We start from the raw sequence: 54,717 nt of genomic DNA, 5'->3' as shown, positions 1-54,717 counted from the left end.
GCGCGCGCGAGTACCTGCGCGGCGGTCCGCACCTGATCCGCAAGATGCGCGCGACGATCGTGCACGAGCCCGAGAAGGTCTACCCCCGGATCGACTGCCCGGTGCTCGTGCTGCGGGGCGCCAAGGATCCGCTCGCGCCGATGAGCTGGTGCCGCGAGATCATCGATGCGATCCCGGGTGCTGAGCTCGAGGTGATCCCCGACCACGGCCACGGCACGCTGATCAGCGACTCCGAGCCGGCTGCCCGGCTGATCCAGTCGTTCGCCGCGCGGACCTGAGCCGCACCCGGCCTTCCGCCCGTGCGAACGGGTGAGAGATCAAAAGTGCAGCCGAGACCGAGCTGCGAGATGTGGTTTTGATCCATCACCGCCCGGGGCCGGATGGACTATCCGGCCCCGGGCGGGGTCTGCTTCGAATCGGCGAGCTCGTCGACGACGAGACTGCGCTGATCGGTGGTGCCGTTGCGGTACGCCTGACGTCCGACCATGTGCGCAGAGAGCGGCGCCGTCGCGAACTGCATCAGCACGATCGGCGCGACGAGCGCGAAGCCCAGCAGGATGCCGCCGACGGAGCGCTGCGAGAGGGCGACGGCGATGCAGATGAGCACGAGTCCGAGCACCTGCGGCTTGGTGGCCGCGTGCAGCCGCGACGGCACGTCGCGGAACCGCAGCAGCCCGATCGCCGCGAACAGGCACAGCAGCGCTCCGCACAGGATGAGCACGAGCACCGCGATGTCGATCACGGCGTCGGAGATCACGAGTCCGAACACGTTCATGGCGTCGTGTTGTCCCTTCTCGCGACGAACCGGGCGACGGCGATCGACCCGAAGACTCCGATCGCCGCGATGATGAGCAGCACCGGAATGCTGCGCGTGTGCCCGTTGATCGCCATCTCGGCGCCGAGCACGCACATCACCTCGGTGAGCAGCACGTCCGATGCGACGGCGCGGTCGAGGATCGACGGTCCCCGGACGATGCGGATCACCGTGAGCAGCGCAGCGACGCCGAACACGACGAGGATCACGCCCATCAGGATGCTCATCGGGTCCTCCTCAGCCGCTCGGCCTCGCGAAGAGCACGGTACTGCGCCGGGTCGCCCAGTGCACGCACGATGCGCTCCTCCCAGCGCAGCACGCCCTCGCGCTGCTTCTCGACGTCGGCGAGCGTGCGCACGCCGATCACATGCAGATACAGGATGCGCCGATCGCGGTCGGCCTCCACCACGAGCGACCCGGGGATCAGCGACGACGCGACGGCGACGTGCGTCATCATCAGGTCGTCCGAGTAGCGCAGCGGGACCGCGATGATCGCCGTACCCGGCTGCCGCCGGAAATCGAGCACCTGCCGCGCGACGGCGAGCGCACCGAGCACCACCGCGAACAGGAACCGCACCGCGAGGATCGCCGCATACCAGAGGTTCACCCGTCCGGACAGCTCCACGGTCGGCAGCCGGAACACACGCGTGACGAAGATCGCCACGACCAGGCCGGTGACGAACGAGAGCAGCGTGAACTGCGCCCACAGCAGCATCCACAGCACGACCAGCCACGCGAGGAACGGCAGCTGCACTCTGACGTCGCGCCAGAAGTGGCGCCCGGCTTCCGCGCTCATCCGCCCACCTCGTCTTCCAGCTGCACGAGACTGACGGGCTCGAGAAGCGCCTCGCCGATACGGTCGCAGAGCGCGTAGAGCGGGCCGGCGAACACCGTCAGCGCCACCGTGACGGCGACCATTCCGGTGGTCGCGACGGTCATGATCGCGGGGATGCGACGACTCTCCTGCTGCTCGTCGGCCGCCGGGGCGTTGCCGAGGTGCGAGATGCGTCCTTCGGTCTCGGTGGAGTCCTCCTCCTCGCGCCAGAACGCGAGGTTCCACGCGCGCATCAGGGCGTAGAGCGTGAGCAGCGACGTGACGATCCCGCCGACGATCAGCACGATCATGAGCGGGGTGCCGACGGATGCCGCGGCCTCGAACAGCGCGAACTTGCCGATGAACCCCGAGAACGGCGGCAGACCGCCGAGGTTGATCGCGGGGATGAAGTACAGCACTGCGATGAGCGGGGCCACCTTCAGCAGGCCCTTCACCCTCAGGATCGAGGTGCTGCCGGCTCGACGCTCGACGAGGCCGACCGCGAGGAACAGGGTCGTCTGCACGATGATGTGGTGGACGATGTAGTACACCGTCGCGCCGATGGCGGCAGGGGTCGCGATCGCGAGACCGAAGATCATGTAGCCGACGTGGCTGACGAGCGTGAACGACAGGATGCGTTTGAGCTCGGCCTGCGCGACCGCGCCGAGCACACCGACGATCATGGTCGCGAGCGAGATGATCAGCAGCAGCGTGTCGATGCTGTTGTCGGCGAACAGCTGCGTCTCGGTGCGGATCAGGGCGTAGACGCCGACCTTGGTGAGGAGTCCGGCGAAGACCGCCGTGACCGGGGCGGGCGCGGTCGGATACGAGTCGGGCAGCCAGAAGGACACGGGGAAGATCGCGGCCTTGATGCCGAACGCGACGACGAGCATGAGGTGCAGCACGAGCTGCGTGTCCTGCGGCAGTTCGCCCATGCGCTCGGCGATCTGCGCCATGTTCACGGTGCCGAGTGCGCCGTAGATCATCGCGATCGAGGCGAGGAACAGGATCGACGACACGAGCGAGACGACGATGTAGACGGCTCCGGTGCGGATGCGCGACTCGGTGCTGCCGAGCGTGATGAGCACATACGACGCCACGAGCAGGATCTCGAAACCGACGTAGAGGTTGAACAGGTCGCCGGCGATGAAGGCGTTGAAGATGCCCGCCGCGAGGATCAGGTACGAGGGGTTGAAGATCGAGATCGGCGTCTCTTCGGCGCCGTCCGCCACGCCCTGACCGATCGAGAAGAGCAGGACCGCGAGCAGCACGATGCTCGACACCAGGACGAGGAGGGCTGCGAGCCGGTCGACGTAGAGCACGATGCCGAACGGGACAGGCCACCCACCCACCGAGACCGCGAGCGGGCTGCCGCCGTCGACGGCGACGAGCAGGACCGCCGCGATCACCGAGACCGCGACCAGGGTGACGACCGTGACGACCGCCTGCGCACGGGCGTTGCGGCCGACGATCAGTGCCAGCGCTGCGCCGAGCAGCGGCAGGGCGACGAGAAGGGGGACGAGCACGTTCACGGGCGGTCCTCCTCTCTCGGGTCGTGGGTCTGTTCCTGGGGATCGACGTCGGTCGATGACGGTTCCGGTTCGACCGGCGCGATCGGACGGTCCATCGGGGCGGCATCGTCGATCGACGCGTGATCGCGCATGTGCAGCACGGTGATCGGTGCCGTCTGCACGCCGACGAAGTCGGTGGTGGCGTCGTCGTCCTCGACGTCGTCCTCGTCGTCCATGACGTCCTCGTCGGCATCCGTCCGCTCGCGCAGCGCGATGTCGGTCTCGTCGTCCTCGACCGTGTCGGCCTGACCGAGCTGCCACGAGCGGTAGATGAGGGCGAGCAGGAACGCCGAGACCGCGAAGGTGATGACGATGGCGGTGAGGGTGAGAGCCTGCGGCAGCGGGTCGGACATCCCGTCTTCTGCGCCGTAGAACGGTGCGTTGCCGGGGACGCCCATGACGATCAGCAACAGGAGGTTCGTCGCGTTCCCCAGCAGGAGGAAGCCGATGAGCACGCGGGTGAGGCTGCGCTCGAGCATGGCGTAGACGCCGCAGGCGAAGAGCACGGCCATCACGATGATGAGGGTGAGCGAGACATCCATCAGACGTTCACCCCGCCTCGTGAGGTGGGTCCCTGAGCCTGTCGAAGGGCTGCGGCCTGGCGGTCGACCTCGGCGCCCAGGCTGCGCAGAACGTCGAGCACGAGGCCGATCACGACGAGGTAGACGCCGATGTCGAAGATGGTCGACGTGACGAACTCCATATGACCGAGACCGGGCAGCTCCCACTCCCAGAACGTGCTGGTGAGCGGGTCGGCGCCGAAGAACAGCGGCACGACGGCCGTGCCGACGGCGAGGATGAGCCCCGCGCCCAGCAGGCGACCGGCATCCGTCGGAGCGGCCGCGCCGAGTTCCCAGCGCCCGCCGGCGATGTAGCGCATCACCAGCGCCATGCCGGCGACCAGTCCGCCGGCGAAGCCCCCGCCTGGCAGGTTGTGCCCCGAGAACAGCAGGAAGATCGACACCACGATGATCGTGTGGAACAGCACCCGGACGATCACCTCGAGCAGGATCGACCGGTTCTCGGGCTTCATCTTCGGCCCGCCGACGAGCCAGGCCCGCGGGCTGCTCTCGTTCTCGGAGGTCTGGAAGCGGATACCGTCGGTGGTCTCCACGAGCGGCCGGCTGCGCGTGGCTCGGCGCATCGCCTTCGGCAGGGTCTTGGTCGCGGCGAGCAGGTCGGCGCGGTGCGTCACGAAGACGAGCGAGGCCACTCCGGTGGCGGCCAGCACGAGCACGGACAGCTCTCCCATCGTGTCCCAGCCACGCAGGTCGACCAGCGCGACGTTGACGACGTTCTTGCCGTGCCCGATCTCATAGGCGAGCTTCGGGAACGCCGCGGAGATCGGATCGGCGACGCGGGACTGCGTCGCGACGATCGCCACCAGCGCCATCGTGAGTCCGACGCCGATGCCGAGCAGGGCGCGCGGGATGCGGCCGACCGACTCGTTGTGCTCGCCCATTCGGGCTGGCAGCCGTCGCAGCACGAGCGCGAAGGTGACCATCGTGACGGTCTCGACGAGCACCTGGGTGAGCGCGAGGTCCGGGGCACCGCTCGTCGCGAAGAGTGCGACCATGCCGAGCCCGGTGACCGAGACGAGCACGACGCCCGTGTATCTCTTCTGCGCCCGCACCGCGAGCACTCCGGCGATCGCCATGAGCGGCGCGGCGACGATCTGCGCCGGCGTGTGCCAGGCCGACAGTTCGAAGCGGTCGATATCGGTGGCGAGCAGCGCGGTGATCTCGGCGGCGACGAAGACGATGAAGATCGTGCCGACATAGACCGGCAGCGATCCGCGCTGAGTGAGCGTCGTGCTGAGCACCGAGAGACGGTCGACGCCGCGCATCACGAAGTAGTACGCGTCGGCGGCGGAGAAGCGCAGGAGCCTCGCCTTGCGATCCCATTGAGTGCGGCGCGTGAGCAGGAAGAAGGCGATGCCCAGGACGATCGACAGGATCGAGATGCCGAGAGCGGGCTCGAATCCGTGCCACAGGGCGAGGTGGCCCGGACCTTCGACGGGCTCTCCTGCGTGGTCGAGACCGGGGGTCGCGGTGATCGCGTAGCCGTGCAGGGCGACGTCGATCGCCGGGGCGCCGATGCCGGCGGCGATCGTGACACCGGCGAGAACGATCGGAGCCGCGAGGAAGCCGACCGGCGGGTCGGGCCATGCCGTGTCCGGCATCCGCTCGCCCTGCTCGTCGCGCTTGCGGAAGAAGGCACCCCAGACGAAGCGGGTGCCGTATGCCGCGGTGAGCATAGACCCGAGCACGATGCCGATCAAGGCGATGAGTCCCCACAGCGATCCGCCCTGCGCGTCGTCGAGGAGCGCGGTGAGCGTCGACTCCTTCGCCACGAAGCCGATGGTCGGCGCGATGCCCGCCATCGATGCCACCGAGATGAAGGCCGTCGTCGCGAGGATCGGTGCCTGCCGCCCCACGCCCGAGAGCTCGGTGATGTCACGCGTCGACAGCTGGCGGTCGATGATGCCGACGATGAGGAACAGCGCCGACTTGAAGAGCGCATGACCGATCACGAGCGCGAGGCCGGCGAGCGCCGTCGCCTGCGTGCCATAGCCGGTCACCACCGCGAAGAAGCCGAGCTGGCTGACCGTGCCGAACGCGAGGATGCGTTTGAGGTCGGTCTCGCGCAGCGCCTGGAGGCCGCCCAGCAGCATCGTGAAGACGCCGAGGCTGATGACGATCAGCCGCCAGGGCTCGCTGAACGCGAAGACCGGCGCGAAGCGCGCGATCAGGTAGATGCCGGCCTTCACCATGGCGGCCGCGTGCAGGTACGCGCTCACCGGGGTCGGCGCGGCCATGGCACCGGGAAGCCAGAAGTGGAACGGGAACAGCGCGGACTTGCTGATCGCGCCGATCAGGAGCATGACGATCGCCGCGTCGATGATCGGCCCCGTGGGGGCGATCTCGAGCATGGCGCGGATGCTGGTGGTGCCGGTGTCGACGACGAGCAGGACCACGCCGATGAACATGACCAGGCCGCCGAGCGTCGTCACGAGCAGCGCCTGCAGAGCGGCACGTCGGCTGACCGCGCGCCGCCGATAGTGGCCGATCAGGAGGTACGAGAGGATGCTCGTCACCTCCCAGAACATCACGAGCATCACCAGGTCGTCGGTGAGGACCAGGCCGTACATCGCCCCGGCGAAGGCGAGCAGGACACCCGAGAACTGGCCGATGCCGGCCGAGTCATCGTGGAAGTACCAGCGGCAGTAGAACAGCACGAGGGCGCCGACGCCGGTGACGATGAGCGTGAGCACCCAGCCCAGCACGTCCATGTGCATCGAGAGGTTCAACCCCAGCTGCGGGATCCACTCGATCGACTTGAACGGCACCTCGCCCTCGCCGATCACCTGCGGCGTCTGCACCAGCGCGTGTACGAATGCCGCGGCGGGAATGAGTGCCGCGATGAGGAAGGCACGGGCGCGGAACCAGCGCACGAGGATCGGCATGAGAAGCGATCCGAGCAGGAACACAGCGAGGAGGATCAGAATGAGCGAGGCTCCCCTCGGGCTCGTCGGCCTTGCGGCTCTGGCGGGCGGTGTGAGACCAGTTTACCTGGGTGACACCTGGGAGGCGTGCGAGAGTTGTCGCATGCGCCGTGCACTGGCCCTCGAGATCGTGGGATGGACAGCCGCTCTCGCGGTCTCCGTGTCGGTCGCGGCGCAGGTGGCCTCGTCTGCCAGGTCCGGCCTCGTGTACCGCGACGGCGACTCCCTCGTGGTCGCGATGCTGGCCCGTTCCGTACTGTCGGGAGCTCCTCTCGACTGGGCGATGTCGAGTGTGCTCTTCCTGCCGGAGACGGCCGTGTTCGGCGCGCTCGACGCCGCCCTGCCCGCGGACCTGAACTCGCTGCTCGCGATCAACGCGGTCGTGAACCTCCTCGCCCTCTACGGCGCCCTGCGTCTGGCAGCCGGTCGGCGCCGGGATGGCTCGGCACCCGTCATGTGGTCGCTGATCGCGCTGGTGGCCTTCGGTGTCATCGGCATGACCGAGACCTCACCGTCGAGGGACGCCCTCGATCTCGCCTCCCTGCAGCTGACGACCACGTACTACTCCGCCACCGTCGTCGCAGTCGTGCTCGTGATCGGCCTGCTGCGACGCTCGTTCGATGGTGCCGGGCGCGTGACGCTCGTCTTCGCCGCATGCGTCTCCGCGCTGGCGACGCTGTCGAACCCGCTGTTCCCGGTCTGGGCGGTGGTACCGATGAGCGCCTTCCTCGCGTTCCGGATGCTGCGCGAGCGACGAGCGGCCCCTACGCTCGCGATGCTCTTCGCACTCATCGGCGGCACAGTCGTCGGGCTGATCGGTCGCATTCCGTTCTCGGCATGGATCGCGAACACGGGCGTCGGCTACGCGCAGCCGGAGCTGTGGAGGGAGTCGATCGGATACTACGGCGAGCTTCTGCTCGACCGGGTCTCGACGCCCCTCGGCGCGCTGGGGTCTGTGATCGTGATCGGTCTCATCGCGTGGGCCGTCGTTCGAACGCTGCGAGCGACCAGCCCCGGGGAGCGCCTGCTCGCTGCAGCAGGTTGGCTTCTCCCGCTGCTCGTCGTGATCGGTGCCATCGCGCTCGGCACCCACGCCGCGCGCTACCTGCAACCGGTGGTGTTCGCACCGCTCCTCGCCCTGGTGGCCGCCCCGCGAGCACAGCGACCGTCACGTCCCCTCACCCGAGCGACGGCGGCGGCCGGGGTGCTGCTCCTCTTGGTCGGCGGCTTCAGCATTCCTCGTCTCTCCGCATCGGCCCAGGCGCCCGACGATGATCTCTCCTGCGTGACGGACTGGGTCGAGACCTCCGGCCGGACCGGCGCGGGACAGTTCTGGACCGTGCGGCTGCCGAAGGCACATCTCGACAACCCCGCGCAGCTCGTGCAGGTCGACCACCGGCTCGACGGGTACGCCTGGCTCGTGAACCGCACCGATCTCGACGTCGGCGAGGTGTCATTCCTCGTCGAGGACGCGCAGAGCACTCCCTGGGAGCTGCCGGTCGGCGCTGATCCGGATGCGGTCGTCGACTGCGGGCGGTACCGGATCCTCGATTTCGCGAGCAGCCCATTGCCGATCGGACCAGCGCACAGCTGACCCCGGCCCGCACCACACCTCGGGAGACGCGGCCGACATCGTCGGCTCAGCGCGACGGAGCGGCCGTGGTCGTCCCGGGGCGGAATCGACAGGTGAGCTGGAGGGTCTCGCCGGGCTCGCCACGCAGCATCCGTGCGACCTGCTCTCCCGCGGCACGCCCCTTCTCGACTGCGGGCTGCACGCTCGTGGTCAGCACCGGTCCGCCGAGTCCATCGACCGCGATGCCGTCGAATCCGGCGACGGAGAGATCCTCGGGCACCCGCAGCCCCAGCTCCTCGGCCGCCTTGATGACTCCCACCGCCAGGAGGTCGCTCTGCGCGAGCACGGCGGTCGGACGGGTCTCGGCGTCGGCGAGCAGCATCCTCCCGACGATGAGTCCCTCGTCGATCAGGCTGCCGGATGCCGAGATCGCGGGCGCATCGGGGAACACCGAGCGCATGCCCGCGAGACGGTCGAGCGTGACGTCGACGGTCGCCCGTTCGATGCGCTCGGGGGTCACCGGCAGCCGTTCACGCTGGGCGTCGAGCGACAGGGTCACGAGGGCGACATCGGTGTGCCCGAGGCCGCGGACGTAGCGCGCGACATCCGCCGCGGCGGCGGCGTTGTCGAGCCGCACCTGTGGCACGCCCTCACCCGCATCGCCCTCGATCACGACAACGGGCAGACCTCGCCCGCGTACGACATCGAGCGAGGAGCGCATGCGCCCGGAGCATCCGATCAGCACGAACGCGTCGACCGGGGCGTTGGCCAGAGCCGTGCCCTCGCTCTGCCCCGGCTCGTCGCGCAGCAGCAGGATGCCGGTGCTCGACTCGCCGAGGCCGTCGGTGAGACCGTCCATCATGGCGGTGGTCACCGGATCGAGGAAGGCGGCGCGCAGATGCCCCTCGAGGACCACCGCGACGATGCCGCTGCGACCGCGACGCAGCGAGGCCGCGCGGGGATCGGGACCGGCGTAGCCGAGGGATTCCGCGGCGGCGAGCACCCGAGCGCGCGTCGCCTCTGAGACCTTCGCCTTGCCGCTGAAGACGACGGATGCCGTCGACGTGGCAACTCCCGCCGCTCTCGCGACGTCTGCGATGGTCGCGCGACGATGGCTCTCCCGGGTGCTCATACTCCGAGGATAGCTCCCCGGGCTTTCCGTTTGTCGAATCGATTCGATAAGCTTCGTCGCATGGACACCGCCCTCACCCGTTCCCAGTTCGTGCGCTGGCGCGCCGCGATCTTCGCGATCTTCCTCGCGAGCGGCCTCTCGATCGCGACCTGGGCATCGCGCGTGCCCGATATCAAGCTCAGCCTCGGCATCGACAACGCCCAGACCGGGCTGCTTCTGCTCGCGATGGGCATCGCCTCGATCGTCGGCATCTCGACGAGCCCGGCGATCATGGCCCGCACAGGTGCGAAGGTGGGGATGCTGGCCACGATGCTGATGTTCTCTGTCGGCATCCTGCTGATCGGTCTCGGAACGAACGTGCTCGGCTCGGTGCCGCTCGTGATCATCGGCCTCGCGCTGTTCGGCCTCGGCAACGGCTGCCTCGACGTCATGATGAATGTCGAGGCCACGGCCGTCGAGCAGCAGATGGGCAAGACGATCCTGCCCGTGTTCCACGCGTTCTTCAGCTTCGGAACCGTGATCGGCGCGGGTATCGGAGCGGCCGTGGTGCATCTCGGCGTCGACGTCTCGACACACATGTTCACGATCGCCGCCGTCGCCGCGGTGCTCGCGGTCGTGTGCTTCGTGAACGTGCCGAACCGGCAGGCCGCACTCGATCCGGAACCCGCCGAGAAGCCGCACTGGCGCGAGCGCATGCACGTCGCACTGGAGGCCTGGCGCGAACCGCGCACCTACATGCTCGGCATCGTGATGCTGGGGATGTCGTTCGCCGAGGGCGGCGCGAACGACTGGCTCGCGCTCGGCGTCTCCGAAGACCATGGCGCCGGCCCGGCGGCCGGCGCGGCGGCCCTCGCCACGTTCTCGGTGGCGATGACGATCGTGCGCCTCTTCGGCGGACCGCTCGTCGACCGCTTCGGCCGCGTCGTCGTACTGCGGGTCCTCGCGATCACTGCGGCGGGCGGCATCCTGCTGTTCATCCTCGCCCCCAACACCCCCCTGGTCTTCGTCGCTGCGGCGCTCTGGGGCATCGGCGCATCGCTCGGCTTCCCGCTGGGGATGTCCGCGGCCGCCGATGACCCCGCCAAGGCCGCCGCGCGCGTGAGCGCCGCCGCGACCATCGGCTACATCGCCTTCCTCGGCGGCCCGCCCGTGCTCGGCTTCATCAGCGAGCACATCGGCCTGCTGAACACGCTCTACATCCTCGTGGTGCTGGCGGCGCTCTCCGGTCTGTTCTCGGCGGCGGCCCGACCGCTGCGCGAGGACGAGATGACCCCCGTCGCGAAGGGCTGACCGCGACGTCAGCCGATCTCGCCGCGTACGAGCGCCGCGGCGTGCGAACGGCTGCGGGCACCGAGCTTGGCGAGCACGTTCGAGACATGCGTCTTGACGGTGGGAACGCTGATCTCGAGGCGCCGGGCGAGCTCGGCGTTCGACCAGCCCTGCAGGATGCCGTCGAGCACCTCCTGCTCGCGGGCGGTGAGATCGGGCCGCGGTGCCGGGTCGTCCTCGCGAGGTCGGGACGCCGCGGCGGCTGCGGCGAGCGCGCGTCTCGTGACCCGGGTGTCGAGCGCGCCCTCGCCGTCGGCGACTGCGCGGATCGCGGACACCAGTGTCTCGGCATCCGCGGTCTTGAGCAGGAATCCGACGGCGCCCGCGGCGATCGCCCCGAAGACGAGCTCGTCCTCGTCGAAGCTCGTGAGCACGAGGACGTCGCCGAGACCGCGCTCGACGATCTCCCTCGTCGCCGAGACCCCGTCGCGCCCCGGCATCCTCAGGTCCATCAGCACCACGTCCGGCCGCAGCGCGGACGCGTTGCGCACGGCGACCTCGCCGTCTGCCGCCTCACCGACCACGCGGATGCCGTGCGCTTCGAGCATGATCCGCAGTCCCGCGCGGATCGCGCCGTGGTCATCGGCGAGCAGCACCGTGGGCGAGGTCACGTCGGCCTCACCGGCAGCATCGCCTCGACTCGCCATCCTGCGCCATGCGGGCCGGCGTCGAAACGCCCGCCGAGGGCGTCGACGCGCTCCTCCAGCATGCTGAGTCCCCATCCGCCCTCGCCGTCGGCGCCGGGAGCGGATGCTCCGCCACGGGAGTCGACCCGCACCAGGACGTCGTCGCCGCGCCTCGCCACGGCCACGTCGACCTCGGCGCCGGCCGCATGGCGCAGCGCGTTCGCCAGTGCTTCGCGGACGATGCGCACGAGCGCCTGTGCGGTCGTCTCCGCGATCTCGCCCGGGTCGTCCGCCACGACCGTCACCTCGAGTCCGCCGCGGCGGGCGTCATCGATCACCCCGTCGAGGTCTTGCAGGCTCGGAGTCGGCGCCAGTTCTCCCTCGCCGCGGCGCAGCACCGAGATCATGGTGCGCAGCGCACTGTGCGCATCGAGACCGGCATCGCGCACGGCCTGCAGCGCCTCGCGGTCACGGGTCTCGTCGGGAGGAGACGACAGCGCGGCCTCGGCCCGGATCGCCATGGCGAGGACGTGCCCCGCGACCACGTCGTGCAGCTCCCTGGCCATGTCCTCGCGTTCGCGCTGCACGGCCTCCGCCCGGTCCCGGGCCGCGGCGGCGGCCGCGTCGTCGGCGCGTTGCCGCTGCAGCTCGGCGAGCTGATGCGCCTGCGACACCGCGACCGCCCACCAGTAGTCGGTACCGACGAAGGCGCCGAACTGCACCGCGACGAGCAACGCCACCGGCGGTGACGACCCGGGGCGCACGAGGGCGAGGACGAAGAGCACGACCACACTCACCACCACCGCGACGAGGATCCGCCGCCGGGTTCGCGCGGATGCGAGGAAGGCGGCCGTCCACAGCACGTCGAGGAGCACGACGAGCGGTCCGAGGCCGCCCATCGTGACGAGATCGATCGCGAAGATCACGGTCGCGCCGATCAGCGACAGCACCGGAGCGCGGCGCTTGGTGAGCACGAGCAGGCTCGCCGGCAGGGCGGTCGCGAGGGTCCACCATGGCGAGATCTCTCCGGGGATCAGGGAGAACAGGTTCCAGATCCCGCTGAATCCGAGGAACGCGGCCACGACGCTGAGCAGTGCGATCAGCAGCGCATCGATCTGCGGTCGGCGCTCGCCCCTGCCCTGCGTCATGGCTTCATGCAACCACTCCCCCGGCTCTCGCGCATCCGACCAAAGGATGAGGGACGGATGCCGCGGCCCGCGACCTTCGCCCGATCCGCACCCGGCACGGCGACCGCACGCTGAGGTCATGGAACTCTTCGGTGGACTCCCGCTCCCTCTGTCCCTCGCCGTGCTGGCGCTTCTCGACGGCCTCAGCGTCGGAACGCTGCTCATCCCGGTGTTCCTGCTGCTGAGTCCCGGCAAGGTGCGCGGCGGTCGGGTCCTGCTGTACCTCGCGACGATCGCGACCTTCTACCTCGTGATCGGTCTGCTCTTCCTCTGGGGCCTGGTGAACGTGGTCGACGTCGCCGCCGACTTCCTCGCGTCCCCCGTGGGACTGGTCGTGCGGCTCGTGGTCGGCGCGGCGCTGCTGATCACGGCGTTCGTGATCCCCGGCGGCGGATCCACGAAGGACACCGTCGTCCCCGCACCGGCGGGCGGGGTGCGGCGTCCGATCCCGGAGGGAGTGACGCTCTCTCCGCCTTCGGCAGTGGCCGGTGCGGGTGCGGGTGCCGGGGAAAGGGACGGAGCCGGGGTCGTTACGGGTGCGGATGCTGCGCCAGGGGTCGGCGCTGCGTCAGTCGCGCGTCCCGGACGCATCACCCGCTGGCGTGCGCGGCTGCTCGACCCGAAGACCCGCGGGACGGCGGTCATGGCGGTCGCGATCGCGGCGGGACTGGTCGAGGTCGCGACCATGCTCCCGTACATCGTCGCGATGACGATGCTCGCGGATGCCGGTGTCGGGGCGCCGATCCGTGTCGCGGCCCTCGCCGGATACTGCCTCCTGATGATCGTGCCCGCGATGGTGCTGCTCGTGCTGCGGATCGTCGCCGCACGGGCGGTGGAAAGACCGCTCGCGCGGTTCGCGGCATGGATGGAACGCACGGGAGCGGAGAACACTGCCTGGATCATCGGCATCCTGGGCTTCCTCATCGCCCGGTCGGCGGCGACCGAGCTCGGACTGTTCGAAGCGCTCGGCACGATGGTCGGATGACCTCACGCGGCGCTCCCGGGGGTGCCGGGACGAAGTAGGCTCGTCGGGTGCGTCTCGTCATCGCCCGCTGCTCCGTCGATTACACGGGGCGCCTCAATGCTCATCTCCCGCTCGCCACGCGCCTTCTGGTGCACAAGGGCGACGGGAGCCTGCTCGTGCACTCCGACGGCGGCAGCTACAAGCCGCTGAACTGGATGAGCCCGCCGTGCTCTCTCTCCTCCGAGGAGCCGGGCGAGGAGGAGGCGAGCGCCGGCGTCATCGAGGTGTGGCGCGTCACGCACAAGAAGACCGGCGATGCGCTGCGCGTGCAGATCTACGAGATTATCCATGACTCGAATCACGACCTCGGCGTCGACCCCGGCCTGCAGAAGGACGGTGTCGAGGCCGATCTGCAGCGCCTTCTCGCCGAGCAGGTCGAGCTCGTCGGCGAGGGAACGACCCTCGTGCGCCGCGAGTACCCGACCGCGATCGGTCCCGTCGACCTCATGGTCCGCGACGCGAACGGTGCGGCGATCGCGATCGAGGTGAAGCGTCGTGGTGACATCGACGGTGTGGAGCAGTTGACGAGATACCTCGAGCTGCTCGGCCGTGATCCGCACCTCGCCCCGATCACCGGTATCTTCGCCGCGCAGGAGATCAAGCCGCAGGCGCGCGTCCTCGCCGAGGACCGCGGCATCCGCTGCCTGGTGCTCGACTACGACGACATGAAGGGCATCGAGTCGGGGGCCCCACGCCTGTTCTGATCCGGGCTTGTTCTGATCCGCGCCTGTTCTGATCCCGAGTGCAGAGACGCACCCGAAGACCTCAGCGTGCGGTGATGAGTCGCGGAGTCGGGCCCTCCAGCCGGGCGATCGCGATCTTCACCTCGGTCATCTCGTGCGTCAGATCGTCGATGCGGGTTTCGAGACGATCGAACCGGGTGTCCTGTTGCGCGAATCTCGCATCCCACCTCGCGTCCTGCTCCGCAAACCGGGCGTCGATCTTCGCGTCCTGTTCCGCGAAGCGGGCGTCCATCTTCGCATCCTGAGCCGCGAGCCGCGCGTCCCACTTCGCGTCCTGAGCCGCGAACCGTGTATCCATGCGCGTGATCATCCATCCGAAACCGCTGACCAGCGCGACGAGAATCGTCGCCGCACTCGCGATCATCGTGATGACTTCCACCGACACGAACATGCCTCCATTCTCGCCCCGCTGTCTGCGGATGTCACGACCGTAGACCCGGTACCGGACGTCGGACCGGGCGCAGACCGCGTTGCACCAGGATCTGTGGATCAGAGCATCCGCCGGTCCGTCTGTGCAGGGCGGTGCACCTAGGCTGGAAGGCATGGCTGAATCCCCCTACTCCTGCGTGCTCTGGGACGTCGACGGCACCATCGCCGACGCCTCGGTCGGCATCCTGCGCCGACTGAACGTGGCGCTGACGCACTTCGGGCACCCCGCGCCGACCCGCGAGGAGTTGGTCCACTGGATCGGGCCGCCCATGTTCCAGTCGTTCCAGGCGCAGGCGGGCATGACCCCGGAGCAGGCCGCCGAGGCGGTGAGCTTCTACCGGGGCCTCGGCAAGGCCGACGGCTACACGACCGACGTCGCGCTCTACCCCGGAGTCGCCGACATCATCCGCGATCTGCACGAGGCGGGGGTGCCGCAGGCGACCGCCAGCTCGAAGCCGGAGATGCAGGTCGACGCCATCGTCGATCACTTCGGCCTTCGCCCGTACTTCCTCACGACGGTGGGATCCACCCCGGATGAGTCGACGCTGGCCTCGAAGACCGACATCGTCGCCGAGGCCCTGAAGCGGCTGCGCGAGCGCGGTGCCGACACATCACGCCCCGTGCTCATCGGTGACCGGCATCACGACGTCGAGGGAGGCAACGCCAACGGTGTTCCCGTCGTGTTCGTCGAGTGGGGGTTCAGCGATCACCACGAGGGCGACGAGGCCGCCTTCCGCGCGGCGAGCGCAGAAGAACTGCGGGCGCTTCTGCTGCGCTGACCTCTTTTCCGGACACCCTCCGGGCGGAGAACACCCTCTCGGGCGGGGATCCTCGCGAGAATCCTCCGCCCACGCGTGAGAACTCCGCCCACGGGCGAGAACTCCGCCCATGCGTGAGAGCTCCGCGCATCCGTGTGAGCCCACGACGCCGCGACCTGCGAGCCCACGACGCCGCCCCTCGTACGCCCGCGACGCCGCCGCGAAGCGCCCCTCGAAGGCCCCGCAAGCACAGAACTCCCTGCCGGACGTCGCTCGAGGCGACCCCCGGTCAGGGAGTCCGTGAGTGTCCGCTCGTCTTAGACCGGACGGATGTTCTCTGCCTGCAGGCCCTTGGGGCCCTGCGCGACATCGAACTCGACCCGCTGATTTTCCTCAAGCGAGCGGTAGCCGGATGACTGGATGGCGGAGTAGTGCGCGAAGACGTCAGCGCCGCCGTCGTCGGGGGAGATGAAGCCGAAGCCCTTCTCCGAGTTGAACCACTTGACCGTGCCCTGGGTGCTCATGTACTGCCTGTTCTGCTGGAAAAGAAGCCGACGCAGGATGCACCGACGAGACCCACGCTAGTGGGTGAGCCGCCGAGCGGAAGAGGGAGGGTCACCCCGTAACAAAAATGTTGCATGAGGCGTCATACCCGGTCACAGAGCATCACTGCTCGAGAACCGTCCAGAAAATTGTGTGGCCCTCACCGCGGGGGGAGCGATGAGGGCCGAAGACGACCGGAGGGTGCGTCAGAAACAGAATACATGCTCCGGAGGGTCTCTGTCCCCCATTTGGGGGACATTGGAGAAAAAAATTCCCGAAAGCGGAGGGTGGCCCCCTCGAGCGACCATTGGGGACTGGGCGACTCGAGGGGACCCGATGGCATACACGGACCGCCTTGCCTCTGGGGACGGCGTTCCGTCTTCTGGGGATAGACGGAGGGCGGTCGAATTCCCCTGTGCATGCAGGTACACCATAAGGGACTTCCACACTTCTCGCCACGGGCCTGTTCTCCCGCGCTTTGCGCAGCTAAAATCCCGCCTCTCGCGTGGTGGGTGCGCCGTCTACGCTGGATCCGTGACCATGCTGAACAAGGACATGACCCTGTGCATCTCGCTGTCGGCGAGGCCGAGCAACAACGGCACGCGTTTCCACAACTTCCTCTACGAGGAGCTCGGACTCAACTGGATCTACAAGGCCTTCGCCCCCACGGATCTGGCCCAGGCGATCGCGGGTGTGCGCGGTCTCGGCATCCGCGGATGCGCGATCTCGATGCCCTATAAGGAGGACGTCATCGCGCTCGTCGACCGCATGGACGAGTCGGCGACCGCGATCGACTCGGTCAACACGATCGTCAACGACGAGGGCGTGCTCACCGCCTACAACACCGACTACTCGGCGATCGCGCAGCTCATCGAGCGCAACGGACTGGATGCCGCGGCATCCGTGCTGCTCCGCGGGTCGGGCGGCATGGCGAAGGCCACCGCCGCAGCCTTCCGCGACGCCGGCTTCACGGAGGTCACGATCGTCGCGCGGAACGAGGCGAACGCCCGCTCCCTCGCCGACCTCTACGGCTTCGACTGGAGAGCGGATGCCGAGGGCGTCACGGCCGACATCATCGTGAACGTCACCCCGATCGGCATGGCGGGCGGTACGGAGGAGAACGCGCTCTCGTTCTCGGAGGAGCAGATCGCCGCGGCATCCGTCGTGTTCGACGTCGTCGCACTGCCGTCCGAGACCCCGCTGATCGCCTCAGGCCGCGCGGCGGGCAAGACGGTGATCACCGGCGCAGAGGTCGCCACGCTGCAGGCGCTCGAGCAGTTCGTGCTCTACACCGGCATCCGCCCGACCACCGCACAGGTGCAGGCGGCCGAGGAGTTCATGCGCACGCAGTGAGTCGCGGGCGCCCCGAGCCGACGGATGCTCAGGAGAGGAGCAGCTCCTGTGTCCGCTCCCACAGCTCCCGCTGCAGATCGATGTCATCGCCGGGAGCCACGGGCTCGATCCTCCGCGGTCCCCGCACGGTCCAGTACTCTCCGTTGCGGCCGGCGAACTCGGCATCCGTCGCGAGCCGGACGATGAGGTCGGCGCCCGTGCGAGGATCCCCTATCCGCAGGGCTCGCAGGATCCGCTCGATGACCGCGGCACCGCGCACTTCCCGCCCGAGGCCGGTCACGTTGAATCCCGGGTCCAGGCAGAGCGCGGTGATCCTCGTGCCGGCGACGCGACGCGCGAGTTCCTTCGTGAACATGATGTCGAGCAGCTTGCTTCTGCCGTAGGGGTCGGATGATTCGCGAGCGGTGAACGATGGTGTCGCGGTGAGGTCCTCCGGGATCCGGAGCGTCCCGTGTCTCCGCGACGCCTCCGACGCGACCGTCACCACACGTGCGGCAGAAGCGGCAGCGAGAGCGCCGCGCAACTCGTGCGTGAGCAACCATGGCGCGAAGTAGTTGACCGCCACCATCTCGGAATAGCCGTCGGCCGTCGTGCGCGGCGCGAACGCGTGCAGACCGGCATTGTTGATGAGCGCGTCGATGCGCGGATGCGCGTCGGCCATCTCTCGGCCCAAGCGCCGAACGTCCGGCATCCGGGACAGGTCTGCGAGAGGCGTCTCGACGACCGCGGACGGAGTCGAGCTCAGGATGAGGTCGACGGTCTCCGCCGCCCGGGCGGGGTTCCGGGCAGGCAGCACGAGGCGCGCGCCCTGCTCAGCGAGACGAAGGGCGGCGAGGCGGCCGAGGCCGCTGGTGGCCCCGGTGATGACGATGACGGGCGCGGGCATGATCTCTCCGACTCTTAGTAGTTTGCAGATCCCCATTACTCTACTGATATGGTGGGGATATGCAAACCAATGAGCCGACGCGCGCCAAACTCGAGGCGCAGCTCGGCGATCGCATCAACGCCCTGCTCAGCGCGACCCGCGCCTTGAGCGAGCGCAGCGCCGCACAGTTCCACGAGGGGCTCCAGCCCGCGTCCTTCCACATCGCCCGCTGGCTGCACGCCTTCGGGCCGGCGAAGCCGAGCGTGATCGCCGAGGCCGTGGGCATGGATCGCAGCTCGACCAGCACATTGCTGCGACGGATGCTCGCGCTCGGGCTGATCTCGCAGACACCCTCGCCCGACGACCGCCGCAGCGTGATCGTCGATCTCACAGCGGCGGGCACCGCCCGCGTCACCGCGGTGCTGCAGGAGCGAGGAGCGGAGTACTTCAGTCGACTTCAGGACTGGAGCACCGACGACCTGCGCGAGCTCGAGCGACTCCTGGGCAAGCTCACCGGGGCGTAGCGCCTACGGCGCTGCCGCCTCACGCGGTGACGGTGCGCAGCGAACCCGTGGCCGCCGGCACGGGGCGCCGAGCCGCCACCATGGCGATCGCCATGACGACGAGAGCGGATGCCGTGATGCCGGCGCCGATCCAGATCGGCGAGACGTACCCGAGCCCCGCCGAAATCCCCACGCCACCGGCCCAGGCACCGAGCGCATTGCCCACGTTGAAGGCGCCGATGTTCGCTCCGGAGGCGAGAGTCGGGGCACCCCCGGCGTATCGCATGATGCGGCTCTGCAGGCCGGGGACCGTGCCGAAGCCGAACGCGCCCATGAGCACGAGGATCGCGATCGTCGCAGGCTGCGACCAGGCGAAGACGCCGAACAGCACGAGGATCACCGTCAGCGCGACGATGAAGCCGAGCAGGGTGCGGTCGATCGACCGGTCGGCGAGGCGGCCGCCGACCGCATTGCCGATCACCAGACCGAGACCGAACAGCACCAGCAGCCACGGCACCGCAGCAGCATCGAATCCGCTGACACCGGTCAGCGTGTAGGCGATATAGGTGAACGCACCGAACATGCCGCCGTACGCGAGGATCGTGACGAGCAGCGACAGCCACACCTGGCCGGATCGGAAGGCCCGCAGCTCGGCGCGCAGACCGACCTGGGCTCCGCCACGACGAGGAACCCTGACCAGCAGAGCGATCCCGAGGAACGCCACGACCCCGATCGCGGAGATCACCCAGAAGGTCGCCCGCCAGCCGAACTGCTGACCGAGGAACGTGCCGAACGGCACCCCGAACACGTTGGCCGCGGTGAGACCCGTGAACATGATCGCGATCGCGCGCCCCTTCTTCTCCGGCGCGACGAGATCAGCCGCGACGACCGAGCCGATGCCGAAGAACGCACCATGGCAGAGCGCGGCGATCACCCGTCCGATCATCGCGACCTCATAGCCGGGGGCGATGGCGGTCACGGCGTTCCCGAGGATGAAGAGCACCACAAGACCCAGCAGCACGGGCTTGCGGGGAAGCCGGGTCGTGGCGGCGGTGAGCCCGAGAGCGCCCACGACGACACTGAGCGCGTAGCCCGAGATCAGCCATCCGGCGGTCGCCTCCGAGACGGCGAAGTCGCCGGCGACCTCCGGAAGAAGGCCCATGATCACGAACTCCGTGAGTCCGATGCCGAAGGCGCCGATGGCGAGTGCGATGAGTCCGAGTGGCATGATGTGCTCTCTGCTGAGATACTTGCAGACGCGGGATATTGCGTTGCGGCATTAATGATTGCACACGCAATTATCCCGCGCAAGCAACTACTTGGAGGACACATGGGCATCTCCGACGACGCCGTCGAGGTCCGTGCGCATGGATGGCGCACCCTCGCGGCCCTGCACGGCATCATCGAGGCCGAACTCGAGCGCGCACTGGCAGCATCCGTCGATCTGTCGGTGGTCGAGTACACCGTGCTCGACGCGCTCAGCCGGCAGGACGGCTGGCACATGCGCATGCAGCAGTTGGCGCGCGCGGCGGCTCTCAGTCCGAGCGCCACGACGCGGCTCGTGACCCGCCTCGAGAACCGCGGCCTGCTCACCCGGATCCTCTGCGCGGACGACCGCCGAGGCATCTACACCGAACTCACCGCCTCGGGTCGGGCGCTCTACGAGCAGGCGCACCCGATCCACGACAGCACCCTCGAGCGGACGCTCGGCGATGCCGCTGAGCAGCCGGAGTTGGCTAACCTCGTGCACGCGTTGCAGGGAGCGTCCGTCCTCCGATGACCCCGGCCCCGTGCCGCTGACGCCTGGAACTGGATACCCTAGGCCCATGAGCGCGCCCAGACCCGCACGACGAATCCTCGGCCGACGGACCCCGGCGGCTCTCGCCACGGCTGCACTGATCGCTCTGACCCTCGCCGCCTGCTCTCCGAGCACGCCCGACGGAGGCTCGGACGACGCGACCCAGGGATTCGCCGACGACGGCTGCACGCATGTGACGATCGCGACCTCGTCCGAGAAGGTCAACATGCTCGACGCCCTCGCCGAGGCGTTCAAGGAGTCACCCGAGCACGACAAGCTATCGACCTGCGCGACGGTCCGGCCCATCAACGTGTCGTCGGGCAACGCCGCTCGCTATCTCACCTCCGGCGACGACTGGCCGAGCGACGACACCGAGCTGTGGCCGACCCTCTGGTCCCCCGCGTCCACTGTGTGGACTGACCGGGTCGCGGCCGCGGCATCCGCCTCTCTCGTCGGCGAGCCCGAGTCGTTCACCCGCACACCCGTCGTGTTCGGCATGCCCGAGCCGATGGCGAAGGCCCTCGGCTGGCCGCAGGATCCGATCAGCATCACCGATCTGTCGCAGCTCTGCCAGGATCCGGCCGGCTGGGGCAGCGTCGGCAAAGACATCTGGGGGTCCTTCAAGATCTCGAAGACCAACCCCAACACCTCGACGACCGGACTCTCGACGATCCTCATGCAGTCCTATGAGGCCGCGGGCAAGGATGCCGACCTCACCGCCGCCGACGTCACCGCGGCCGCCGACTTCTCGCGCGTGTTCGAGGAGTGCGTGATCCACTACGGCGACACCACGGGCAATGTGCTGTCGACGCTGTACGACGAGACGCAGAACGGATCGAGCGGGTCGGCCTACGTCTCGGCCGTGGCGCTCGAGGAGACCTCGCTGCTCAACTACAACCAGGGCAACCCCGACTCGCACACCGTGCAGCCGGGCGAGACGCTGACCCCGCCCAAGACGAAGCTCGTGGCGGTCTATCCCGAGGGCGGCTCGATGTGGTCGGACAACCCGGTCACGGTGCTCGGAGCCGACTGGGTCACGGAGGAGCAGCGCACGGCCGGCCAGGCCTTCGCGACGTTCCTGCAGACGACCTCCGCGCAGGAGATCCTGCCGCAGTACGGGTTCCGACCGCTCGACGAGTCGGTGCCGCTGGGCAAGCTCTTCACCGAGAACTTCGGCGTCGACCCTGCGCAGCCGACGATCACGCTGCCCAAGCCGTCGGTCGACGTGATCTCGACCGCGATCGACCAGTGGACCCAGGTGCGCAAGCCCTCGTCGGTGCTCGAGCTCATCGACATCTCCGGATCCATGGACGACCCGATCGGCGACGGGCGCTCCCGCCTCGACGGGGCGATCGAGGGAGCTCAGACCACTCTCGACCACTTCCGCTCGACCGACGAGATCGGCGTCTGGGCGTTCACGACCGGCGTCTCTGATCCGGATGCCGGCGAGGGCATCCAGGTGCTGCGCGACGTCACGCCGCTCGGAGCCGACGGCGAGAAGCTCGACTCCTCACTGGAAGACCTGCACTACGCGCAGCGCAACGGCACGCCGCTCTACGACGCGATCCTCGCCGCCTACCGGGCGATGAGCGAGCGCGCGGAACCAGGCCGCATCAACGCGATCGTCGTGCTCTCCGACGGCGAGGACACCGACTCGGTCACCTCGCTCGACTCGCTGATCGCGGAGATCGGCAAGGACTCCGGCGAGGGCGGATCGGATGCTCCTGTGCGCATCTTCCCGATCGCCTACGGCGAGGGCGCCGACAGCTCGGCACTGCAGCGCATCGCCGACGCCACGGGCGGACAGCTCTTCGACGCCTCGAACGCCGAGCGCATCGATCTCGTCTTCGCCTCCGTGATCAACAACTTCTGAGGTCCGGATGCTGCACATCTCGGTGACCGGCGACAGCTGGACCCCGCCCGCGATCGACGCCCTCGCGTCGTCGAACGTGTACGTCGACCCCGGCGTGAAGGGAGCGTCCGACCTGCAGGCGGCGCTGGAGCAGACCCTCCCGTCCGACGGCTCGATCGCGGTCGTCGTGCTTCCCGCCGACGCGAAGAGCGCGGATCAGTACACGGGCTACCTGCTCGAGAAGATCACGAAATCGTCCGACCAGCAGACGGTGGTCCTCGCGATCGGCGACGATCTGATGGCCGGCTCGGATGCGGTCCCCGACGCTCTCAAGATCGCGAACGAGAACGAGAACTCGGGAAGCCTGCAGGACGCCCTCACCGAGACCGTGTCCCAGATCGCGGACCAGACGCCGGCATCCGGCGGCTCCCCCGGCACGACGGGAGGCGGAGCCGACCTGCTCATGCCCGTCGTGGTCGGAGCGGTCGTGCTCGTCGCCGCGGCAGGCACGGCCTTCGGGCTCCTTCGTCGCCGCAAGGCGCGCACGGCGACTCCGAGCGCGGACCCCGTGCCGCCCGGCATCCGTCTGCGGGTGAATCGGCTGCGCGAGCTGCAGCCGCTGTACGCGAGCCTGCCCGGCAATCGGGTCGCGCTCGAGACCGCCACCGGAATCGACGCGCTGGCCTCGCACATCGAGCAGCTGTTCATCCGGCTCGACGCGAAGGCCGGCGAGGACCAGAGCGCCATGGCCGAGGTCGAGTACTCCGACAAGCTCGCCCGCCTGGTGGCCGCGCTCGACCGGGACTACCTGCTCGATCTGCTCACGCGCCCCGACCTCTGGGACGACCCCGACGAGCGCATCGGCGAGGTGCGCGAGGCGCTCGCGGCCGTGACCACGCAGATCGTCGACAACATCAAGCAGGTCAACGCCCGCAAGGGGCTGCTGTTCCAGGTCTCGCTCGACTCGCTGATCGGCCGCTCCGAGCTGCGCGACTGGGAGCGCCGCTTCAACCAGTGAGCCGGCGCTACGGTGCCGGAGGAGATCTGCGGTGCGGAGGACGGATGCCGAGCACGAGACCTCCGAAGCGCAGATCTCCTCCGCCATGACGATGGTTAGCCTGGACTCATGAAGACCATCGGCGTTCTCGGCGGCATGAGCTGGGAGTCATCCCTCGAGTGGTACCGGCTCGCCAATCAGCAGGTGCACGCGCGGCTCGGCGGGCATCACTCGGCGCGCATCCTGCTCGACTCGCTCGACTTCGCCGAGATCGAGGCCCTGCAGGCGCTGGACGACTGGGAGGCCGCGGGCGCGCTGCTCGCGAGCCGGGCCGCGGCGCTCGAGGGTGCGGGCGCCGAGCTGCTCGTACTGTGCACGAACACCATGCACCTGGTCGCGGACCGGATCACGGATGCCGTCGGAATCCCGTTCCTGCACATCGCCGACGTCGCAGGCTCCGCCGTCGCGGAGGCCGGGGTCTCGACGGTCGGGCTGCTCGGCACGGCGTTCACGATGGAGCGCCCGTTCTATGCCGACAAGCTCGCCGAGCACGGCATCCGCACGATCGTCCCGGATGCCGACGACAGACGCATCGTGCACGACGTGATCTACGACGAGCTCGTGCACGGCGTCGTGCGGGACGAGTCGCGGCAGCGGTACATCGAGATCGTGGAGCGGCTCGTCGCGCAGGGCGCCGAAGGCGTGATCCTCGGCTGCACCGAGATCGAGCTGCTGCTCTCGGCCTCCGACGTGTCCGTGCCGGTGTTCCCGACGACCGCGCTGCACGTCGCGGCCGCGGTGGAGGCGGCGCTCGGCTGAGTCGGTTTCGCCAGGGTTCGCATTGCGGAGGAGATCTGCGGTTCGGAGGTCGGGGAACTCCCGCTCGGCCCTCCGTCGTGCAGACGTCCTCCGCTCCGCAGGCGAGTCCTGAGTCGCACGTCGCTTCCGACCTGTCAACCGGGTGTGCCGACGGCATCCGCTCGGCGACCGTGGCTTGCGACCACGACGATCGAAGGAGCATGCGATGAAGGCACTGACTTGGCAGGGACGGCGGAACGTGACGGTCGAGCAGGTGCCCGACCCGGTGATCCAGGCGCCGACGGACGCGATCATCCGGGTGACCTCCTCGGCGATCTGCGGCTCGGACCTGCACCTCTACGAACTGCTCGGTCCGTTCATCGACGCGGGCGACGTCCTCGGCCATGAGCCGATGGGGGTCGTCGTCGAGATCGGGTCGGCGGTGACGACGCTGACGCCGGGCGATCGGGTCGTGATCCCGTTCAACATCGCGTGCGGCGAGTGCTTCATGTGCCGCCGCGGATTGCAGTCGCAGTGCGAGACCACCCAGGTGCGCGAGTACGGCAGCGGGGCCGCGCTGTTCGGCTACACGAAGCTCTACGGACAGGTGCCTGGTGGCCAGGCGGAGTACCTGCGGGTGCCGCTCGCCGACTACAACCACGTCAGGGTCGCGCACGATCTGCCCGATGAGCGCTACCTGTTCCTCAGTGACATCCTGCCCACGGCCTGGCAGGGCGTCGAGTACGCGCAGGTCCCCGACGACGGCACTCTCGTGGTGATGGGGCTGGGGCCGGTCGGCCAGTTCGCCACCCGGGTCGCCCGGCACCTCGGGCACCGGGTGCTCGCGGTGGATCCGGTCGCCGAGCGGCGCGCGATGGCCGAGAGGCACGGGATCGAGACCTTCGATCTGCACGACGAGATCGTCGACGAACTGCGGGACGCCACCGAGGGACGCGGCGCGGATTCCGTGGTGGATGCCGTCGGCCTCGAGGCGCACGGCAGCTCAGGGGTCGAGTTCATCCAGAAGGCGGTCGGACTGCTGCCCGATCCCGCTGCACGGCAGATGCTCGACAGGGCCGGCATGGACCGGCTCGCCGCCGTCTACGCCTCGATCGACGTCGTGCGGCGCGGCGGGACCGTGTCGCTGAGCGGCGTCTACGCCGGAGACGCCGACATCATGCCGATGAAGACCCTGTTCGACAAGCAGATCACCCTGCGCGGCGGGCAGTGCAACGTGAAGAGGTGGATCGACGACATCATGCCGCTGGTCGAGGACATCAGCGACCCGCTCGGCGTCATGGACCTCACCACGCACCGGGTGCCGCTCGACGATGCGCCCGAGCTGTATCGCACCTTCCAGAAGAAGGAGGACGGCTGCATCAAGGTCGTCCTGAAGCCCTCCGCGGCGTGACGGAGCGGCGCTGCGGTCAGGCGGACCGCTTGGCGTGAGGCCGACCGCTTGGCGTGAGACCGACGGATCCGCACGAGACGGATGCTCTCTCTCTCCGTCGGTCTCACGAGAAACAGTCGGTATCACCGCGGCGGCGTGTCGATCTCGCGCACATCCGTCGGTCTCGCGCCTGGCAGACGGCTTCGGCGCGCCGTACACGCCTGAGGCGACGCGGGCGCGGCGCTTGTGGATCCGCGCGGGCACCCCCGACTCAGGCGAGCGGAAGCCGCAGCTCCCGCAGCCGGGCGTGCGTCGGCAGCAGCGCCGAGTACAACCCGTCGAACAGCGGCAACAGCTCGCGGTACACCTCGGCCGCCTCCGGCCGCGGCGACACGGTCAGCCCGACCGGCGAGTGCGCGACCGCGACGTCGATCGACTCGACGAGACCCAGACCGACCATTCCGAGGATCGCCGCACCGTAGCTCGAGCCCTCGGCGTCATCGAGCAGGCCGATGCCCGCACCGAACACGTCGGCGAGCGTCTGCTGCCAGAGCGGATGCTTGAGAGGCCCGCCGGTCGCGCGGATCTCGACGATGTCGAGTCCCGCGGCCTCGAGCGAGCGCAGCACGAGCGCGAGCTGCAGCACCACTCCCTCCACCGCCGCGCGCGCGAGGTGCTCGGGGCCGTGCGCACGGGACAGCCCGACGTACGAACCGCGGGCGGTCGAGTCCCAGTGCGGGGCCCGCTCGCTGAGCAGGTACGGCAGCATGAGCAGGCCGCCCGACCCCGCCAGCACTTCGGCCGCGGCATCCAGCATCTCGATCGTCGACGCCCACTCACCCAGCGTCCGACGCACCCATTCGAGCGTCACGCCGCCGTTGTTGATCGCGCCGCCGACGACCCAGCGGTCCTCGGTGATCGCGTAGCAGAACACCGCTCCGTCGGGATCGACGACGGGTCGATCGACGGCGACGCGCAGCGCGCCGCTCGTGCCGAGCGAGCAGGCGACGACGCCGGGGCGCACGGCTCCGACGCCGAGGTTCGCGAGCGGACCGTCTCCCCCGCCGACCACGATGCGCGTCGACGGTGCCAAGCCGGTCGCCGCGGCGGCCTCTGCGGTCAGCCCCGGCAGCACGGCGGTCGTCGAGACGAGCCGCGGCAGCTGAGACCGCTGCACACCGCTGAGCTGCAGGGCGTCATCGCTCCAGTCGAGCCGGTGGATGTCGAGCAGTCCGGAGCACGAGGCGAGGGAGTGATCCATGACGAGCTCGCCGCTCAGCCGCCAGAGCACGAACTCCTTGATCCCGACCCAGAACCGGGCGGCATCCCACGTCGTCGGATCCTCGTCACGGAACCACTGCAGCTTGATGGCCGGCGACATGGCGTGGATCGGCGTGCCGGTGGCCCGATGCAGCCGCCGCCCGAGCTCGGTGCCGCGCAGACGCTCGGCCTGACCCGCCGCGCGGGAGTCCGCCCAGGTGATCGACGGCGTCAGCGGATCGGCGTGATCGTCGAGCGCGATCAGCGAGTGCATCGCACTCGAGAACGAGAGCCCTGCGATGGCATCCGCCCCCACCTCCTCGACGACCGAGCGGATCGTCGAGAGCACCGCCGCGACGATGAGCTGCGGGTCCTGCACCGCGTACCCCGGCGCGGGCTCGTCGAGCGGATAGCCGACGGATGCCGACGCGACGGCCGTGCCGTCGATCGAGAACGCGACCGACTTGGTGGCCGTCGTGCCGATGTCGACGCCGATGACGAGGGTCGCGGCCATGCTCACTCCTTGTCGGAAGGCTTGTCGGAAGGCTTCTCGGCGGCCAACGCCACCACGGCCTTCGACGATACCGACGAGTCGCGAGCGACGCCGAACGCCGCCTCGACCTCGTCGAGCGGGAGCACGTGAGTGATCACGGTCTCGACCTCGGGGTGCGCGTCGAGTACGCGGATGGCCTCGTCGACCTCATCCTTGAATCGGAAGGTGCCGAGCAGGGCGACCTCCTTCGAGATGAAGGGCGCGAGGTTGATCGGCCGCGGCTCGTTCGGCACCATGCCGACCTGCACGACGGTGCCACGGCGGCGAACGGCCGAGCCGGCCGCCGAGATCGCCGGGGTCGCCCCCGAGCACTCGAACACCACGTCGAAGGAGTTCGCGGGCAGCTCGTCGACGCCGACGCGGATGACGGCATCCGCTCCGAGTGCCGTCGCCCGCGCGAGCGGCGCCTCGAGCACGTCGCTGACGACGACCTCGGCGGCACCGCGGGCTCGGGCCGCCACGGCGGTGAGCAGGCCGATCGGCCCGGCACCCGACACCAGCACTCGAGCGCCGGTCAGGTCACCGGCGCGCGTCGCGGCGTGCAGGCCGACCGCGAGGGGCTCGGCGAGCACCGCGCGGCGCGTGCTGAGCGTCGGGGGCAGCGGGCGGACCATGTCGGTGCGCACGAGCAGGTAGTCGCTCATCGCGCCCTGCGTGTGCGGCCAGGTCGAGGCGCTGCCCAGATAGGAGCCGCCGGGCCAGAGGTGCGGCTCATCCTCGATGCCGGGCTCGGCATGACCGAAGCGCGCGGGGTGGATGGTCACCGGTGTTCCCGCCGCCCAGGTGCCCGAGGGGTCGTCGTCGATGACGCCCGACATCTCATGTCCGGGGATGAGCGGCTCGCGAACGGCGTACTCTCCGTTCGCGCCCTCGAAGTAATAGTGCAGGTCGGAGCCGCAGATGCCCACGTACTCCACCCGGATGCGGACGTGACCGTCGGGTGTCTCTGGCGTCTCGACCTCGCGGATCGCGAGCTCCTGCTTGGCGTCGATGAATGCAGCGCGCATGGTGCGTCTCCCCGGAATGGATGCTCGAAGTGAATGGATGCTCGGAACGGATGCTGTGACGAATGCTCTGCCGGGCGGTCAGACGACCGCCGTCATGCCGCCGTCGACGAAGATGTTCTGACCGGACACGAAGCTCGACGCGTCGGACGCCAGGTAGAGCAGGGTGCCGCTGAGCTCGCGGAAGTCGCCCCACCGGTGCGCCGGGGTGCGGCCTATCAGCCACGAGTTGAACTGCTCGTCCTCGACGAGGGCCTTGTTCATCTCGGTGGCGAAGTATCCGGGCGAGATCGCGTTGACCTGGATGTCGTAGCGGGCGAGATCGGCGGCCATGCCCTTAGTGAGCGAGGCCACTCCGCCCTTCGATGCCGAGTACGGCGCGATGGTCTGGCGGGCGAGCAGCGACTGCACCGAAGCGATGTTGATGACCTTGCCCGAACCGCGCTCGACCATGCCGGGTGTGACGAACCGCGAGACATAGAACATGCTCGACAGGTTGCTCGTGACGACGGCATCCCAGTCCTCGATCGAGAACTCGGTGAACGGCGCCCGGCGCTGCACTCCGGCGTTGTTGACGAGGATGTCGGGCACGCCGTGCTCGGCGATGACCTCGCCGATCGCACGCTCGACATCGGCCGCGTCGGTCACGTCGCAGCTCACCGTGGCGGGCGTCGTTCCCGTGCTCTCGGCGATCGCGTCGCGGGTGGCGGCGAGCGCCTCGGCGTCACGGCCGTGCAGGATCACGCGCGCACCGGCCTCGGCGAGCGCCTCGGCGAGCGCGCGGCCCAGGCCTCGCGACGAGCCGGTGACGAGGGCCAGCCGGCCGGTGATGTCGAAGATCGACATTGCTCCTCCTATTAAGTCTGCCTTTTAAATATGTAATCATACTTTTAACGGGAGGAGAACCCATGGCGGAGAACGTGCTCAACGTGCTGGGTCGTCGGATCACCGACGGCGAGCTTCCGGCCGGTGCCGTCTTCACGGTCGCGCAGATCGAGGAGGAGTTCGGCGCCGCACGCTCGGTCGTGCGCGAGGCCATCGGCGTGCTGGGCAGCATCGGCATGGTCGAACCCCGCCGCCGGGTCGGCGTGATCGTCACCGCGCAGGACCGCTGGGATCCCTACGATCCGCACCTGATCCGCTGGCTGCTCGGCGGGTCTCAGCGCAGTGCCCACCTCGAAGCGCTCATGGAGCTGCGCCTCGCCGTCGAGCCGCTCGCCGCGCGCCTCGCCGCCGACCGCGCGACACCCGACGAGCGCGCCGATCTGCTGCGCCACGCCGAGGTGCTGCACCAGCTCGGCGAGCGCGGTCAGGGCAACACGCAGGGCTATCTCGAGGCGGACATCGCGTTCCACAGCACGCTGCTGCGCGCCTCGGGCAACCCGTTCCTCGCCGGGCTCGCGACGCCGGTCGCCGAAGTGCTGCGCGGCCGCACCGAGTTGGGACTCACCCCGGGCCGCCCAGCTGCCGGCACGCTCGAAGACCATGTCGCGACCGCCAGGGCCATCGCCTCGCACGACGCGACGACCGCGAGCAGCCGCTCGACAGCGCACCTCGAGACCGTGCGCCGCGAGGTATCGACGGACGGAACGACGGATGCCGAGGCAGGGGACTGAGCCGATGCTCGCGGCGCACCTCGGGACTCCGCGCGCTTCGGCGCTCTACCGGCAGAGCCACGGTCCTCGGCCGCAGCGCCGCAGCCTCGCAGCATCCGCTCTCCGGCCGCCTCTAGGACGCCGCGGGCCCCGTCGAGTCGCGCACGGTGAGGTGGGCGGGCAGCCGCTCGTCGCGCGGACGCGGCGAACGAGAGGTGAACTGGCCGATCAGCAGATTCGTGGCCTCGTGCCCGGCTCTCTCGCCCGAGGTCGTGATCGTGGTGAGCGAGGGGCTCGCGATCTCGGCGCTGGCGATGTCGTCGCAGCCCACCACACTGATGTCCTCGGGAACCCGCACCCCGCGCTGACGGAACCGCATCATCGCGCCGATGGCCAGCGTGTCGTTGAAGAACATCGCCGCCGTCGCGCCACTGAGGCGCACGGCATCCGCCGCCGCGGCCCCGGCGGTGAGCGAGGGATGGAACGCCCCCAGCGGGAGGAGCTCGACCTCGAGTCCCTCGACCGCTCCCTCGAGGGCGCGGATGCGCTCGCGGTCGGTCCACGAGGTCTGCGGTCCGCGCACGTAGGCGATGCGCCGGTGGCCGAGCGAGGCGAGGTAGTTCAGGGCCTCGACCGCCGAGGAGGGCGTGTCGATCACGACGCTCGAGATGCCGGGGACCGTGCGGTTGATGATCGTGAGCGGCACGGCATCGCCGATCGCGCGCAGGGCCGCGTCGCTCGCGCGAGGCGACGACAGCACGACGCCGTCGACCGAGCGCGAGAGTTCCTTGAGCCAGTTCAGCTCGACGTGCTCGGAATCCTCGGTGTTGACCAGCAGGAACAGGAAACCGGCGGCCTGGCTCTGGGCCTGGCTGCCGCGGATGAGGTCGTGCACGAACGGGTTGACGAGGTTCGGCACGACGAGTGCGATGGTGCCGCGGGCTCGCCGCTCGGGTCCCTGCGGCAGCGTGGCCGAGGCGTAGCCCATCTCGATCGCCTTGCGCGAGATCTTCTCGTACATCGCCGCGCTGACCCGACCGGGGTTGTTGAGCGCGCGCGACACGGTCGACGGGGCGACGTCGCACGCACGGGCGATGTCGGTCAGGTTGACGCGACGGGCGAAGCGGCGCTCCGGGATCATCTGCACCTCCATGGCACGGCTGTTGCCATATTGTGCCACGATTCTGCGTTTCTCACTGCACCCCGCCTAGCAAAGCGAGCAGAGTCGGCACACGAATGGCACGTCGCTCGAACCTCGCCGGGCGCCCCGGATAGCGTGTTCGCCGACAGTGACGCGACGACTGCGACGATCGAGGGAGGCGACTCGTGATCCACTCGGGAATCGAGGACCCCTGGTTCGCCGGCCTCACCGTCGACCCGCTCGCCCTCGGCCCCACGGCGATCCTGATGGGAGCATCCGGGGCCGTACGTCTCGACGTCGCCGACCGTGTGGCCGCCCGCCTCGGTGCCGAGGTGATCGACGCCGAGGCGCTGCATCCGCCCGAGACGCTGGCGAAGGTGCTCGGCGGTGATGCGCTGTACGGCGACGAACGCCGCATCTGGCTCGACGAGATCGCCGTCCGTCTGCGGCGACCCCGCCCTGCGGGTTGCGTGGTCTCCTGCTCGCCGCTGCGCTACATGCATCGCCGCGTGCTGCGGAGATCCGCACCTCAGGCTCTGTTCTTCCGCCTCGATGACGCCCCCGGAGAGAGGACCGGCATGCCCCTGATCGGCTCGGAGCAGTTCTACACCACCGACGGCTTCCGCCGGCAGGAGCAGGGCGTCGTCGTGCCGTGCAGCACCCCCGCACGCGCGGCCGCCACGATTCTTCGGCATCTGTCGGTGATGCGCGAAGACGCGGTCGTGGGCCAAGGGGGCCGGGCATGAACACGACGACGTTCGGCCTGCACGGCTCGCCTGCGGGATTCGACGAGGGATGCCGCACCGCCGCGCAGTGCCCGCATCACCGCGACGACGAGTGGCTCACGTGCGCGGAGGCGGTCATCCGCCGCCGCGGCGACCGCCAGCTCAGCCGTCTGCCGCGCACGCAGCCGATCGCCCGGCATCCACGCTCGGTCGTTCCTGCAGCGGAGCGCGTCGTCGTGTCTGCGGCCGAGTCGGGGCCGGAACCTGCGGATGCCGCGCCGCGACCTCTGCGCTCGGCCCGGCACGGCACCATGTGGCAGTACCGACAGGGATGCCAGGACGACCGCGCCTGCCCGAACTGGACGCAGGGCCGTGTCACGTGCGCCGAAGCGCGTCGGCGATATGTGGCGAAGTGGCGGGCCGACCGGCTCGCCGGGGTGGGGTCCGCCTTCGAGCACGGCACCTCGAACGGCTACCTGCTCGGCTGCACCGATCGACGCGCCTGCCCTGGCGACGCCGAGGGGACGACGTGCTCGGAGGCGCGCAGCCGGTATCGCGAGCGGCTGGCGCGCGCCGCCGGCATCGCGCCGCGGGCCGAGACGATCAGCGCTGCGGATGCCGCCCGCACGGTGCGCGCGTGGGTCGAACAGGGTCGCAGCATCCGCGAGATCGCGCACCTCACCGGCTGCGGCCGCACGACCATCGCCGAGCTCGCGGCCGCTGACGAGGCGAAGCGGAGGCGCCGGGTGACCCCGCGGACGATGCAGCTCATCCTGGCGGCATCCGCCTGAGGCCGGCCGCTCGGTGGCCCGGTTGACGTGCCGGCCCTCGGCCGGTGCCGCGCTCCGGTCGGGTGCCGCGCTCCGGCCCCGGACCCGGCCACCGACCCGGTGCGATCTCGCCGAGCCGGTGCCCTAGCTGCGTCGGGAGGACACGGGGTCGACGGGAGGACACCGGGTCGACGCGAAGACACCGGGCCGACGCGAAGACACCGGGTCAGTGCCGCACCCCGAGAACGCCGAAGGCCCGCCGCGAGAGCGCGACGGGCCTTCGGACGACGAGCGCAGATCACTGCAGCTGCGACACCGCCTTCGCGATGGCCTCGCCGCTGGCCTCGATCGTCGCGAGGTCGGTCGCGAACGACATCCGGAAGAAGGGCGCGGCACCGTAGGCGGAGCCCTGGATGACGGCCACACCGGCGACGTCGAGCAGGAAGAACGTCACGTCCTGGTCGTTCTCGAGCACCTTTCCCTCGGCCGTGCGACGACCGATCAGGCCGCTGCAGTCGACGAACAGGTAGAACGCGCCGTCGGGCGAGATCGGGGTGAGCCCGTCGATCGCACCGAGCAGCGCGACCGCACGGTCGCGACGCTCGCGGTACACGGCCACCGACTCCGCCACGAACGACTGATCGCCGACGAGCGCCTCGACCGCCGCCGCCTGGGTGATCGACGAGGGGCACGACGAGGTCTGCGACTGCAGCAGGTTCAGGGCTTTGATCACGGCGGGATCGCCCACCGCGTAGCCCAGACGCCAGCCCGTCATCGCGTAGCTCTTCGAGACGCCGTTGATCGTCAGCACCCGGTCGCGGATCGCGGGCGCCGCCTCGGCCAGCCCCACCGCGCGCTCGTCACCGAACACGATCTCGTCGTAGATCTCGTCGGTCAGCACCCGCACGTGCGGAGCCTCGGCCAGCACGTCGCCGAGAGCCTCGAGCTCGCCCCTCGTGTAGAGCACACCCGTCGGATTGCTCGGCGCGTTCAGCACCACCCACTTCGTGCGGGGCGTGATCGCGGAGCGCAGTGCCTCGGGCGTCACCTTGTAGCGGTCCTCGGCGCGCGTCTCGAGGATCACCGGGGTGCCGTCGTTCGCCCGCACCATATCGGGGTACGAGACCCAGTACGGCGCCGGGATGATGACCTCGTCGCCCTCGTTGAGCGAGGCGGTGAAGGTCAGGTAGATGACCTGCTTGCCGCCGCCGCCGACCGTGATCTGCGAATCCTCGTACCGGATGCCGGTGGTGCGCAGCATCCGCTCCCGGATCGCCTCGCGCAGCGCGACCGTGCCGTTGACGGGCGTGTACTTCGTCTGGCCCGCCTCGATCGCGGTGATCGCGGCCGCCTTGACGTTGCGCGGGGTGTCGAAGTCGGGCTCGCCGACCGTCAGGTCGAGGATCGCACGACCCTGTGCCTTCAGCTCGCGCACGCGCGCCGCGGCGGCGGAGCTCGGCGACTCCTTGATCCGCTGGACGCGCGCGGCCGGCTCGAACGCGACGGATGCCGCGCTCACGGACGTGCTCCGAGACCGTGGTCGGGGTCGATGTCGTCGATGTCGGTCGTGAGGCCCTTGGCGCGCAGCACGTCATGCAGGTTGCACAGGTCGATCGTCGTGCGGCCGGCCTTGTAGAGCTCGATGAGCTCGGACTCGTGGTCCTCGCGGGCCTCAGAGAGGGCGGCGACCTGGTCGATCTCGTCGCGGCGCACGATCACGACGCCGTCGGCGTCGCCGACGACCGCGTCGCCCGGGTAGACGAGCTGGCCGCCGAAGACCAGGGGCTGGTTGATCGGCCCGAGGGTCTCCTTCACCGTCCCGGTGATCGAGACGCTGCCCGAGAACACCGGCAGGCCCAGCTCGCGCAGCGAGGCCGTGTCGCGCACGCCGCTGTCGGTCACGACCGCCGCGATGCCCTTGGCCTTGGCGGCGTTCGCGAGCACGTCGCCGAACGTGCCGGCCTGGCCGAGCTCACCGGCCGAGACGAGGATGACGTCGCCCGCCTGTGCGTAGTGGATCGCGACCTGCAGCATGAGGTTGTCGCGCACACCGCCGACGACCGTGAACGCCGAGCCCGAGAAGCGCATGCTGTGGTCGACGGGCTTGATGCGGGAGTCCACGGCACCACGACGGCCCTGGGCCTCGTGGATGCTGGCTGAGCCGAAACGTCCGAGGTGCTCGAGCGAGGCGGCATCCGGTCGCTCGATGCGCGTCGTGATGTGCGGCGGGAAGGTCAGGGGACGAGGGGTGGTGGCGGTGCTCATGCTTCTCTCCGGTCGAAGGTCAGGCCCCCGGGGACCTGGAAGGTGGGCATGATCTCGATCAGGCCCAGGTTGACGTGGCGGGGTGCGTCGAGGGCGAAGTCGATCGCCGCGACGATGTCTTCGGTCTTCAGCGACTCGTAGCCCTCGTAGTAGGTGTCCCAGGCCTCTTTCATGGCCTCGGGCGAGCCGCCGAGGTTGCGGCCGAAGATCTCGGTCTCGACGCGACCGGGGCAGACCTCGGTCACGCGGATACGCTTGCCGACGGTGTCGTTGCGCAGCTGGCGCGAGATCTGGTGCACGGCCGCCTTGGTGGCGTGGTACGCGGTGTGGCCGAAGAAGTTGTAGAGGCCGGCGATGCTCGAGATGTTCACGACGTGGCCGAGATCGCGCTCGACCATTCCCGGCAGGAGCAGTCGCGAGAGGTGCAGCACGGCGCGCAGGTTCACGTCGACCATCGCGTCGACCGTGCCGCGCTCGACGTCGAGGATGTTCCCGGGCGCGCTGACGCCGGCGTTGTTCACGAGGATGTCGATCTCGAGATCGCCGAGCTCGCGCTCGATCGCGTCGACGTCGGCGAGGTCGACGACGTGCGGGATCGCCCCTGTGCGCTCGGCGAGGTCGGCGAGGCGGGCGGCGTCACGCGCGACCGCGTGCACGGTCAGACCCTTCTCGCGCAGCTTCGTGACCGTCGCCTCGCCCATACCGGTCGAGGCGCCCGTCACCAGCGCGGTGCGGTAATCGCTGTAGGTCATGTCGGACCTTCCTTCTCTCTTCGTCGACTTCTTCTCGGCGGCACGGGTGCGGCCCGCGCCTCAGTTCTCGCTCGCGACAGCGACGGGTGGGACGGATGCTGCGGGCGCCAGCCCCGTCGCACCGATGCAGGCGTACACGGTCGCGACCCGCTCGCGCAGGTGCTCGAGGCGGTCCTGCCAGACGCGCGCGTCTCGCGCGGCCTGTTCGACCGTCACTCTGCGGAAGACCACCGAGGTCTCGGGGCGGGCCTGCCCCAGGGTGTCGAGCGAGGTCGAGGTGACCACCGCCAGCACCGGGTACCCGGCGGTCACACCGCGGCCGCGGTGCAGGATCAGCAGCTCGTCGCCCGGAGGCACCTCGACCGCGCCGACCGGCACCCCGCGCGAGATCATCTCGTCGCTGCGCACCCGTTGGGGCAGCGCCCCCGAGAGCCGCAGGCCGATGTGATTGCTGCGGGTGCTGACCGTGTACGGCGCCTCGAAGAGTCGGCCGGACGTGCCGGCGAACTCGTCGATGTCGGGGCCGTCGGTGACGTCGATGTACGCGGTGTCGCCGAAGTACGGGCGGTCGACCTCGAAGTTGAACAACGAGATGCCGAAGTAGGGGTTGATCGGCGCGGGCGTCGTGCTGCGCAGCGCGACCCTGTCGCCGTCGGCCAGCGTGGTGCCGAAGCCGATCACGGTGTCGGGCGCGCAGCTGCCGAGCAGCGTCGGCACATCGAACGAGCCGTGCACCGCGACATAGGTGCGCATGCCGCCGGTCATCGACGACAGCCGCACCTCCTGCCCCGCGAGCACCGGGACAGGCTCCCACATCGGCCGCTCGCAGCCGTCGACCGTGACGTCCATGGTCGCGCCGGTGACCGCGATGAGGATGTCGACCGAGGGCGCGAAGGCGATGTCGAACGCCATGGCCTCGATCACGGCATCCGTCTCGTCGTTGGCGACGAGGATGTTGGCGACGCGCGCCGAGTACTGGTCGAGCGCGCCGTTGACCGGCAGGCCGAGGCCGGGACCGGTGAGGCGGCCGAGGTCGGTGACGGTCGAGCGTCCGGCCGCGACGACCGCGAGTTCGGCGATCATGCGACACCTTCCGAGGGGGCGAGACGGATGCCGCGGAGCTCGGCGAAACGATCGGCGTCGATGCGCTCGAACCGGAGCAGATCGCCGGGTTCGTAGGGCACGAGGCGCTCAGCGGTGAGGTCGAGCACGGTCAGCGGGGTGTTGCCGATCAGCATCCAGCCGCCGGGAGCGGCCGCCGGGGTGATCGTGGCCTGACGTCCCGCGAGCGACACCGCGCCCTGAGGAACGTGAATGCGCGGGCTCTTGAGCCGTGGCACGGGAACAGGCAGCCGCGGCCCGTCCAGCATGGGCGATCCGCCGGGGGCGCCGAGGCAGCGGATGACGTACGTCGGGGCGCTGTGCGCGTCGACGACCTGCTCCTCGGTGAGGCCGGTCAGAGCGGCGACGTCCGCGAGGTCCTCACCGTCGTAGAGCACCGGCACGACGAACGTCCGCGGGTTCTCCAGGAGCGGAGCATCGAGGTCGACGTCGCCGAGCAGGGCGATGATCACGGCCTGCACGGCGGCACTGCTGGTGACGCGGGCGTCGAACTCGACGAGCACCGATTCGTACGTGGGGATCGCCGTGATGATGCCCTCGATGCCGTTGCCGGTGATGGCGCGGGCGATCTTGTGCACGAGCACCCAGTCGCGTTCGCGATCTCCGGTGGTGCCGGTGACGCGCACCGCGCTCTCGCCGGTGGCCCGGATGGTCGCGATGCTGCTCATGCGCGCAGCGCCTCGGCGTCGAGCGGGGCGATCTCGATACCCGCGGCTTCGAGATCCGCCCGGATGCGCCGCGAGAGCGAGACCGCGGTCGGGGTGTCGCCGTGCAAGAGGACGGTGTCGACCGTGACGGGGATCGGAGTGCCGTTCACGCTCTCGATGACGCCCTCGAGCACCATCTTCACGGTGCGGGCGGCGACCTCTGCCGGGTCGTGGATCACCGCTCCGGGCTGCGACCGCGGCACGAGGGTGCCGTCGTCCTGATAGGCGCGGTCGGCGATGCCGACGATGCCGACAGCGAGTCCGGCCGTGCGTGCGGCATCCGCCAGCTCTCCGTCCTGGGCGAGGACGATGAGACCGTCGTCGAACCCGCGGACCGCGTCGACGACGGCCTGCGCGTAGTCGGCACGGGTCGCGACGAGGTTGCCGAGGCGTCCGTGCGGCGCGACGTGGGCGATGCGACTGCCGTGGTGCGCCGCGAAGGCCGCGAGCGCGCCCATCTGGTAGGTGATGTCGGTGCGGACCTCGTGGGGCGTGAGATCCATGGCGCGGCGGCCGAATCCGACCAGGTCGGGGAAGCTCGGGTGCGCTCCGATCGCGACGCCGCGCTCGACGCAGCCGATCACGGTGCGGTCCATGATGCGCGGATCACCGGCGTGGAAGCCGCAGGCGACGTTGGCGGAGGTCAGAACGTCGAGGAGGGCCTCGTCGTCGCCCATGCGCCAGTCACCGAAGCCCTCGCCGAGGTCTGCGACCAGGTCGATTCTGCGAGTCACCCGGGGGCTCCTTCCCTCGTTGGCCGCCTCACCGGGGCGGTGAGAGCAGAAGCACGCTACCGACTCTCGTCCCTGGCGCGGCAGGGAGCAACTCGGTTTGCCAATTCTGTGCCGCGCTGGTCATCTGCCCGCTCAAACAGGCCATGGTGCGGCGAGAAGGGTCGGATGCTGTGGCACAGAAGTTGCCACGAGTACCCCCGGCGAGCGGATCCCCGGTGTGCGAGACTACCCAGCGAACCCGCTCGCTCTGCGCTCCCCGCGCTCACGATCGAAGATGCTCACCGTCGAACAGAGGAACGAGATGAACAGCACCCCCGAGCGCCTCCGCGCCGTCATCGCCACGGATCTTTCAGAGGAGTTGTCCGCGGAGCTCGACGAACTGCTGCCGTCCGTCGAGGTCGTTCGCGACTCCTCGGTCGTGCGGCCCATGCGCTGGCCGGCCGACTGGGGCGGCGACCCCGCGCACGAGCGCACCCCCGCGCAGCAGCAGGCCTTCGACGAGCTCGTCGACTCCGCGGACGTGCTGTTCTCGATTCCGGATGCCGATGCGGCGGCGCTCACGCGCACCGTGCGGTCGAACCCGAAGCTGCGCTGGGTGCACATCATGGCCGCCGGCGGTGGCGCGCAGGTCAAGGCCGCCGACCTCACCGCCGAAGAGCTCGAGCGCGTGACGTTCACGACGAGCGCCGGAGTGCACGGCTCGACCCTCGCGGAGTTCGCCGTGTTCGGTGTGCTCGCCGGCGCCAAGCGCCTGCCCGAGCTGCAGCGCGCGCAGAGCGAGAAGGAGTGGGCCGATCGCTGGCTCATGAAGCACCTCGACGAGATGACCGTGCTCGTGATCGGGCTGGGCGGCATCGGCAAGGCAGTCGCGACGCGTCTCTCGGCGTTCGGAGCGACGGTGTGGGGCACGAGCCGTTCCGGCGCTCCAGTCGACGGCGTCGACCGCCTGGTCTCGCTCGACGAGCTGAACGACGTGGTGGCGGAGGTCGACGCGATCGTGGTGACCCTGCCGGGCACCGACCAGACACTGCACCTCGTCGGAGAGGAGCTGCTGCAGAACGTCAAGCCCGGCGTCATCATCGCCAACGTCGGTCGTGGCACCGTGATCGATGAGACCGCACTGCTCGCGGCCCTCGACGACGGCCGGGTCGCCTATGCCGCGCTCGACGTCTTCGAGGTCGAGCCGCTGCCGGCATCCAGCCCGCTCTGGGAACACCCGAACGTGCTCGTCAGTCCGCACACCGCCGCGCTGTCGGAGCAGGAGGATCGCCGCATCGTGCGCCTGTTCGCCGACAACGCCCGCCGGTTCCTTGCCGGCGAGCCGTTGCGCAACGTCGTCGACACGGTCGAGTTCTACTGAGATCTGTCGGTGGCTCACTCCGTCGGCGCGAGGGCCACTTTGCAGGCTCAGGTCCCCTGACCGGCGCCTGCATTCCGTACATCGCGTCGGCAAACCGACCGACGTGACCGCCGCAGAACACCCCGGAACGCCGAGGGGCCGGCCGGAGCATCAGCTCCGACCGGCCCTCACGTCAGTCGACTCAGTTGTCGGCGTGCGTCCGACGACGAACCAGCAGGATCACTCCACCGGCGATCAGCAGCAGCAGCGCTCCGCCCGCGACGGGCAGGAGGTTCGCTCCACCGGTCGTGGCCAGCGGCGCTCCGGGCGTCTCGACGTTCGCCGACGACGAGCCAGAGGCGATCGGGTCGCCACCGGGCGTCGTGCCGCCGGCGGTCGCGGTGTTGCGGATCGAGCCGCGGTCGAGGTCGGCCTGCGTCACCGCGTAGGTCGCGGTGCAGGTGACCTGCGCGCCGGGTGCCAGCGACTCGGCCGTGGCCGGGCAGGTGACGGCCGACAGCGTACCGGTCCCGGTGAACTCGCCCTCCGAGACGGTCACGTCACTGATCGTCACGTTGCCCGTGTTTGTCACGAGGAACGAGTACGTGATCGCCTGACCGACCGTGGTCGCACGGTCGACGCTCGCGGTCTTCACGACGTCGAGCGCGGGAGCCGAGACACCCGGGACGACGACCTCGGACTCCGGCGCCTCGGGGGCCGGAGTCTCGGGGTTCGGCGGGGTGCCCGTCGCGCTGGCGGTGTTCGTCACACCGCCAGCGTCGATGTCGGCCTGCACGACGGTGTACGTCGCGGTGCAGGTGACCTGTGCGCCGGGAGTCAGAGAAGCGGATGCCTCGGGGCAGACCACCTCGGACAGCTCACCCGCACCCGAGAACTCGCCCTCCACGACGGTGACGTCGCCGAGCGTGACGTTGCCGGTGTTCGTGATGAGGAAGGAGTACGTGATCTCCTGACCGACGACGATGTCCTCCTGTGCAGCCTCATCGGCCGTCTTCACGACCGTGAGCGCCGGAGCCGCGGGAATCTCGACCGTGACCTCATCGGACGGCGACACGGGTGCCGGAGTCTCGGGGTTCGGCGGGGTGCCCGTCGCGGTGGCGGCATTGGTGATCGAGCCGGCATCCACGTCCTCCTGCGTCACGACGTACGTCGCGGTGCAGATCACGTCGTCGCCGGGAGCGAGCGATGCCGCACCCTCGGCGCAGACGACGTCGGACAGCTCGCCGGTCCCCGAGAACTCTCCCTCGGCCACTGAGACGTCGCTGAGCGTGACGTTGCCGGTGTTCGTGATGAGGAACGAGTAGGTGATCGTCTCACCTGCGACGGATGCCGTCTCGGAGCTGGCGGTCTTGTCGATCGTCAGCGCCGGAGCGGCAGGAACCTCGACGGTGACCTCGTCGGACGGCGACACGGGCGTCGGCGTCTCGGGGTTGGGCGGAGTGCCCGTCGCGGTTGCGGCATTGGTGATCGACCCGGCATCCACGTCGTCCTGCGTCGCGACGTATGTCGCGGTGCAGGTCACGTCGTCACCCGGGGCGAGCACTGCCGCCTCGGCGGGGCAGACGACCTCGGACAGCTCGCCGGTCCCCGAGAACTCGCCCTCGGTCGCGGTCACGTCGTAGAGGGTGACGTTGCCGGTGTTCGTGATGAGGAACGAGTACTCGATCTCATCGCCCGCCGCGGAGATGGTCTCCACGTCGGAGGTCTTGTCGATCGTCAACGCCGGTGCGGCGTCGACGGACGGGATGCTGACCTCGGACTCCGGGGAGACAGGGGACTCGCCCTCGGGCGAGGTGCCCGTCGCGGTGGCGGCGTTCGTGAGCACACCGGCATCCACATCCGCCTGCGTCACCACGTAGGACGCGGTGCAGGTCACGTCGTCACCGACGGCCAGCGACTCCGCACCCGCGGGGCAGACGATGTCGGACAGTTCGCCAGTGCCGCTGAACTCGGTCTCGGTGACCTCGACGTCGGTGAGCGGGACGTTACCCGTGTTCGACACGACGAAGGAGTAGTTCACGGTCTGGCCGACCACGAAGTCGCCCTCGGGGTTCGCGGACTTCACGACGCGGATCGCCGGAGCCTGCGGAACGAACTCGACCGTGGTGTCGGCCGGCGGGTTCAGGCCCGTGCTCGTGATGTTGTCGGGGCCGTTGGTGAACGAGCCGGCGACCGGAGAGGTCACGTCGACCGACACGGTGCACGAGGCCTGGCCGGCGTTCAGGTTGCCGGAGGCGGTGATCTCCGTGCCGCCGAGCGGCGCGTCGACGACCCCTGCGGAACACGTGGTGCTCGCGGGGCCCGCGATCGTGAGGCCGGCGGGAAGTGCGTCGGTGAAGGACCAGCCGTTCTTCGCCGCGAGCTCATCCGTGTTCGTGACCGTCAGAGTCAGCGTCGAGGTGAAGCCGGCGACGACCTGAGCCGGGCTGAACACCTTGTCGAGCTGCGGGGTCACGTCGAGGATGCGGATGTTGTCGAACGCTGCGTCGTTGCCGACACCCGATCCGTTCGCGTTGGTCATCCGGATGCCGAGCTCGGAACCGTTGAAGAGCACCGAGCCGTTGGACGTGTAGGTGCCGACGTTGATCGCACGAGTGGGCAGCGGGCCGATCGCCGGCACCGTCTCCGTCGTCCCGGACGAGCAGGCGTTGAGGATGCCTCCGACCGGGGTGGCCGCGCCTGCCTGGTTGAGGAAGGAGAACTGGTAGAGCGGAGCCGAGACGCCGCAGTTCACGGCGGCGGTGTCGACGCTGAACGTCAGGAATCGACCCGATGCGGATGCCAGCGTGATGTTGTCGACGGTCTCGAACTCGACCGCGTTCGCGCCGGGGTTGTTCTCGGTGTAGGCCGCGACGACATCGTTGGCCGCCGGGTTCGCCGTACCGGCGTGAGCGCCGAGCGCGTAGGCGAGCTGGCGGAGGTTCGCCGAGTCGCCCGAGGCCACACAGTTGCCGAGATCGGTGAACGGGATGTTGAAGTTGACGATGATGCCGTTGCAGTTCGTCAGCCACGCGGGATCCGCGGTGTAGGTCTGACCGGTCGCACCGGTGTAGTTGGTGAGCAGGACGGGAGTGGTCCCGGCACCGTTCTCGAAGTCCTCCTCGAAGACGACGGAGTTGGCCTGCGGCACCCCGGGCGTACCCGGAGCGGCCTGGGCTGCGGATGCGACGCCCATCAGTGAGGCGCCGGCGAGGGCTGCGACTCCGAGGGCGGCGACGGCGGATCGGCCGACGGACCTCGTGCGAGCCCACGAGCGCAGGCGCGCGCGGACGGTTGTTCGTGACATGGGTGTTCCCTCCCCGGAACGCGATGAAGTCAGGAGTGAGCGCCGCATGCGGGTCCGGATTGGGGTCAGGAACCGCTCAGGCAGCTCCCCGCCAGTTAACAGGAAAAATATCGGTATGACTATCGGGGAGAGGAAATCGATTCAAATCGGTCGACGGTCCCCGCGGCATCCGCTGGTCATCGCCGCGACCACACCACCCCGCTGAGCCGCATCACCGCGACGACGGCGTCGGCCTCAGCGCGTGCACGCACCCCGGGCCCGGGCACGACGACGGCACCGACCGGCAGCAGGTCACCCGAGACGAGGACCCTCCCATCCAGCACGACCAGCGCCTCGACGTCGGCGGGCAGCGGACCAGCACCTCGATGGATGCTCCAGTCGATGCGGCCGCTCGACCGTCGCGTCATGAAGTTCACGACCGACACCCGCTCGCCGTCGGTCTGAGCGATCACGTGATCCTCACCGCGGAACGCCGCCCCCTCGAACCGCCCCACCGACCGTTCGATGCCCTCGATCTCGAGCGTCACCCCCGAGGGCGACAGCGGGATCAGCACCCGATCGGCGCCGAGGAACGGCGAGAACGGCATCCGTCCGTCGATCTCGGCGAGGCTGATGCGCCAGGCCGCCCGCGCGGCGAGCACCCGCGTGACCCCGAGGCCGTTGGCCCAGGGTTCGGGTTCGACGTCCGCCGGACGGACGACTCCGAGGTCAGCGCGGGTGCGGGTCATTCGTACCTCCGTCAGCGGATCGCGGTCGGGCCGGTCTCACCGGTGCGGACGCGGATGACCTGCAGCACGTCGGTGACCCAGATCTTGCCGTCGCCGATGGCCCCGGTGCGGGCGGCCTCCTGGATGGCGGCGAGCGCCGCCTCCAGCTCCTCGTCGGCGACCACGGTCTCGATCGTGATCTTGGGCAGGAAATCGACCTTCACCCGCTGCGAGCGGTAGACCTCGACCTTGCCCACCTGGGCGCCGTGACCCTTCGCGTCGTAGATCGTCATGCCGGTGACCCCGACCTCGGCGAGCGCGTCCTTGACGGGCTCGAGGGCGCTGGGCTGCACGACGGCGGTGATGAGCTTCATGTTCGTGTCCTCTCTCGTGACCCGCGCTCAGGAGCGCACGTCGTCCAGGTCGTAGGCGGTCTCTGCGTGCAGCGAGGTGTCGAGTCCGGCGATCTCGTGGCCGTCGCCGACCCGTAGGCCGACGGTGACCTTCAACAGCCAGGCGATGAGCGCGGTCACGACGAGCGTGTAGGCGAACACCGAGACGATCGCGAGCGCCTGGGTGCCGAGCAGGCTCCAGTCGCCGCCGAAGAAGATGCCCGCCGCACCCGCCGGCGAGGCGGGGTCGGCGAGGAAGCCGATCGCCAGCGTGCCGAAGATGCCGGGGAACATGTGGATCGCGACCGCGTCGAGCGCGTCGTCGTAGCCCAGCTTCTCCTTGAGGCTCAGCGTCGCGAAGGCGACGATGCCGGCGAGGAAGCCGATGATGACCGCACCGACCGGCGACACCGAGTTGGCGGCGGGCGTGATGCCGACGAGGCCGCCGAGCACTCCCGAGATCGCTCCGAGCGACGTGGCCGCCTTGCGCAGGATGCGCTCGACGACGATCCAGCCGAGCAGGCCGGCGCACGCCGCGATGAGCGTGTTGGTGACCGCGACGCCCGCGCTCTCGTTGATGCCTCCCGATGAACCTCCGTTGAAGCCGTACCAGCCGACGAGCAGAAGGCCCGCGCCGACCACGGCGATGGGCAGGTTGCCCGGGCGACCGACGTGCGGGAAGTGCCGACGCTTGCCGAGGAAGAACGCGAGCACGAGCGCCGCGACACCGGCGTTCATGTGCACCGCGGTGCCGCCGGCGAAGTCGATCGCGTGCAGACCGTTGGCGATCCAGCCGCCCTTGGTCGATCCGTCTGCGGCGTCGAAGGCGAAGACCCAGTGCGCGACGGGGAAGTACACCAGCGTCGCCCAGAGGCCCGAGAAGATCAGCCAGCTCGAGAACTTCATACGGCCCTCGACCGCGCCGCCGATGATGCCCACGGTGAGACCGGCGAAGATCAGCTGGAAGACGGCGATGAGGATGCTCGGGACGGCGCCCTCCGGCGTTTCGGCGCCGAGCAGGGACTGGATGCCGATCAGTCCGGCCGGGTCGCCGATGAGGCCGGCTCCGCCGACCGAATCGCCGAGCGTGAGTCCGTAGCCGAACAGGACCCAGAGGACGGCCGTGACGGCGAAGCCGCCGAGCACGATCATCATCGTGTTGAGGATGTTCTTGGTGCGTGACAGACCGCCGTAGTACAGCGCGAGTCCGGGCAGCATGAGGGTCACGGCGACGGTCGCGGTGAGCATCCATCCCGTGTTGACCTGGGAGGTGATGTCCATGTCGATCTCCTTTCGTGGTGCGTGTGTGCTGGGGCCCGGAGTGGTGCTCCGGGGTGGTCGCGCCGTCGGGACCGGATCGTTCGGTGTCAGGTGAGCAGGTTCTCGAGCACGGCGGCGAGCGCGTGCACGCCCGCCGTGACGTCTTCGGGACCGGCGGTCTCGGCAGGGGTGTGCGAGGAGCCGGTGGGGTTGCGGACGAACAGCATCCCGGTGGGGATGACGTCGGCCAGGACACCGGCGTCGTGACCGGCACCGGTGTCGAGAACGGGGGCGTCGGGCAGGACCGCCTGCATGCGCGAGCGCAGCGCAGGATCGAACGACACGGTCGGCGAGAACGACTGCTCGGTGACGACGACCGTGCAGCCCTCGGCATCCGCCGCCCGCTCCGTCGCCGCCGTGACCTCGCTGACGATGCGCCGCACGGCGTCCTCGTCGCGGTGCCGCACGTCGATCCAGAGGTCGACGGCCGAGGCGATGACGTTCGTGCCGCCAGGGGTGACCTTGATGCGGCCGACCGTGCCGCGGGCGTCGTCGACGACGAGCGTGTGCGCCCGCAGACTGCGAACGGTCTCGGCGGCGACGACCACGGGGTCGTGGCGGTCGGCCATGCGGGTCGCACCGGCGTGATCGCCGCGGCCCTCGATCCGCACGTGCCAGCGGCCGTGCGCGATGATCGCCCCCGCCAGAGCGACGGGCTGGTCGAGATCGGCGAGACCGCGCCCCTGCTCGACGTGCAGCTCGACGAACGCGGCGATCCCCGCGAGACGCTCGGTGTCCGGGCCGATGGCCGAGGGGTCGAACCCGGCGCCGGTCGCGACGTCGGCGAACGTGCGCCCGCCCTCGTCGGTCAGCGCGCGCACGGTCTCGGGTGCGACGATGCCGGCGATCAAGCGCGAGCCGAGGCAGGCGACCCCGAAGCGCGAGCCCTCCTCCTCTGGGAAGACGGCGAGGGCGAGCGGATGCCGCAGCACCACGCCCTTCTCACGGAGGAGGTCGATCGCGGCGAGCGCGCTCGCGACGCCGAGCGGCCCGTCGAAGTTGCCCCCGCCCGGTACCGAGTCGAGGTGAGAACCGGTGACGATCGCGCCGCGGCGATCGGGCCGGTCGGCGCCGGGTGCCTCGGCCCCACGACGATCCGCGTCGGACACATCCCACCAGGCCCAGATGATGCCGTTGCCGTCGGTCTCGACGTCCAGCCCGCGTGCGCTCGCATGGCTCTCGAACCAGGAGCGCAACTCGAGCTCGGCGGACGAGAACACGGGTCGTGTGTAGCCGCCGCGCTCGGCATCCGCTCCGATCCGCTCGATCTCGGCGAGAAGGTCGTTGGCGTTCGCAGGGGCGCTCATCATCGCACCCCCGCGAAGCTCTGACCGATCGCGCGGAAGCGGTCGGCGGTCTGCTGGGATCCGGCGACGAGGTCGAGCACGAGCTCGCCCAGCAGAGGGGCGAACTTGGCGCCCTGCCCCGAGCACGGCGAGAGGATCGTGACGCCGGCCGCCCGGTCGATGATCATGTCGTCGCGCGGCACGTTCGTGAACAGACAGGTCGTCTCGGCGTACGACTCGGGCACGAGTCCCGGGGTGAACTCCTCGACGAACGCCGTGACCCTGCGGCGGTTCGCCGGGTCGATCAGGCCGTCCTGGTGCGCGGCACCCGGGATCACTCGTCCCCCGTTGTACTCGGCGATCTTCTGCCCACGGAAGTCGGCGTCGCGGCCACCGGGCAGGCTGTAGGTCTGGATCTCCTCGCCCTTGTAGATGAAGGTCGGCCACGAGGTCGCGGCATCCGTCGGCGTCTCGCCGGCGTCGGCGAGCTGCCGATACGGGTAGTGGAACGCGTTCTCCTGCCGTACCTCGAACTGCGGCATCGCGTCGGCGAAGCCGCCGGGCAGATCCAGGTCCGCGAGCAGGCCGGGCAGCCAGCCGCCCGCGGCGACGATGACCTGTTCGGCGTGCACGGTGCGACCGGTCGACGAGGTGACGAGGTAGCCGGTGAAACCATGCCGCACGGACGCGACCTCCCAGCCGGTGCGCACCTGCGCGCCCGCCGCTTCGGCGAGTCGCACCATCGCCTCGACCGAGTGCTCGGCGTCGATCACCCCCGCGCCCGGATGCCAGAGCACCTCGGTGTCGAAGGAGAGCTGCGGCCAGCGAACCGAAGCCTCCGCGCTGCTGAGCAGCTCGTTCTCGACTCCGACCTCGTCGAGCACGCGTGCGAGACCCTGCGGGTCGCGCACGGCGCCGAAGTCCAGTGAGCCGCTCGGCGTGATCAATCGCTCGCCGCTCGCCGCCTCGAGCTCGTCCCAGCCGCGTTTCGCCTGTACGACGAGGTCGGAGTAGAACGCGTCCTGGTAGGCGTAACGGAAGATGCGCGCCGAACCGTGCGAGCTGCCCAGAGCGGATGCCGGGACGTCGCGCTCGAGCACGATCACCTCGGCGCCCGACTGCGCGAGCCGCCAGGCGGCCGCGGCACCGCTGAGGCCCGCGCCGATGATCGCGTAGGTGGCCGATTCGCTCGCGGCGTGCTGTTCTCTGGGATTCACGATCGTGTCTTCCGTGGATGGCGGTCGGTCAGGCCAGGTCGGGAGCGTCCCAGAGGTTGAGCTTCGTGCCGATGCCCAGCTCGAGCGCGTTCTCGTAGACGGTCTTCGCCCAGGCGACATCCTCGACACCCATGCCGCCGACGCTGAAGAGCACCGGCTGCTCGGGGAACTCGCGCCCGGGGGCGGTGCCCTCGAACACGTCGCCGATGTTCACCACGCGCGACTCGTCGAGCTCTCCGGCCTCGATGAGGTCCTGCCAGTAGAGGCCGATCATGCCGAAGGCCGTCTCGTGCGAGGGCGCGGGGTACTCCTCGGCCCACGCCTCGTAGATCTTCTTCGCGTCGGCGATGAGTCGGGCCTTGCCGGAGAGCGTGTACTCCTTGTCCATGCGCAGGTTCGCCGGAAGGCTGAGGAAGGCGCCGGGCTTGATCCAGTCGCCGTCGATGTAGGGGTAGTTCTCGGATCCGACCAGACCCGTGACGGCTTCGGAGACGATGTCGGAGTCGCGCACTGCCGCCTCGACCGTCTCGGCGATCTCGATGGTCGTGAACTGCGGATAGAACTCACGCACGTAGTCGGCGAACGCCTCCGAGGTCGAGCGGCGCCGACCGTTGATGCGGATCGTGTCGAGGCTGGGCCGGGCCGTGGTCATGGCGTGCAGGGCGCTCTTGTTCATGGCGCCGGGACCGATGATGCCCAGCGACGTCGCGTTCACCGGCGCGAGCTTCTTGGCGGCGGCTCCGGGGACGGCCGCGGTGCGATAGGCGCTCTCGAGGTTGCCGGACATGATCGCGAAGGGTGCGCCGGTCTCCTTGTCGTTCAGCACGATGAGGTGGATCGAGCGGGGCAGCCCCTTCTCGCGGTTGTCGACGTTCGATCCGTACCACTTGACCCCCGCGGCGTCGAAGCGGCCGCCGAGGTACGCCGGCATCGCCATGAAGCGCCGGTCGGCGGCATCCAGAGGCATACCGGGGAACGGCGAGGACTGCGGAAAGCTGATCTGCGCACCGTGCGAGTTCGCCGAGCTGCCCGCCATCCGGTAGTCGCCCTTGGCGACGAGGACGAGGACCTCCTCCATGACCTCCATGCAGCGCGCCATGTCCTTGATTCCGGCCGCGATGACCTCGGGCTCGCTCAGGTAGAGCATGTCGATCTTCGTGGTGCCGGCGGTGTCTGCGGTCATGACGGGTCCTCCTGGGAGCGGGTGATGACTCCAGTTGACATTGCGAGACAATCCCTGGTCAAATACGTTTTTCACGTCGGATTGATAGCGTTCTGCTCGCAATCTGGTCGTAACGGGCCGGTAATACGAAGCCCGTATCGTGACCCGGATGGAGCTCCGTCAACTGCGCTATTTCATGGCCGTCGCCGACGAGCTCCACTTCGGTCGGGCGGCGCAGAAACTGCACATGTCGCAGCCCCCGTTGAGCGTCCAAGTGGGTCGCCTCGAACGCGAGGTGGGAATGCCGTTGTTCGAACGGAGCACGCGCCGGGTGGCCCTCACTCCTGCCGGTCGCCACCTGCAGGAGCGCGCGCGGAGGATCCTCGAGGAGGTCGATGCGGTGCGCGCCGAGATGCGCGACTACGTCGATGGGCTCGCCGGTCAACTCACCGCCGGGTTCGTCAGCTCCGCGAACTACACCGTGCTGCCGGAGGTCGTGCAACAGTTCCGCGCTCGTCGGCCCGGCGTCGCCCTAACTCTCGTGCCGCTCACCTCCGGCGAGCAGTTCGATCGGCTGCGCGAGGGGAGCATCGACATCGGCATCGTCCGCGACGAGTTCCCGCCGGTGAGCGGTGCCGCGCCCGCCCTCACGACCGAGGTCGTGTTCGAGGAGCGTCTCGTCGCCTGCCTTCCGGTCGCGCATCCCCTCGCCGGTCGTCTGGAGGTGACGGCCGACGACCTGATCGACGTTCCGTTGATCGCCTATCCACGCGGCCTCATGCCGGGCTACGTCGATCGGGTGAACGCGGTACTCGCTCCGGCCGGCACTCCACGGATCGCCGAGACGGTCGTGCATCAGGAGACGGCGCTCGGCTTCGTCGCGGCGGGCGTGGGCGCCAGCATCCTGCCCGAGTCGGTGCGTCAGCTCGTACCGCCATCGATTGCCGTCGTGCCGATCGCCGGCTCGCCGACCACGCGACTTCTCGCCGCGCGTCGAGTGCTCGACGATGAGAGCGCGGTGTGCGCGGCCTTCGTCCAGTGCCTGCACGACGCGGCCGGAGCACTGCTGGCCCGCTGAGCCTGCGCGCCGCCTCGACTCTCCGACTCGGGCGGGAAACTCACGTTCGGGCTGAAGAAACTGCGCCGATCCCTCAGCCTGAGTGTGAGAACTCAGTCCGAGTGTGCGCGTCGCACCGGCCCCAACTCGAGCAGCGCGAGAGTCGCATCGACATGCGCTTCGACCTGCGCAGCATCCGGAGCTTCGGACAGCCCGAGCAGGCGCCGCCGATGCGGCTCGCCGAGCAGTGCGGCGAAGAGGATCGGCGCGGCATCCGGATCCGGGATCCGGTCCGCGAGGATCCGCTGCGCGCGCGCGGGGCCCTCGTCGTAGAACTCCGCGGCGAGCGCGGCGTCGGCGGCTGCGATGATCGCGCGATGGATGCCGATCGCCTCATCCGAGAGCAGATGCGCGATGATCTCGATCGCCGCGGCGCGCAGGTCGCCTGCGGATGGATCCGTCGGATGCTGCCGCCGCACGGCCGCACGCACCAGACCGGACCGGTCGCCGAAGTCGGCGTAGAGCGTGCGCTTGGCGACGTGGGCCTCGGCCGAGATGCGGTCGAACGTCACGGCGTCGTACCCGTGATCGATCAGCATCCGGATCACGACGTCGACGACGCGCTCGTGCCGCTCGAGTCGCTCGGCGGCCGACGGTCGCCCCCTCTTCCCTGTCATGGGAGTAGCCTATCGTTAAATGCAACGCTTTCGTTTCATTAACTTCCGAGGAGGAGCAGTGGAGACCGAGATCCACCACATCGCGATCCAGGACGACTGGGAGATGAGCCGCGGCTTCGGCGAGTACGCGGTGTCGACCCGTGGCACGCACGTCGACGACGCGGGATTCATCCATGCGACGACCGCCGAGCACGTCGGAGACGTGGTGTCCGGCCGGTACGCCGACCTCGCGCTGCCGCTGCTCGACATCACGATCGACGTCGCGGCCCTCGCGGCGGAAGGGGTCGAGGTCGACTGGGTCGACGGCTCCCCGCGGATCCTCGGCGCACTGCCCATGTCGCACGAGGTCGTCGTGCGCGAGACGCCGATCGCCCGCTGAGGCCCGGGTGCGATGCGCCCCGATCAGTTCAGCCAGCGGTGAGCGAAGACCGAGGCCTCCTCGAAGGACGCCTGTCGCACATGCCTCGTACCGAACTCATCCGGATGAACACCTGAGCGAGGAAGACCCGTGTACGGCAACAGATGCCGCACCCAATCGCGCTCGACGCGCGGACTCCCGAAAGGACCGTTCGCGACGAAGAATCGTTCCGCGCGGGTCGGTCCGGTCCCGAGATAGAGCGTCGCGACGCCGCGGGTGGTCATGGTGCGGGCCTGGGTGACGTGCGCAAGTGGCACGGGCGCTGCGCCGTTGATGCTGATGAGTCCGGTCTGCGGATCGAAAGTCGCGAAGGTGTTGATCGCGATGAGGATCGGACTGACCACGACGGGGATCAGCAGAAACAGCAGCAGCAGAAGCGAGCCGTGAAAGCGTCCGCTGAGGATTCCGAGCAGCGCGGTGAAGAGCGCCATCCCTGCACCGATGCCCATGCTCGCGATGATGCCGCGCCACGGGACAGGTCTTCCGAAGCGCACGATGTTCATGCGGCTCATCCTATTGATCTCATCGTCACCTCTCCGGTCGTCGCCTCGCCATGAGGTCGAAGGCGTCGCGCACGGCATCCGGCGTCGTCTCGATCTCCTCGTAGTAGTGCGTGAACCCGCGGGCGTCCTTGACGACGAGCGAGACGCGGACCGCCTCCCGAGATGCGGTCAGCGGAGCGGGGGATGCTGTGGACACGAGAACTCCTTCAGGTCGACGACGCCCAGGGTGCCGCCTCTGATGAGACTCGACGGACCGCGATTCTTTACGCGGCCCGCCGGATGACCTCCCCAGGCGGCCGTCGCGAGTCTCCTCTCCCCCACCGACATTCCGCCGTCATACTGTTCAGGGCGGCCGCCTCGAGCCGCGACGATGCAAGGAGAAGCGCATGGACAGCGTCAGACTCGGCCGCACCGGACTGCGGATCTCGAAGGTCGTTCTCGGCTGCATGAGCTTCGGCACCGCCGACCGCGGCGCTCACGGCTGGACGCTCGACGAGGAGTCGAGCCGCCCGCTCATCCGTCAGGCGCTCGAGGCCGGCATCACGACGTTCGACACGGCCGATGTGTACTCCGACGGCACGAGCGAGGAGTTCGTGGGTCGCGCTCTCGCCGACTTCGCCCGCCGCGACGAGATCGTGCTCGCGACCAAGGTGCACGGGCGAATGGGACCCGGAGCGAACCAGGCGGGGCTCAGCCGCGCGCACATCCTCTCGGGCATCGACGCGAGCCTGAAGCGACTCGGCACTGACCACGTCGACCTGTACCAGATCCACCGCTGGGATCCCGAGACGCCGATCGAAGAGACCATGGAGGCGCTGCACGACGTCGTGCGCTCGGGCAAGGCGCGGTACATCGGCGCCTCGTCGATGTGGACCTGGCAGTTCGCGAAGGCGCAGCAGGCCGCTGCGGTGAACGGGTGGACGCCGTTCGTGTCGATGCAGGACCAGTACAACCTGCTGCAGCGCGAAGAGGAGCGCGAGATGCATCCGTACTGCCTCGACTCCGGCGTCGGTGTGCTGCCGTGGTCGCCGCTCGCCCGCGGACGCCTCACCCGCGACTGGGACGCGACGACCTCCCGCACCGCGACCGACGCGTTCGGTGCGACGCTGTACCACCGCGAGGAGGAGTCCAACCGTGCGATCGTCGACGCCGTCGCGCGGGTCGCCGCCGACCGCGGTGTGTCCCGCGCTCAGGTCGCGCTGGCCTGGGTCGCACAGCAGTCGGCCGTCACCGCGCCGATCGTCGGCGCGACGAAGGCCGCGCACATCGACGACGCCGTGGCCGCAGTGGAGATCCGGCTCGAAGACGCCGAGCTGCAGGCGCTCGAGGCCGCCTATACGCCCCGCGAGGCCGAGGGCTTCTGACCCGGGCGCGCGGGGGTTCCGCCTCCCCCTGCCCGTGCGTGCCGGCCCGACCCGTGCTGCCGCCCACGTGCGCCGCGGAGGACGGCACCTGCCCGCGGTCGCCTATGGCTACGGCTACGGCTACGCCTTCGCGCGAGCCTCCAGCCCGGCATCCGACGCATCGCTCAGCCCGGAATCCGCCGTCGCCGCCGCCGAGCCGAGCAGCATGAGCGCCTGATGATCCGGGCTCCCGGGCTCGGCGGTGAGAACCGTGAGCTGCACGCCCGGATGCCCCGCAAGGTCGAATCCGTCGAAGCTCAGCGACAGATCGCCCACCAGGTGGTGGTGATATCGCTTGGCTCCGGACTCGAGATGCAGCACATCGTGCGCTCCCCAGAGGCGTCGGAAGTGGTCGCTGCGGGTGGAGAGCTCGCCGACGAGATCGTGCAGCGCCTTGTCGTGCGGGTCACGACCGGCCTCGGCCCGCAGCTGGGCGACGTTGACCCGCGCGATCGCGTCCCAGTCCGGGTAGAAGCGCCGTGCGACCGGCTCGAGGAAGATGAACCGAGCGAAGTTCGGCTGCGGGGTCGTCGCGGTCGTGATGAGCTCGTGCATGAGCGCCCCGCCGAGGCGATTCCACGCGAGCAGGTCGGTGCGCCCGTTGCCGATCAGGGCGGCTGCGGAGTCCATCGAGTCGAGCACCCACTGCACGCTCTGCGAGGGACGCCACAGCGGCGCCGGCTTCGTGGCGGGTCGTGGTCGCGCACCGGCCCCTGAGGCGAGTCGATGCAGGTGCTCGCGCTCCGCGTCGTTCATGCGCAGTGCGCGTGCCAGCCCATCGAGCACCGCGGGCGACGCCCCGCCGATCGCTCCGCGCTCGAGCCTGGCGTAGTACTCGACGCTCACACCCGCGAGTGCCGCCGCCTCGCCGCGACGCAAGCCGGGCACCCGCCGGTCGGAACCGCGCGGCAGCCCGACATCCTCGGGTTCGACGCGAGCGCGGCGCGACATCAGGAAGTCTCGGACCTCTGACTGGTTGTCCATGCGATCAGAGTAGGTCGATGCATCCGCGTCTGGGATGCCCTGTCAGGGCGCGGCAGCTGCGGGACTCCCGAGAGCGGTGGGACAGCGATGTGATCGAGAGCATGAAGAGACGAGCATCCGCATTCCTGGCCGCACTGGCGATGATCCTGCTGACCGCCGCCTGTGCGGTGACGACCCCGGCGACCGCTCCCGCTCGGATCAGCCTGCAGGCGGCGGATGCCGACGATCTGGCATCCGGGCTGCCTACGGTGCTGTCGTTCTCCGACCGGATGGGCACCGCCGTCATCGCTTCGCTCGACGCACCGCTCGACGTGACGGATGCTGCGACACCGGCCGAGTTCCGCGCCGGCGACGTCGTCTATTGGGAGCCGTTGCAGTCGATCATCGTGTTCCTGCACGACGGTCAGGTCGCTCCGACGGGCACCTACCTCATCGGACACGTCGACGAGGGCCTCGGCGAACTCGCCGGCTGCCTGCGCGACTGCCCCGTCTCGTTCGAGAGCCGTGGGTGACCGTCGTGGGACTAAGACTCGAACACGGTACAGGGGCCCGCGAGACCGACGTTTCTGCATGAGACCGACGGCGAGTAGGGCGGCCCGCGTGTCGTGGAGTGTTGTTCTCATTTCCGTTCTGGTTAGGCCGCTTTGGCGGCGGTGGTCCGTGTCAGATGGGCCATCGCTTCGGCTGGAGTGGCGTAGCCCAGGGCTTGATGG

55 protein-coding genes (1 of these 55 only partly in view) are annotated in these 54,717 nt (G+C 69.4%); 21 read left to right on the top strand and 34 right to left on the bottom strand.

The genetic code is table 11. From position 1 onward, the window contains the following. Positions 1-278 carry the end of an alpha/beta fold hydrolase gene (locus ACI3KS_RS09990; RefSeq protein WP_404917772.1) on the top strand. It extends 484 nt beyond the left edge of the window, so the window shows 278 of its 762 coding nt (coding positions 485-762); the start codon falls outside the window, past its left edge; the stop codon is at positions 276-278. A gap of 107 nt (positions 279-385) precedes the next feature. Here ACI3KS_RS09990 and mnhG read toward each other — a convergent pair whose 3' ends face one another. The 6 genes from mnhG to ACI3KS_RS09960 are packed head-to-tail and all read right to left on the bottom strand — an operon-like array spanning position 386 to position 6,707. Beyond that, positions 386-775, bottom strand: a complete 390-nt coding sequence (gene mnhG, locus ACI3KS_RS09985; RefSeq protein WP_404917770.1) for a monovalent cation/H(+) antiporter subunit G — start codon at positions 773-775, stop codon at positions 386-388. Beyond that, a complete protein-coding gene (locus ACI3KS_RS09980; protein WP_404917768.1) occupies positions 772-1,041 on the bottom strand; it encodes a monovalent cation/H+ antiporter complex subunit F in 270 nt (89 codons plus the stop codon). The genes mnhG and ACI3KS_RS09980 overlap by 4 nt, the downstream gene beginning before the upstream one ends. Continuing rightward, positions 1,038-1,610 (bottom strand): Na+/H+ antiporter subunit E, encoded by a 573-nt coding sequence (locus ACI3KS_RS09975; RefSeq protein ID WP_404917766.1) that lies wholly within the window; start codon positions 1,608-1,610, stop codon positions 1,038-1,040. Before ACI3KS_RS09975 ends, ACI3KS_RS09980 begins: the two co-directional genes overlap by 4 nt. Next, positions 1,607-3,160, bottom strand: a complete 1,554-nt coding sequence (locus ACI3KS_RS09970; RefSeq protein WP_404917764.1) for a Na+/H+ antiporter subunit D — start codon at positions 3,158-3,160, stop codon at positions 1,607-1,609. Before ACI3KS_RS09970 ends, ACI3KS_RS09975 begins: the two co-directional genes overlap by 4 nt. After that, positions 3,157-3,741 carry a Na(+)/H(+) antiporter subunit C gene (locus ACI3KS_RS09965; protein ID WP_404917762.1) on the bottom strand — a complete coding sequence of 195 codons (585 nt, stop codon included), beginning with the start codon at positions 3,739-3,741 and terminating at the stop codon, positions 3,157-3,159. The genes ACI3KS_RS09970 and ACI3KS_RS09965 overlap by 4 nt, the downstream gene beginning before the upstream one ends. Beyond that, positions 3,741-6,707 carry a Na+/H+ antiporter subunit A gene (locus ACI3KS_RS09960; protein WP_404917820.1) on the bottom strand — a complete coding sequence of 989 codons (2,967 nt, stop codon included), beginning with the start codon at positions 6,705-6,707 and terminating at the stop codon, positions 3,741-3,743. Before ACI3KS_RS09960 ends, ACI3KS_RS09965 begins: the two co-directional genes overlap by 1 nt. 100 nt (positions 6,708-6,807) lie before the next feature. Between ACI3KS_RS09960 and ACI3KS_RS09955 the strand changes: the two genes are divergently transcribed. Further along, positions 6,808-8,298 (top strand): hypothetical protein, encoded by a 1,491-nt coding sequence (locus tag ACI3KS_RS09955; RefSeq protein ID WP_404917760.1) that lies wholly within the window; start codon positions 6,808-6,810, stop codon positions 8,296-8,298. A 46-nt stretch (positions 8,299-8,344) separates the two neighbouring features. On the opposite strand, the gene ACI3KS_RS09950 is transcribed toward ACI3KS_RS09955, so the two are convergent. Then, a complete protein-coding gene (locus tag ACI3KS_RS09950; RefSeq protein WP_404917758.1) occupies positions 8,345-9,409 on the bottom strand; it encodes a LacI family DNA-binding transcriptional regulator in 1,065 nt (354 codons plus the stop codon). A gap of 60 nt (positions 9,410-9,469) precedes the next feature. Between ACI3KS_RS09950 and ACI3KS_RS09945 the strand changes: the two genes are divergently transcribed. Beyond that, a complete protein-coding gene (locus ACI3KS_RS09945) occupies positions 9,470-10,699 on the top strand; it encodes an MFS transporter (protein WP_404917756.1) in 1,230 nt (409 codons plus the stop codon). Between the two features lie 8 nt (positions 10,700-10,707). On the opposite strand, the gene ACI3KS_RS09940 is transcribed toward ACI3KS_RS09945, so the two are convergent. Together ACI3KS_RS09940 and ACI3KS_RS09935 are read right to left on the bottom strand one after the other, a co-directional pair. Then, positions 10,708-11,385, bottom strand: coding sequence for a response regulator (locus ACI3KS_RS09940; RefSeq protein ID WP_404917754.1), 678 nt, complete (start codon positions 11,383-11,385; stop codon positions 10,708-10,710). Then, positions 11,346-12,512: a sensor histidine kinase gene (locus ACI3KS_RS09935; RefSeq protein ID WP_404917752.1), complete on the bottom strand. Its 1,167-nt coding sequence runs from the start codon at positions 12,510-12,512 to the stop codon at positions 11,346-11,348. The genes ACI3KS_RS09940 and ACI3KS_RS09935 overlap by 40 nt, the downstream gene beginning before the upstream one ends. A gap of 118 nt (positions 12,513-12,630) precedes the next feature. On the opposite strand from ACI3KS_RS09935, the gene ACI3KS_RS09930 reads away from it, so the two are divergent. Both ACI3KS_RS09930 and nucS read left to right on the top strand, forming a co-directional pair. Further along, positions 12,631-13,536, top strand: a complete 906-nt coding sequence (locus ACI3KS_RS09930) for a GAP family protein (protein ID WP_404917750.1) — start codon at positions 12,631-12,633, stop codon at positions 13,534-13,536. Positions 13,537-13,583: 47 nt separating this feature from the next. Next, the gene (gene nucS / locus ACI3KS_RS09925) at positions 13,584-14,279 is read left to right on the top strand and encodes an endonuclease NucS (protein ID WP_404917748.1); all 696 of its coding nucleotides are present in this window, start codon (positions 13,584-13,586) and stop codon (positions 14,277-14,279) included. 61 nt (positions 14,280-14,340) lie between these two features. Here nucS and ACI3KS_RS09920 read toward each other — a convergent pair whose 3' ends face one another. Further along, positions 14,341-14,709 carry a response regulator gene (locus tag ACI3KS_RS09920; protein ID WP_404917746.1) on the bottom strand — a complete coding sequence of 123 codons (369 nt, stop codon included), beginning with the start codon at positions 14,707-14,709 and terminating at the stop codon, positions 14,341-14,343. Positions 14,710-14,860: 151 nt separating this feature from the next. Between ACI3KS_RS09920 and ACI3KS_RS09915 the strand changes: the two genes are divergently transcribed. After that, the gene (locus ACI3KS_RS09915; RefSeq protein ID WP_404917744.1) at positions 14,861-15,526 is read left to right on the top strand and encodes an HAD hydrolase-like protein; all 666 of its coding nucleotides are present in this window, start codon (positions 14,861-14,863) and stop codon (positions 15,524-15,526) included. 296 nt (positions 15,527-15,822) lie between these two features. On the opposite strand, the gene ACI3KS_RS09910 is transcribed toward ACI3KS_RS09915, so the two are convergent. Next, positions 15,823-16,029, bottom strand: a complete 207-nt coding sequence (locus tag ACI3KS_RS09910) for a cold-shock protein (RefSeq protein ID WP_017203899.1) — start codon at positions 16,027-16,029, stop codon at positions 15,823-15,825. Positions 16,030-16,582: 553 nt separating this feature from the next. On the opposite strand from ACI3KS_RS09910, the gene ACI3KS_RS09905 reads away from it, so the two are divergent. Beyond that, positions 16,583-17,401 (top strand): shikimate 5-dehydrogenase, encoded by an 819-nt coding sequence (locus ACI3KS_RS09905; protein WP_404917741.1) that lies wholly within the window; start codon positions 16,583-16,585, stop codon positions 17,399-17,401. Positions 17,402-17,429: 28 nt separating this feature from the next. Here ACI3KS_RS09905 and ACI3KS_RS09900 read toward each other — a convergent pair whose 3' ends face one another. Further along, on the bottom strand, positions 17,430-18,287 hold the full coding sequence (locus tag ACI3KS_RS09900; RefSeq protein WP_404917739.1) for an SDR family NAD(P)-dependent oxidoreductase: 858 nt from the start codon (positions 18,285-18,287) through the stop codon (positions 17,430-17,432). Positions 18,288-18,346: 59 nt separating this feature from the next. On the opposite strand from ACI3KS_RS09900, the gene ACI3KS_RS09895 reads away from it, so the two are divergent. Continuing rightward, positions 18,347-18,790, top strand: coding sequence for a MarR family winged helix-turn-helix transcriptional regulator (locus ACI3KS_RS09895; RefSeq protein ID WP_404917737.1), 444 nt, complete (start codon positions 18,347-18,349; stop codon positions 18,788-18,790). Positions 18,791-18,809: 19 nt separating this feature from the next. On the opposite strand, the gene ACI3KS_RS09890 is transcribed toward ACI3KS_RS09895, so the two are convergent. After that, positions 18,810-19,997, bottom strand: a complete 1,188-nt coding sequence (locus ACI3KS_RS09890; RefSeq protein WP_404917735.1) for an MFS transporter — start codon at positions 19,995-19,997, stop codon at positions 18,810-18,812. 102 nt (positions 19,998-20,099) lie between these two features. Between ACI3KS_RS09890 and ACI3KS_RS09885 the strand changes: the two genes are divergently transcribed. The 5 genes from ACI3KS_RS09885 (at position 20,100) to ACI3KS_RS09865 (ending at position 25,625) form a co-directional block, all read left to right on the top strand. Then, positions 20,100-20,549 (top strand): MarR family winged helix-turn-helix transcriptional regulator, encoded by a 450-nt coding sequence (locus ACI3KS_RS09885; RefSeq protein WP_404917733.1) that lies wholly within the window; start codon positions 20,100-20,102, stop codon positions 20,547-20,549. A gap of 46 nt (positions 20,550-20,595) precedes the next feature. Continuing rightward, a complete protein-coding gene (locus tag ACI3KS_RS09880) occupies positions 20,596-22,440 on the top strand; it encodes a substrate-binding and vWA domain-containing protein (protein WP_404917731.1) in 1,845 nt (614 codons plus the stop codon). 7 nt (positions 22,441-22,447) lie between these two features. Beyond that, a complete protein-coding gene (locus tag ACI3KS_RS09875; protein ID WP_404917729.1) occupies positions 22,448-23,437 on the top strand; it encodes a hypothetical protein in 990 nt (329 codons plus the stop codon). A gap of 108 nt (positions 23,438-23,545) precedes the next feature. Continuing rightward, a complete protein-coding gene (locus ACI3KS_RS09870) occupies positions 23,546-24,235 on the top strand; it encodes an aspartate/glutamate racemase family protein (protein WP_404917727.1) in 690 nt (229 codons plus the stop codon). Between the two features lie 205 nt (positions 24,236-24,440). Next, positions 24,441-25,625, top strand: coding sequence for a zinc-dependent alcohol dehydrogenase (locus ACI3KS_RS09865; RefSeq protein WP_404917725.1), 1,185 nt, complete (start codon positions 24,441-24,443; stop codon positions 25,623-25,625). Positions 25,626-25,875: 250 nt separating this feature from the next. Here the strand turns inward: ACI3KS_RS09865 and ACI3KS_RS09860 are convergent, their stop codons facing one another. The 3 genes from ACI3KS_RS09860 to ACI3KS_RS09850 all read right to left on the bottom strand — a co-directional run bounded on the left by ACI3KS_RS09860 (position 25,876) and on the right by ACI3KS_RS09850 (position 29,267). Then, positions 25,876-27,378: a gluconokinase gene (locus tag ACI3KS_RS09860; protein WP_404917723.1), complete on the bottom strand. Its 1,503-nt coding sequence runs from the start codon at positions 27,376-27,378 to the stop codon at positions 25,876-25,878. A 2-nt stretch (positions 27,379-27,380) separates the two neighbouring features. After that, positions 27,381-28,424, bottom strand: a complete 1,044-nt coding sequence (locus ACI3KS_RS09855; RefSeq protein WP_404917721.1) for an L-idonate 5-dehydrogenase — start codon at positions 28,422-28,424, stop codon at positions 27,381-27,383. 78 nt (positions 28,425-28,502) lie between these two features. Further along, positions 28,503-29,267, bottom strand: a complete 765-nt coding sequence (locus ACI3KS_RS09850) for a glucose 1-dehydrogenase (RefSeq protein ID WP_404917719.1) — start codon at positions 29,265-29,267, stop codon at positions 28,503-28,505. A gap of 62 nt (positions 29,268-29,329) precedes the next feature. Here ACI3KS_RS09850 and ACI3KS_RS09845 point away from each other — a divergent pair, with 62 nt between their 5' ends. Beyond that, positions 29,330-30,037, top strand: a complete 708-nt coding sequence (locus ACI3KS_RS09845; RefSeq protein ID WP_404917717.1) for a FadR/GntR family transcriptional regulator — start codon at positions 29,330-29,332, stop codon at positions 30,035-30,037. 112 nt (positions 30,038-30,149) lie between these two features. Here the strand turns inward: ACI3KS_RS09845 and ACI3KS_RS09840 are convergent, their stop codons facing one another. Beyond that, positions 30,150-31,169 (bottom strand): LacI family DNA-binding transcriptional regulator, encoded by a 1,020-nt coding sequence (locus ACI3KS_RS09840; protein ID WP_404917715.1) that lies wholly within the window; start codon positions 31,167-31,169, stop codon positions 30,150-30,152. 173 nt (positions 31,170-31,342) lie between these two features. Between ACI3KS_RS09840 and ACI3KS_RS09835 the strand changes: the two genes are divergently transcribed. Together ACI3KS_RS09835 and ACI3KS_RS09830 are read left to right on the top strand one after the other, a co-directional pair. After that, positions 31,343-31,903: a hypothetical protein gene (locus tag ACI3KS_RS09835; RefSeq protein ID WP_404917713.1), complete on the top strand. Its 561-nt coding sequence runs from the start codon at positions 31,343-31,345 to the stop codon at positions 31,901-31,903. Beyond that, the gene (locus ACI3KS_RS09830) at positions 31,900-32,673 is read left to right on the top strand and encodes a hypothetical protein (RefSeq protein WP_404917711.1); all 774 of its coding nucleotides are present in this window, start codon (positions 31,900-31,902) and stop codon (positions 32,671-32,673) included. The genes ACI3KS_RS09835 and ACI3KS_RS09830 overlap by 4 nt, the downstream gene beginning before the upstream one ends. A gap of 277 nt (positions 32,674-32,950) precedes the next feature. On the opposite strand, the gene ACI3KS_RS09825 is transcribed toward ACI3KS_RS09830, so the two are convergent. The 6 genes from ACI3KS_RS09825 to ACI3KS_RS09800 are packed head-to-tail and all read right to left on the bottom strand — an operon-like array spanning position 32,951 to position 38,232. Beyond that, on the bottom strand, positions 32,951-34,171 hold the full coding sequence (locus tag ACI3KS_RS09825) for an aspartate transaminase (RefSeq protein ID WP_404917709.1): 1,221 nt from the start codon (positions 34,169-34,171) through the stop codon (positions 32,951-32,953). Then, a complete protein-coding gene (locus tag ACI3KS_RS09820; RefSeq protein ID WP_404917707.1) occupies positions 34,168-34,917 on the bottom strand; it encodes a 4-carboxy-4-hydroxy-2-oxoadipate aldolase/oxaloacetate decarboxylase in 750 nt (249 codons plus the stop codon). Before ACI3KS_RS09820 ends, ACI3KS_RS09825 begins: the two co-directional genes overlap by 4 nt. Further along, positions 34,914-35,669 (bottom strand): SDR family oxidoreductase, encoded by a 756-nt coding sequence (locus ACI3KS_RS09815; protein WP_404917705.1) that lies wholly within the window; start codon positions 35,667-35,669, stop codon positions 34,914-34,916. Before ACI3KS_RS09815 ends, ACI3KS_RS09820 begins: the two co-directional genes overlap by 4 nt. Positions 35,670-35,729: 60 nt before the next feature. After that, positions 35,730-36,752 carry a biotin-dependent carboxyltransferase family protein gene (locus ACI3KS_RS09810; protein WP_404917703.1) on the bottom strand — a complete coding sequence of 341 codons (1,023 nt, stop codon included), beginning with the start codon at positions 36,750-36,752 and terminating at the stop codon, positions 35,730-35,732. Further along, on the bottom strand, positions 36,749-37,459 hold the full coding sequence (locus ACI3KS_RS09805; RefSeq protein ID WP_404917701.1) for an allophanate hydrolase subunit 1: 711 nt from the start codon (positions 37,457-37,459) through the stop codon (positions 36,749-36,751). Before ACI3KS_RS09805 ends, ACI3KS_RS09810 begins: the two co-directional genes overlap by 4 nt. After that, positions 37,456-38,232: a LamB/YcsF family protein gene (locus tag ACI3KS_RS09800; protein WP_404917699.1), complete on the bottom strand. Its 777-nt coding sequence runs from the start codon at positions 38,230-38,232 to the stop codon at positions 37,456-37,458. The genes ACI3KS_RS09805 and ACI3KS_RS09800 overlap by 4 nt, the downstream gene beginning before the upstream one ends. A gap of 301 nt (positions 38,233-38,533) precedes the next feature. On the opposite strand from ACI3KS_RS09800, the gene ACI3KS_RS09795 reads away from it, so the two are divergent. Next, positions 38,534-39,592: a D-2-hydroxyacid dehydrogenase gene (locus tag ACI3KS_RS09795; protein WP_404917697.1), complete on the top strand. Its 1,059-nt coding sequence runs from the start codon at positions 38,534-38,536 to the stop codon at positions 39,590-39,592. 181 nt (positions 39,593-39,773) lie between these two features. Here ACI3KS_RS09795 and ACI3KS_RS09790 read toward each other — a convergent pair whose 3' ends face one another. The 7 genes from ACI3KS_RS09790 to ACI3KS_RS09760 all read right to left on the bottom strand — a co-directional run bounded on the left by ACI3KS_RS09790 (position 39,774) and on the right by ACI3KS_RS09760 (position 48,983). Continuing rightward, positions 39,774-42,878 (bottom strand): hypothetical protein, encoded by a 3,105-nt coding sequence (locus ACI3KS_RS09790; RefSeq protein WP_404917695.1) that lies wholly within the window; start codon positions 42,876-42,878, stop codon positions 39,774-39,776. Positions 42,879-43,054: 176 nt separating this feature from the next. Beyond that, complete coding sequence (locus ACI3KS_RS09785) at positions 43,055-43,606, bottom strand: HutD family protein (protein WP_404917693.1); 552 nt, start codon at positions 43,604-43,606, stop codon at positions 43,055-43,057. Between the two features lie 11 nt (positions 43,607-43,617). Further along, the gene (locus ACI3KS_RS09780) at positions 43,618-43,959 is read right to left on the bottom strand and encodes a P-II family nitrogen regulator (RefSeq protein WP_404917691.1); all 342 of its coding nucleotides are present in this window, start codon (positions 43,957-43,959) and stop codon (positions 43,618-43,620) included. A 27-nt stretch (positions 43,960-43,986) separates the two neighbouring features. Continuing rightward, the gene (locus tag ACI3KS_RS09775; protein ID WP_404917689.1) at positions 43,987-45,258 is read right to left on the bottom strand and encodes an ammonium transporter; all 1,272 of its coding nucleotides are present in this window, start codon (positions 45,256-45,258) and stop codon (positions 43,987-43,989) included. A gap of 86 nt (positions 45,259-45,344) precedes the next feature. Beyond that, a complete protein-coding gene (locus tag ACI3KS_RS09770) occupies positions 45,345-46,604 on the bottom strand; it encodes an allantoate amidohydrolase (RefSeq protein WP_404917687.1) in 1,260 nt (419 codons plus the stop codon). After that, on the bottom strand, positions 46,604-47,800 hold the full coding sequence (locus tag ACI3KS_RS09765) for an FAD-dependent oxidoreductase (RefSeq protein WP_404917685.1): 1,197 nt from the start codon (positions 47,798-47,800) through the stop codon (positions 46,604-46,606). The genes ACI3KS_RS09770 and ACI3KS_RS09765 overlap by 1 nt, the downstream gene beginning before the upstream one ends. A gap of 28 nt (positions 47,801-47,828) precedes the next feature. Continuing rightward, a complete protein-coding gene (locus ACI3KS_RS09760) occupies positions 47,829-48,983 on the bottom strand; it encodes a tyramine oxidase subunit B (RefSeq protein WP_404917683.1) in 1,155 nt (384 codons plus the stop codon). Positions 48,984-49,131: 148 nt separating this feature from the next. Here ACI3KS_RS09760 and ACI3KS_RS09755 point away from each other — a divergent pair, with 148 nt between their 5' ends. Beyond that, positions 49,132-50,040, top strand: a complete 909-nt coding sequence (locus ACI3KS_RS09755; RefSeq protein ID WP_404917681.1) for a LysR family transcriptional regulator — start codon at positions 49,132-49,134, stop codon at positions 50,038-50,040. Positions 50,041-50,132: 92 nt separating this feature from the next. On the opposite strand, the gene ACI3KS_RS09750 is transcribed toward ACI3KS_RS09755, so the two are convergent. Then, positions 50,133-50,696: a TetR/AcrR family transcriptional regulator gene (locus tag ACI3KS_RS09750; protein WP_404917679.1), complete on the bottom strand. Its 564-nt coding sequence runs from the start codon at positions 50,694-50,696 to the stop codon at positions 50,133-50,135. A gap of 58 nt (positions 50,697-50,754) precedes the next feature. Between ACI3KS_RS09750 and ACI3KS_RS09745 the strand changes: the two genes are divergently transcribed. Then, positions 50,755-51,075, top strand: a complete 321-nt coding sequence (locus ACI3KS_RS09745) for a DUF952 domain-containing protein (protein ID WP_404917677.1) — start codon at positions 50,755-50,757, stop codon at positions 51,073-51,075. A 23-nt stretch (positions 51,076-51,098) separates the two neighbouring features. On the opposite strand, the gene ACI3KS_RS09740 is transcribed toward ACI3KS_RS09745, so the two are convergent. Together ACI3KS_RS09740 and ACI3KS_RS09735 are read right to left on the bottom strand one after the other, a co-directional pair. Continuing rightward, complete coding sequence (locus ACI3KS_RS09740) at positions 51,099-51,617, bottom strand: hypothetical protein (RefSeq protein ID WP_404917675.1); 519 nt, start codon at positions 51,615-51,617, stop codon at positions 51,099-51,101. A 25-nt stretch (positions 51,618-51,642) separates the two neighbouring features. Next, on the bottom strand, positions 51,643-51,813 hold the full coding sequence (locus tag ACI3KS_RS09735; protein ID WP_404917673.1) for a hypothetical protein: 171 nt from the start codon (positions 51,811-51,813) through the stop codon (positions 51,643-51,645). Positions 51,814-52,003: 190 nt separating this feature from the next. Between ACI3KS_RS09735 and ACI3KS_RS09730 the strand changes: the two genes are divergently transcribed. Next, entirely contained in the window at positions 52,004-52,981 is a 978-nt protein-coding gene (locus ACI3KS_RS09730) for an aldo/keto reductase (protein WP_404917671.1), read from the top strand. Between the two features lie 120 nt (positions 52,982-53,101). Here ACI3KS_RS09730 and ACI3KS_RS09725 read toward each other — a convergent pair whose 3' ends face one another. Further along, positions 53,102-54,004: a helix-turn-helix transcriptional regulator gene (locus ACI3KS_RS09725; RefSeq protein ID WP_404917669.1), complete on the bottom strand. Its 903-nt coding sequence runs from the start codon at positions 54,002-54,004 to the stop codon at positions 53,102-53,104. A gap of 17 nt (positions 54,005-54,021) precedes the next feature. Between ACI3KS_RS09725 and ACI3KS_RS09720 the strand changes: the two genes are divergently transcribed. Then, a complete protein-coding gene (locus ACI3KS_RS09720) occupies positions 54,022-54,516 on the top strand; it encodes a cyclophilin-like fold protein (RefSeq protein WP_404917667.1) in 495 nt (164 codons plus the stop codon). Positions 54,517-54,717 lie beyond the last annotated feature (201 nt).

The sequence above is a fragment of the Microbacterium sp. ZW T5_45 genome (assembly GCF_044987415.1).
In the GTDB taxonomy this organism is placed as follows: domain Bacteria; phylum Actinomycetota; class Actinomycetes; order Actinomycetales; family Microbacteriaceae; genus Microbacterium.
This window is presented reverse-complemented; position numbering and strand designations above follow the sequence as displayed.

Excerpts from the sequence above, each read along its gene's own strand:
- ACI3KS_RS09780 (WP_404917691.1), bottom strand. The coding sequence starts at position 43,959 with ATGAAGCTCATCACCGCCGTCGTGCAGCCCAGCGCCCTCGAGCCCGTC.
- ACI3KS_RS09740 (WP_404917675.1), bottom strand. The coding sequence starts at position 51,617 with ATGAACATCGTGCGCTTCGGAAGACCTGTCCCGTGGCGCGGCATCATC.
- ACI3KS_RS09850 (WP_404917719.1), bottom strand. The coding sequence starts at position 29,267 with ATGTCGATCTTCGACATCACCGGCCGGCTGGCCCTCGTCACCGGCTCG.
- ACI3KS_RS09870 (WP_404917727.1), top strand. The coding sequence starts at position 23,546 with ATGAAGACCATCGGCGTTCTCGGCGGCATGAGCTGGGAGTCATCCCTC.
- ACI3KS_RS09830 (WP_404917711.1), top strand. The coding sequence starts at position 31,900 with ATGAACACGACGACGTTCGGCCTGCACGGCTCGCCTGCGGGATTCGAC.
- ACI3KS_RS09770 (WP_404917687.1), bottom strand. The coding sequence starts at position 46,604 with ATGAGCGCCCCTGCGAACGCCAACGACCTTCTCGCCGAGATCGAGCGG.
- ACI3KS_RS09880 (WP_404917731.1), top strand. The coding sequence starts at position 20,596 with ATGAGCGCGCCCAGACCCGCACGACGAATCCTCGGCCGACGGACCCCG.
- ACI3KS_RS09755 (WP_404917681.1), top strand. The coding sequence starts at position 49,132 with ATGGAGCTCCGTCAACTGCGCTATTTCATGGCCGTCGCCGACGAGCTC.
- ACI3KS_RS09790 (WP_404917695.1), bottom strand. The coding sequence starts at position 42,878 with ATGTCACGAACAACCGTCCGCGCGCGCCTGCGCTCGTGGGCTCGCACG.
- ACI3KS_RS09920 (WP_404917746.1), bottom strand. The coding sequence starts at position 14,709 with ATGTTCGTGTCGGTGGAAGTCATCACGATGATCGCGAGTGCGGCGACG.
- ACI3KS_RS09945 (WP_404917756.1), top strand. The coding sequence starts at position 9,470 with ATGGACACCGCCCTCACCCGTTCCCAGTTCGTGCGCTGGCGCGCCGCG.
- ACI3KS_RS09730 (WP_404917671.1), top strand. The coding sequence starts at position 52,004 with ATGGACAGCGTCAGACTCGGCCGCACCGGACTGCGGATCTCGAAGGTC.
- ACI3KS_RS09965 (WP_404917762.1), bottom strand. The coding sequence starts at position 3,741 with ATGGATGTCTCGCTCACCCTCATCATCGTGATGGCCGTGCTCTTCGCC.
- ACI3KS_RS09840 (WP_404917715.1), bottom strand. The coding sequence starts at position 31,169 with ATGGAGGTGCAGATGATCCCGGAGCGCCGCTTCGCCCGTCGCGTCAAC.
- ACI3KS_RS09885 (WP_404917733.1), top strand. The coding sequence starts at position 20,100 with ATGGGCATCTCCGACGACGCCGTCGAGGTCCGTGCGCATGGATGGCGC.
- ACI3KS_RS09950 (WP_404917758.1), bottom strand. The coding sequence starts at position 9,409 with ATGAGCACCCGGGAGAGCCATCGTCGCGCGACCATCGCAGACGTCGCG.
- ACI3KS_RS09865 (WP_404917725.1), top strand. The coding sequence starts at position 24,441 with ATGAAGGCACTGACTTGGCAGGGACGGCGGAACGTGACGGTCGAGCAG.
- ACI3KS_RS09935 (WP_404917752.1), bottom strand. The coding sequence starts at position 12,512 with ATGACGCAGGGCAGGGGCGAGCGCCGACCGCAGATCGATGCGCTGCTG.
- ACI3KS_RS09810 (WP_404917703.1), bottom strand. The coding sequence starts at position 36,752 with ATGATCGCCGAACTCGCGGTCGTCGCGGCCGGACGCTCGACCGTCACC.
- mnhG (WP_404917770.1), bottom strand. The coding sequence starts at position 775 with ATGAACGTGTTCGGACTCGTGATCTCCGACGCCGTGATCGACATCGCG.
- ACI3KS_RS09760 (WP_404917683.1), bottom strand. The coding sequence starts at position 48,983 with ATGACCGCAGACACCGCCGGCACCACGAAGATCGACATGCTCTACCTG.
- ACI3KS_RS09900 (WP_404917739.1), bottom strand. The coding sequence starts at position 18,287 with ATGCCCGCGCCCGTCATCGTCATCACCGGGGCCACCAGCGGCCTCGGC.
- ACI3KS_RS09940 (WP_404917754.1), bottom strand. The coding sequence starts at position 11,385 with ATGGCGAGTCGAGGCGATGCTGCCGGTGAGGCCGACGTGACCTCGCCC.
- ACI3KS_RS09855 (WP_404917721.1), bottom strand. The coding sequence starts at position 28,424 with ATGCGCGCTGCATTCATCGACGCCAAGCAGGAGCTCGCGATCCGCGAG.
- ACI3KS_RS09785 (WP_404917693.1), bottom strand. The coding sequence starts at position 43,606 with ATGACCCGCACCCGCGCTGACCTCGGAGTCGTCCGTCCGGCGGACGTC.
- ACI3KS_RS09805 (WP_404917701.1), bottom strand. The coding sequence starts at position 37,459 with ATGAGCAGCATCGCGACCATCCGGGCCACCGGCGAGAGCGCGGTGCGC.
- ACI3KS_RS09815 (WP_404917705.1), bottom strand. The coding sequence starts at position 35,669 with ATGACCTACAGCGATTACCGCACCGCGCTGGTGACGGGCGCCTCGACC.
- ACI3KS_RS09910 (WP_017203899.1), bottom strand. The coding sequence starts at position 16,029 with ATGAGCACCCAGGGCACGGTCAAGTGGTTCAACTCGGAGAAGGGCTTC.
- ACI3KS_RS09725 (WP_404917669.1), bottom strand. The coding sequence starts at position 54,004 with ATGGACAACCAGTCAGAGGTCCGAGACTTCCTGATGTCGCGCCGCGCT.
- ACI3KS_RS09775 (WP_404917689.1), bottom strand. The coding sequence starts at position 45,258 with ATGGACATCACCTCCCAGGTCAACACGGGATGGATGCTCACCGCGACC.
- ACI3KS_RS09890 (WP_404917735.1), bottom strand. The coding sequence starts at position 19,997 with ATGCCACTCGGACTCATCGCACTCGCCATCGGCGCCTTCGGCATCGGA.
- ACI3KS_RS09750 (WP_404917679.1), bottom strand. The coding sequence starts at position 50,696 with ATGACAGGGAAGAGGGGGCGACCGTCGGCCGCCGAGCGACTCGAGCGG.
- ACI3KS_RS09795 (WP_404917697.1), top strand. The coding sequence starts at position 38,534 with ATGAACAGCACCCCCGAGCGCCTCCGCGCCGTCATCGCCACGGATCTT.
- ACI3KS_RS09915 (WP_404917744.1), top strand. The coding sequence starts at position 14,861 with ATGGCTGAATCCCCCTACTCCTGCGTGCTCTGGGACGTCGACGGCACC.
- ACI3KS_RS09720 (WP_404917667.1), top strand. The coding sequence starts at position 54,022 with ATGCATCCGCGTCTGGGATGCCCTGTCAGGGCGCGGCAGCTGCGGGAC.
- ACI3KS_RS09980 (WP_404917768.1), bottom strand. The coding sequence starts at position 1,041 with ATGAGCATCCTGATGGGCGTGATCCTCGTCGTGTTCGGCGTCGCTGCG.
- ACI3KS_RS09955 (WP_404917760.1), top strand. The coding sequence starts at position 6,808 with ATGCGCCGTGCACTGGCCCTCGAGATCGTGGGATGGACAGCCGCTCTC.
- ACI3KS_RS09895 (WP_404917737.1), top strand. The coding sequence starts at position 18,347 with ATGCAAACCAATGAGCCGACGCGCGCCAAACTCGAGGCGCAGCTCGGC.
- ACI3KS_RS09930 (WP_404917750.1), top strand. The coding sequence starts at position 12,631 with ATGGAACTCTTCGGTGGACTCCCGCTCCCTCTGTCCCTCGCCGTGCTG.
- ACI3KS_RS09845 (WP_404917717.1), top strand. The coding sequence starts at position 29,330 with ATGGCGGAGAACGTGCTCAACGTGCTGGGTCGTCGGATCACCGACGGC.
- ACI3KS_RS09860 (WP_404917723.1), bottom strand. The coding sequence starts at position 27,378 with ATGGCCGCGACCCTCGTCATCGGCGTCGACATCGGCACGACGGCCACC.
- ACI3KS_RS09975 (WP_404917766.1), bottom strand. The coding sequence starts at position 1,610 with ATGAGCGCGGAAGCCGGGCGCCACTTCTGGCGCGACGTCAGAGTGCAG.
- ACI3KS_RS09820 (WP_404917707.1), bottom strand. The coding sequence starts at position 34,917 with ATGAGCACCGCCACCACCCCTCGTCCCCTGACCTTCCCGCCGCACATC.
- ACI3KS_RS09875 (WP_404917729.1), top strand. The coding sequence starts at position 22,448 with ATGCTGCACATCTCGGTGACCGGCGACAGCTGGACCCCGCCCGCGATC.